This window comes from Shewanella sp. Koi 1, from assembly GCF_052907445.1.
Map to the genome: position 1 here is coordinate 1,726,453 of NZ_JBREJM010000001.1, position 57,671 is coordinate 1,784,123.

46 protein-coding genes, 3 tRNA genes and 2 other RNA genes (2 of these 51 only partly in view) are annotated in these 57,671 nt (G+C 47.5%); 28 read left to right on the forward strand and 23 right to left on the reverse strand.

The features are described 5' to 3' along the window. A protein-coding gene (locus tag ACUZ8J_RS07565; protein ID WP_446693495.1) for a M4 family metallopeptidase crosses the window boundary here: on the forward strand, positions 1–1,436 show its 3' portion. Its footprint begins 67 nt before the window's first position; 1,436 of the gene's 1,503 nt are visible here — the last part of the coding sequence; its start codon lies off the left edge, out of view; it ends in the stop codon at positions 1,434–1,436. A 139-nt stretch (positions 1,437–1,575) separates the two neighbouring features. Here the strand turns inward: ACUZ8J_RS07565 and ACUZ8J_RS07570 are convergent, their stop codons facing one another. From ACUZ8J_RS07570 to ACUZ8J_RS07610, 9 genes are all read right to left on the reverse strand, one after another. After that, on the reverse strand, positions 1,576–2,298 hold the full coding sequence (locus tag ACUZ8J_RS07570) for a uracil-DNA glycosylase family protein (protein WP_446693496.1): 723 nt from the start codon (positions 2,296–2,298) through the stop codon (positions 1,576–1,578). Beyond that, the gene (locus tag ACUZ8J_RS07575; RefSeq protein ID WP_446693497.1) at positions 2,298–2,921 is read right to left on the reverse strand and encodes a hypothetical protein; all 624 of its coding nucleotides are present in this window, start codon (positions 2,919–2,921) and stop codon (positions 2,298–2,300) included. Before ACUZ8J_RS07575 ends, ACUZ8J_RS07570 begins: the two co-directional genes overlap by 1 nt. A 219-nt stretch (positions 2,922–3,140) precedes the next feature. Continuing rightward, on the reverse strand, positions 3,141–5,228 hold the full coding sequence (locus tag ACUZ8J_RS07580) for an MtrB/PioB family decaheme-associated outer membrane protein (protein WP_446693498.1): 2,088 nt from the start codon (positions 5,226–5,228) through the stop codon (positions 3,141–3,143). Between the two features lie 12 nt (positions 5,229–5,240). Beyond that, on the reverse strand, positions 5,241–6,230 hold the full coding sequence (gene mtrA / locus ACUZ8J_RS07585) for a decaheme c-type cytochrome MtrA (protein ID WP_011623263.1): 990 nt from the start codon (positions 6,228–6,230) through the stop codon (positions 5,241–5,243). A 68-nt stretch (positions 6,231–6,298) separates the two neighbouring features. Continuing rightward, positions 6,299–8,251, reverse strand: coding sequence for a multiheme c-type cytochrome (locus tag ACUZ8J_RS07590; protein ID WP_446693499.1), 1,953 nt, complete (start codon positions 8,249–8,251; stop codon positions 6,299–6,301). Between the two features lie 332 nt (positions 8,252–8,583). Beyond that, a complete protein-coding gene (locus tag ACUZ8J_RS07595; RefSeq protein ID WP_446693500.1) occupies positions 8,584–10,758 on the reverse strand; it encodes an OmcA/MtrC family decaheme c-type cytochrome in 2,175 nt (724 codons plus the stop codon). Positions 10,759–11,004: 246 nt separating this feature from the next. Then, complete coding sequence (locus tag ACUZ8J_RS07600; protein WP_446693501.1) at positions 11,005–12,924, reverse strand: OmcA/MtrC family decaheme c-type cytochrome; 1,920 nt, start codon at positions 12,922–12,924, stop codon at positions 11,005–11,007. A 35-nt stretch (positions 12,925–12,959) separates the two neighbouring features. Then, positions 12,960–15,098: an MtrB/PioB family decaheme-associated outer membrane protein gene (locus ACUZ8J_RS07605; RefSeq protein WP_446693502.1), complete on the reverse strand. Its 2,139-nt coding sequence runs from the start codon at positions 15,096–15,098 to the stop codon at positions 12,960–12,962. Between the two features lie 13 nt (positions 15,099–15,111). Then, complete coding sequence (locus ACUZ8J_RS07610; protein WP_446693503.1) at positions 15,112–16,077, reverse strand: DmsE family decaheme c-type cytochrome; 966 nt, start codon at positions 16,075–16,077, stop codon at positions 15,112–15,114. A gap of 426 nt (positions 16,078–16,503) precedes the next feature. On the opposite strand from ACUZ8J_RS07610, the gene ACUZ8J_RS07615 reads away from it, so the two are divergent. The 3 genes from ACUZ8J_RS07615 to glnS all read left to right on the forward strand — a co-directional run bounded on the left by ACUZ8J_RS07615 (position 16,504) and on the right by glnS (position 20,883). Next, positions 16,504–16,743, forward strand: a complete 240-nt coding sequence (locus ACUZ8J_RS07615) for a FeoA family protein (RefSeq protein WP_011623257.1) — start codon at positions 16,504–16,506, stop codon at positions 16,741–16,743. Further along, positions 16,736–19,030: a Fe(2+) transporter permease subunit FeoB gene (feoB, locus tag ACUZ8J_RS07620; RefSeq protein WP_446693504.1), complete on the forward strand. Its 2,295-nt coding sequence runs from the start codon at positions 16,736–16,738 to the stop codon at positions 19,028–19,030. Before ACUZ8J_RS07615 ends, feoB begins: the two co-directional genes overlap by 8 nt. A 182-nt stretch (positions 19,031–19,212) precedes the next feature. Continuing rightward, positions 19,213–20,883 carry a glutamine--tRNA ligase gene (gene glnS, locus ACUZ8J_RS07625; RefSeq protein ID WP_249555796.1) on the forward strand — a complete coding sequence of 557 codons (1,671 nt, stop codon included), beginning with the start codon at positions 19,213–19,215 and terminating at the stop codon, positions 20,881–20,883. A gap of 197 nt (positions 20,884–21,080) precedes the next feature. On the opposite strand, the gene ACUZ8J_RS07630 is transcribed toward glnS, so the two are convergent. Further along, entirely contained in the window at positions 21,081–21,677 is a 597-nt protein-coding gene (locus ACUZ8J_RS07630; protein WP_011626606.1) for a Yip1 family protein, read from the reverse strand. Between the two features lie 278 nt (positions 21,678–21,955). Here ACUZ8J_RS07630 and miaE point away from each other — a divergent pair, with 278 nt between their 5' ends. Continuing rightward, entirely contained in the window at positions 21,956–22,726 is a 771-nt protein-coding gene (miaE, locus tag ACUZ8J_RS07635) for a tRNA isopentenyl-2-thiomethyl-A-37 hydroxylase MiaE (RefSeq protein WP_086902628.1), read from the forward strand. A gap of 109 nt (positions 22,727–22,835) precedes the next feature. On the opposite strand, the gene ACUZ8J_RS07640 is transcribed toward miaE, so the two are convergent. Together ACUZ8J_RS07640 and ACUZ8J_RS07645 are read right to left on the reverse strand one after the other, a co-directional pair. Next, positions 22,836–23,555 (reverse strand): UDP-2,3-diacylglucosamine diphosphatase, encoded by a 720-nt coding sequence (locus tag ACUZ8J_RS07640; RefSeq protein WP_446693505.1) that lies wholly within the window; start codon positions 23,553–23,555, stop codon positions 22,836–22,838. A 9-nt stretch (positions 23,556–23,564) separates the two neighbouring features. After that, complete coding sequence (locus ACUZ8J_RS07645) at positions 23,565–24,056, reverse strand: peptidylprolyl isomerase (protein WP_011626603.1); 492 nt, start codon at positions 24,054–24,056, stop codon at positions 23,565–23,567. A gap of 140 nt (positions 24,057–24,196) precedes the next feature. Between ACUZ8J_RS07645 and cysS the strand changes: the two genes are divergently transcribed. Further along, entirely contained in the window at positions 24,197–25,576 is a 1,380-nt protein-coding gene (cysS, locus tag ACUZ8J_RS07650) for a cysteine--tRNA ligase (protein ID WP_374917544.1), read from the forward strand. Between the two features lie 222 nt (positions 25,577–25,798). On the opposite strand, the gene folD is transcribed toward cysS, so the two are convergent. Further along, entirely contained in the window at positions 25,799–26,653 is an 855-nt protein-coding gene (gene folD, locus ACUZ8J_RS07655) for a bifunctional methylenetetrahydrofolate dehydrogenase/methenyltetrahydrofolate cyclohydrolase FolD (protein ID WP_011623249.1), read from the reverse strand. Positions 26,654–26,914: 261 nt separating this feature from the next. Here folD and ACUZ8J_RS07660 point away from each other — a divergent pair. The 9 genes from ACUZ8J_RS07660 to ppiD all read left to right on the forward strand — a co-directional run bounded on the left by ACUZ8J_RS07660 (position 26,915) and on the right by ppiD (position 36,019). Continuing rightward, positions 26,915–26,991, forward strand: a tRNA-Pro gene (locus tag ACUZ8J_RS07660). A gap of 109 nt (positions 26,992–27,100) precedes the next feature. Beyond that, positions 27,101–27,177, forward strand: a tRNA-Arg gene (locus tag ACUZ8J_RS07665). Positions 27,178–27,186: 9 nt separating this feature from the next. Then, positions 27,187–27,262, forward strand: a tRNA-His gene (locus tag ACUZ8J_RS07670). A gap of 262 nt (positions 27,263–27,524) precedes the next feature. Then, the gene (gene tig, locus ACUZ8J_RS07675; protein ID WP_446693506.1) at positions 27,525–28,829 is read left to right on the forward strand and encodes a trigger factor; all 1,305 of its coding nucleotides are present in this window, start codon (positions 27,525–27,527) and stop codon (positions 28,827–28,829) included. Positions 28,830–28,918: 89 nt separating this feature from the next. After that, positions 28,919–29,527, forward strand: coding sequence for an ATP-dependent Clp endopeptidase proteolytic subunit ClpP (gene clpP / locus ACUZ8J_RS07680; RefSeq protein WP_011717550.1), 609 nt, complete (start codon positions 28,919–28,921; stop codon positions 29,525–29,527). Between the two features lie 99 nt (positions 29,528–29,626). Next, positions 29,627–30,907 carry an ATP-dependent protease ATP-binding subunit ClpX gene (gene clpX / locus ACUZ8J_RS07685; protein ID WP_011717549.1) on the forward strand — a complete coding sequence of 427 codons (1,281 nt, stop codon included), beginning with the start codon at positions 29,627–29,629 and terminating at the stop codon, positions 30,905–30,907. Between the two features lie 130 nt (positions 30,908–31,037). Continuing rightward, positions 31,038–33,395 (forward strand): endopeptidase La, encoded by a 2,358-nt coding sequence (lon, locus tag ACUZ8J_RS07690; RefSeq protein WP_088210741.1) that lies wholly within the window; start codon positions 31,038–31,040, stop codon positions 33,393–33,395. Between the two features lie 259 nt (positions 33,396–33,654). Beyond that, a complete protein-coding gene (gene hupB / locus ACUZ8J_RS07695; RefSeq protein WP_011717547.1) occupies positions 33,655–33,927 on the forward strand; it encodes a nucleoid-associated protein HU-beta in 273 nt (90 codons plus the stop codon). Positions 33,928–34,153: 226 nt separating this feature from the next. After that, the gene (gene ppiD, locus ACUZ8J_RS07700) at positions 34,154–36,019 is read left to right on the forward strand and encodes a peptidylprolyl isomerase (RefSeq protein ID WP_109285618.1); all 1,866 of its coding nucleotides are present in this window, start codon (positions 34,154–34,156) and stop codon (positions 36,017–36,019) included. A 150-nt stretch (positions 36,020–36,169) separates the two neighbouring features. On the opposite strand, the gene ACUZ8J_RS07705 is transcribed toward ppiD, so the two are convergent. The 8 genes from ACUZ8J_RS07705 to pspF all read right to left on the reverse strand — a co-directional run bounded on the left by ACUZ8J_RS07705 (position 36,170) and on the right by pspF (position 44,277). Continuing rightward, positions 36,170–36,382 carry a TOBE domain-containing protein gene (locus ACUZ8J_RS07705; protein ID WP_446693507.1) on the reverse strand — a complete coding sequence of 71 codons (213 nt, stop codon included), beginning with the start codon at positions 36,380–36,382 and terminating at the stop codon, positions 36,170–36,172. 109 nt (positions 36,383–36,491) lie between these two features. Beyond that, complete coding sequence (gene fabV, locus ACUZ8J_RS07710; protein WP_446693508.1) at positions 36,492–37,703, reverse strand: enoyl-ACP reductase FabV; 1,212 nt, start codon at positions 37,701–37,703, stop codon at positions 36,492–36,494. Between the two features lie 105 nt (positions 37,704–37,808). Further along, positions 37,809–38,594 (reverse strand): peptide ABC transporter ATP-binding protein, encoded by a 786-nt coding sequence (locus tag ACUZ8J_RS07715; RefSeq protein ID WP_011623242.1) that lies wholly within the window; start codon positions 38,592–38,594, stop codon positions 37,809–37,811. Beyond that, the gene (locus ACUZ8J_RS07720; protein WP_011623241.1) at positions 38,575–39,582 is read right to left on the reverse strand and encodes a peptide ABC transporter ATP-binding protein; all 1,008 of its coding nucleotides are present in this window, start codon (positions 39,580–39,582) and stop codon (positions 38,575–38,577) included. The genes ACUZ8J_RS07715 and ACUZ8J_RS07720 overlap by 20 nt, the downstream gene beginning before the upstream one ends. 3 nt (positions 39,583–39,585) lie before the next feature. After that, complete coding sequence (locus ACUZ8J_RS07725; RefSeq protein ID WP_011623240.1) at positions 39,586–40,476, reverse strand: ABC transporter permease subunit; 891 nt, start codon at positions 40,474–40,476, stop codon at positions 39,586–39,588. Further along, on the reverse strand, positions 40,463–41,494 hold the full coding sequence (locus tag ACUZ8J_RS07730; protein WP_011623239.1) for an ABC transporter permease: 1,032 nt from the start codon (positions 41,492–41,494) through the stop codon (positions 40,463–40,465). Before ACUZ8J_RS07730 ends, ACUZ8J_RS07725 begins: the two co-directional genes overlap by 14 nt. Then, entirely contained in the window at positions 41,494–43,119 is a 1,626-nt protein-coding gene (gene sapA, locus ACUZ8J_RS07735) for an ABC transporter substrate-binding protein SapA (RefSeq protein WP_089067501.1), read from the reverse strand. Before sapA ends, ACUZ8J_RS07730 begins: the two co-directional genes overlap by 1 nt. Before the next feature lie 69 nt (positions 43,120–43,188). Beyond that, positions 43,189–44,277 carry a phage shock protein operon transcriptional activator gene (gene pspF / locus ACUZ8J_RS07740; RefSeq protein WP_446693509.1) on the reverse strand — a complete coding sequence of 363 codons (1,089 nt, stop codon included), beginning with the start codon at positions 44,275–44,277 and terminating at the stop codon, positions 43,189–43,191. A gap of 178 nt (positions 44,278–44,455) precedes the next feature. On the opposite strand from pspF, the gene pspA reads away from it, so the two are divergent. The 10 genes from pspA (at position 44,456) to ACUZ8J_RS07790 (ending at position 52,649) form a co-directional block, all read left to right on the forward strand. After that, positions 44,456–45,139 carry a phage shock protein PspA gene (gene pspA, locus ACUZ8J_RS07745; RefSeq protein WP_011717539.1) on the forward strand — a complete coding sequence of 228 codons (684 nt, stop codon included), beginning with the start codon at positions 44,456–44,458 and terminating at the stop codon, positions 45,137–45,139. 17 nt (positions 45,140–45,156) lie between these two features. Beyond that, the gene (gene pspB, locus ACUZ8J_RS07750) at positions 45,157–45,396 is read left to right on the forward strand and encodes an envelope stress response membrane protein PspB (RefSeq protein ID WP_089067504.1); all 240 of its coding nucleotides are present in this window, start codon (positions 45,157–45,159) and stop codon (positions 45,394–45,396) included. Then, entirely contained in the window at positions 45,383–45,769 is a 387-nt protein-coding gene (gene pspC, locus ACUZ8J_RS07755; RefSeq protein WP_011623234.1) for an envelope stress response membrane protein PspC, read from the forward strand. Before pspB ends, pspC begins: the two co-directional genes overlap by 14 nt. 94 nt (positions 45,770–45,863) lie before the next feature. After that, positions 45,864–47,324 carry a YcjX family protein gene (locus ACUZ8J_RS07760; RefSeq protein WP_126511579.1) on the forward strand — a complete coding sequence of 487 codons (1,461 nt, stop codon included), beginning with the start codon at positions 45,864–45,866 and terminating at the stop codon, positions 47,322–47,324. After that, positions 47,321–48,523: a TIGR01620 family protein gene (locus tag ACUZ8J_RS07765; protein ID WP_446693510.1), complete on the forward strand. Its 1,203-nt coding sequence runs from the start codon at positions 47,321–47,323 to the stop codon at positions 48,521–48,523. Before ACUZ8J_RS07760 ends, ACUZ8J_RS07765 begins: the two co-directional genes overlap by 4 nt. 317 nt (positions 48,524–48,840) lie before the next feature. After that, positions 48,841–50,034, forward strand: a complete 1,194-nt coding sequence (megL, locus tag ACUZ8J_RS07770; RefSeq protein WP_446693511.1) for a methionine gamma-lyase — start codon at positions 48,841–48,843, stop codon at positions 50,032–50,034. Positions 50,035–50,293: 259 nt separating this feature from the next. Next, positions 50,294–50,659 (forward strand): ComEA family DNA-binding protein, encoded by a 366-nt coding sequence (locus tag ACUZ8J_RS07775; protein WP_446693512.1) that lies wholly within the window; start codon positions 50,294–50,296, stop codon positions 50,657–50,659. 216 nt (positions 50,660–50,875) lie between these two features. Next, positions 50,876–50,973: signal recognition particle sRNA small type (ffs, locus tag ACUZ8J_RS07780), an RNA gene on the forward strand. A gap of 69 nt (positions 50,974–51,042) precedes the next feature. Further along, entirely contained in the window at positions 51,043–52,281 is a 1,239-nt protein-coding gene (locus tag ACUZ8J_RS07785) for a tyrosine-type recombinase/integrase (RefSeq protein WP_446693513.1), read from the forward strand. Between the two features lie 71 nt (positions 52,282–52,352). Next, entirely contained in the window at positions 52,353–52,649 is a 297-nt protein-coding gene (locus ACUZ8J_RS07790) for a Rha family transcriptional regulator (RefSeq protein ID WP_446693514.1), read from the forward strand. Positions 52,650–52,740: 91 nt separating this feature from the next. On the opposite strand, the gene ACUZ8J_RS07795 is transcribed toward ACUZ8J_RS07790, so the two are convergent. Both ACUZ8J_RS07795 and ACUZ8J_RS07800 read right to left on the reverse strand, forming a co-directional pair. Further along, positions 52,741–53,289 (reverse strand): hypothetical protein, encoded by a 549-nt coding sequence (locus ACUZ8J_RS07795; protein ID WP_446693515.1) that lies wholly within the window; start codon positions 53,287–53,289, stop codon positions 52,741–52,743. A 734-nt stretch (positions 53,290–54,023) separates the two neighbouring features. Continuing rightward, entirely contained in the window at positions 54,024–54,620 is a 597-nt protein-coding gene (locus ACUZ8J_RS07800) for a recombinase family protein (protein ID WP_446693516.1), read from the reverse strand. A 284-nt stretch (positions 54,621–54,904) separates the two neighbouring features. Between ACUZ8J_RS07800 and ACUZ8J_RS07805 the strand changes: the two genes are divergently transcribed. From ACUZ8J_RS07805 to ffs (ACUZ8J_RS07815), 3 genes are all read left to right on the forward strand, one after another. Continuing rightward, positions 54,905–55,795, forward strand: a complete 891-nt coding sequence (locus ACUZ8J_RS07805) for a hypothetical protein (RefSeq protein ID WP_446693517.1) — start codon at positions 54,905–54,907, stop codon at positions 55,793–55,795. A gap of 368 nt (positions 55,796–56,163) precedes the next feature. Further along, the gene (locus tag ACUZ8J_RS07810) at positions 56,164–56,412 is read left to right on the forward strand and encodes a hypothetical protein (protein WP_374924254.1); all 249 of its coding nucleotides are present in this window, start codon (positions 56,164–56,166) and stop codon (positions 56,410–56,412) included. Positions 56,413–57,649: 1,237 nt separating this feature from the next. Continuing rightward, an RNA gene (gene ffs / locus ACUZ8J_RS07815) (signal recognition particle sRNA small type) lies at positions 57,650–57,671 on the forward strand (it continues 63 nt past the right edge of the window).

Consider the following 57,671-nt stretch of genomic DNA (forward strand, 5'->3'; position numbering starts at 1 on the left):
CTGAGTTCAACGTTAATCACGGGCAATCCCTCTCGGCAGCGGCAGGGTTGAGCCAAAAACACAGCTTTAAAGAGGTCAAAACGGTAACGCTCAATAAAGGTCAAAGCAAAACGAAAGCGTTGCAGTATTTCGATGGTGTGCTGGTGTATGGCCATCATCTGGTTGTGAGCACGGATGATACAGAACAAAGCGCCATGGGGGATGTGGCACAAATTGCGGATGATTTTTCGGTAGCGGCAGGGATTTCTCAAGGGCAGGCGATTGCGGCGTTGAATCGGTTATATCCAGGTTCGGTGGCAACCGGTAAAAAGGATGTGCAACTGGTGATCTTGATGACCGAGGATACCCCGAGGTTAGTGTATCGGGTGTCTTACTTAAGCGATCAAACCGATGCGTTATCTCGGCCAACGGGCTTTGTCGATGCGCAAACCGGCGAGGTGCTTGAGCATTGGAATGAGATCATGACCGCCAAGAATAACGTGGGTAAACCCGGTGGTGGTGGAGGCGGCTCAGGCGGCAGCAGTACTCCCTTGGATGCAACGGGTCCTGGTGGCAATGCAAAAATCGGTGGTTACTACTACGGCAGTGATTACGGTTTTCTTAAGGTGAGTGAGTCTAATGGTACATGCACTATGACCAACACCAATGTGAAAACCGTGAACATGGCGAACTCGACCCGTCGAGGTTCTGTGTTTACTTTTACTTGTCCGGAGAACACTTATCAGGCTGTCAATGGCGCTTATTCGCCTTTAAATGATGCCCACTATTTCGGTGGCGTTATTTTTAATATGTATAAGGATTGGTACAACACTGCACCGTTAACGTTTCAGTTAGAAATGCGGGTGCATTATGGCCGTAACTATGAAAATGCCTTCTGGGACGGCTCGGCTATGTCCTTCGGTGATGGTGCGAGTTACTTCTATCCCCTCGTGAGTTTGGACGTTTCCGCCCATGAAGTGAGCCACGGCTTTACCGAGCAGAACTCGGGCTTAAATTACAGCGGCCAGTCCGGCGGCATCAATGAAGCGTTTTCGGATATTGCCGGTGAGGCGGCCGAGTTCTACATGCGTGGCAGTAACGACTGGAAAGTGGGCTACGACATAGTTAAAGGCAGTGGCGCACTGCGTTATATGGATAATCCACCTAAGGATGGCCGCTCAATCGACAATGCCGCCAACTACACTAGCTCCATGGATGTGCATTATTCCTCAGGGGTATTTAACAAAGCTTTTTACACACTGGCGACCAAGAGTGGTTGGAATACCCGCAAGGCGTTCGATGTGTTTGTGTTAGCGAACCAGCTGTATTGGACACCAACCTCGACCTTTAACCAAGCGGCCTGTGGTGTGCTGCAGGCGGCGAGTGCCAATGGTTCTGCCTATCCTGTGGCGGATGTGGCTGCGGCATTTGCTGTGGTTGGCGTGAGTTGCCAGTGATATTGAGAGCCGTGCAATGTTTGGAGAGCGATTAAGTCGCTCGCCAAAACCTTTCTAAGCTCCAGTTTTTGAGTTCTAGTTTCCAAGTTCCAGTCTATAAGCCCCTTAATGGGGCTTTTCATTGGGATTTGATTAGGGTTTACATAGGCTTAGAACTTGCCAGCAGGCCTGCGATACGCGCTTGAAGTGTGGGGAGCTGTTCGCGCTCAAACTCGGGATGCTGTTTTAGCCAAAGATTGTTGCGCGGGCTAGGGTGGGGCATGACCATTAGCCTAGGCCAATATAACGACCATTGTTCAATGGCTTGGGTTACTGTGATCTTCTTGTTCGTTTGTGGGGTAGATATCGCTATCGCTTGAGAGCTTAACGCTACGTCTGTCGTATCTATGGCCCGTGTGCGCGGTAGATGGTAATCAATGGCATATTGGCCAAGGACCAGCACTAATTCTATTTGTGGCATCAAGGCCAATAACTTCGCATGCCAAGTTGCGGCGCACTCGGGGCGTGGCGGTTTATCACCCTGCTTTTTTCCATTGCGTTCAATGGTTCCCGGAAAACAAAATCCCATCGGCACTATGGCAAACAGTGCGGGATCATAAAATTGTTCCCGAGTGACATTAAGCCAAGCTCGCAGCCGCTCACCACTGGCATCGTCGAAGGGGATGTCCTTATGGTGGGTTTTTACGCCGGGGGCTTGGCCGGCGATTAAGATCCGTGCTTGGCTACTGGCTTGTAAGATGGGTTTTGCTGGTAGGGGTAATTCGGCCTGACACAGTTGGCAAGCGCGGATTTGTTTAAGCAGTACATTGAGCTCGGCTGAGCCGTTTGGCTCGATAGCTGGGTGCGACATGTCTGTCATCATCAAGCCCCAAGTTTGCTCAATAGCTGGTAGAGCCAATACCCAAAGAGCGCATAGGAGGCGACTAATACAAGGTAACTCAATAATTTGGCGCCCAAGGCTTTAGTGGGAGCTTTGGCATGGGAGGCTAATGCAATATGGCCCAAGATAATCGCAAACAGGGCGCAGGGTGGCAGCAGATAACTGATGCCTAAGACGAATAGGGCACCAAGACTCAGCAGCCAGTTCGCGTGTTGGTTGCTGGGCTGGTTAAGTTGGCGTAACTGCAGCGGTAATAAAATCAGCCCAACGCCGACAATGATCATGCCGAGATTGAGTGCAAAGTCACTCCAAGCACGGTGATCATAAAGGGTTAAGGCAAAGGCGAGCAGAGGCACTATCTGTGCGGTCAGCACGTGGCGTTTGGCAAAGAGGGGATTACGATACTGACCCGCAAAAAAGAATAGCCCCTGCATCAATGCGTTGATAAGAGTAAATCCACCCAGTCCAACGATGATAAATAAACTCGCCGTGCCACCGCTGGAATCGAATGCCATGGCTGGGGTGGCGAGCAAACTTAAGCCTATCGAGGCGGGCAGAGGCGATAAACGCCACAAACGCCACAAGCAACAAGTGAAGGACGACATCTAAGATCCAATGATAGTTAACTCACTGAATTAACATCCGCTAAAGTGCCAGTAAACTCAAGGAATACCTCATCTTCGGCGTAAGTTTTGCCTCAGAGTCTGATCTTATTCAAGATTTTGGCCGCAGGAATAGACTGGACCTGTATCTAAAGCGCGGTGAGTGTTCGTTGGCAATAAAAAAGCCCGCAGTGCGGGCTTTTGATTATCAATAAACGCAGATTAGAGCTTGTAACTCATGCTCAACATCAGCATTTGTGCAGTGTAGTCATGGCTGTTGCTGCCAAAGCCTACGACGTTCCAAATGCCATCAACGGCGATATCGTTAGCTGCGTCATTGTCCTTATAGTTCTCAATTTTGTAATCGAAGCGTAGCGCGAGTTTCTCGGTCGCTTGATATTGAGCATATAAGTTAATGTTATGGACTTTGGCAAAATAGTCGCCATAGTCGCCGGTGATACCTTGTCTGACTTGAGTGTTACTGTCGGAGTCTGAGTAAGTGTAATCCAGACCTAGGCGTAACTTGTTCTCCAGCAGATTGTTGTAGCTGATGCCTGCGCCAACCACATCCACTTTGTCTTCAATAAAGCCAGTCCAAGTTGGGTTGCTGTAATTGCTGCTACCCGCTTGTTCTGATTCTATGGTTTGGTGGTTGTAGAAGGCCGTTGCCAGTAAGTCAGCGGTGATCATATAGCTGATATTGGCATCGTAACTGGTGTCTTTTGACTCAGTTAAGCCAATCACAGTATCGGTATAATCATCCAGCGCATAACGGGCACCGAAGTCTATGGTCAGGCTTTCGAGTGGCGTGTGAGTGATGCGTGCTTCGATTTGGGTTCTGTCACGGTCAGCCAGATTGTACTTACGTAACAGGCTGTTGGTTTCAGAAGAGGTCCATTCAGACGCTTGGTATTGTGAGCCGTCACGGTTGCCGTAACTGCCTTTTACCCACATGTCCCACATGTCGAAACTATTGACGCGCAAACGGGCCCAAACGGTGTTTTCATCTGTGCTTTCACGGTCTTGATATTCACGTTCGTCACGCTTGAAGTCATAACCACCATCGAGCTTAATGCCGTGGGTAATACGATAATCCGCCGCCACTTTAAAGCGCTGTGTGCGGTTATCGTAAGGGGTGTTATAGGCCACCTTACCACTGACATTGTTAATGCTGATCTGAGTCCACTCTTCGATTGGGGTATTGTTGTCACGATCGTAATAATCGTAACTACCGGTCAAGCGAAGGGAGTTGCTGACCTTGCTCACGACTTTGAGGTTCATGCCCAGCAGATCGACTTTGGCGTCTACCGCATCCGTTGGCAGTTGATAACCGTAACCAGAGGTCACCAGTGACTGATCTTGGCTCATTTGTCCGGTTAAAATACGGCCAGACAGTGAGTTACTGCCATCGTTATACTGACCCATCAGCGACACTGTGTGTGACTGGTTATCAGGATCGAGTGCAATGGCACCAGTCGTTTGCGCACCAAAGGTGGGGTTGAAGGCACTGTCAAAGTTCAGCTGGTTGTATTCATTTTTGAAAATTGAACCATTGTAACTGAGCGCAGTGAACCAACGATCGCCTTTGAGTTTCACGCCCGCTTCTATGGTGTCAGTGGTGTAATCCACGGGTTCTGCCAACATCATAGATTGGTTGAAGAAGCTACCAGAGGTTTGTTTTAAACCGGTTTTTTCTTCACGCATGTAGTTCACATAGGTGCTCCACAGCGATTCACCCTGATATTCGAACCCAAGGCCCGCGCGTTCACGTTTCAGTGATAACTCGAGGCTGTTGAGGCTGTCCATCAACAGTGGCATTTGGCTGCTCGAACCTGCAGTGACCCAGTTATCGGGTAAGGTCAGGTTATTGCCGCCGATACCAGAATAGGGCGAGAGGGCACTATTGCTATCGTAGGTGGCAATTTGGCGGTAGTTCAGATTGATATTGTACTGGCCTTGTTTGCCCGCATTTACATCTAAACGTCCGCCGTCCATTCCCAGCTGATAGGCTTCAACACTGGCGCGGTAACCTTTTTCACCACGGTAGGCAAGGTCTGCATCGAACTTACCCGCAACTTCGTTTTTAGAACCAAAGGCATTGGCAGAGCGAATGTCCTCTTCGCCATTGTAACCTACGCTGACACCGACAGTGCCAGATACGCCCGTTTCAACCACGCAGCCTTTACAGCTCCATGCGGCGAATTTCACTTTGTCGGTATTGGCATTGGCGAGGCCATAACCATCGGCAGCTACGGCGAAGCCTGTGTTGGCTAATAACGCTAGAGTGATCAAATTGAGTTTGAATTTCATCTTCTCGTCTCCTTAGCGCTGTAATAGCTTGCCAGATGGATGGTTAGAACCATGGACCTGACTATGGCAATTTAAGCAGCTTCTTCCACCCGTAAAGGCATTGTCACCGACATTTGAACCTAAACCAGTGTTACCTAAGTAGGCATTGCTGGCGTGGCCATCGCTGGCGTGACATTGCTGACACAGCTGCGGCGCACGGGTTTTCAGCATGGCATCGTTCACGCTGCCATGGGGATTATGACAAGTGACACAGTTTTCAGTAACGGGTGCATGCTCCCAGAGTTTTGGGCCGCGCTTCTCGGCGTGACAGGAATAACAAGTTTCGTTAATGCTTGGCTTGTTCAGGTCAGAATCTGTCATGCTCCCATGGGGATTGTGACAGTCGCTACAGGTCATTTGTGCCCATTTGAGTGGGTGACTTGAGCGTTTGTTCATATCCGCTTTTTGCTTAGTGTGGCAGCTTGTACAGACGTCCATCTCAGTGTTTTTAGATAACACAGGGTCTTTCGCGACGTGTACTTGGTGGCACGAGGCACAAGCAACATCGGCATTGTCATGGTGACCGCCATTCCAAGACATACGCTTATCGTCTTGGTGACAGCTCATACATACGCTGTTTTGCTTGTCGGCACTTAAGGTCGATTGCTTACCAAAAGTGATCATCGGCTCGTTGCCGCCCTTGTTGTGTTGACCCATAGGTCCGTGGCAAGCCTCACATTGTAGGCCAGCCATTGGGCTCTTAGTGGAGTCAATGGCGCCGTGGACACCTTTGAAAAGGTCCATCACTTTTTCGGATTTTTTATGGCACATCAAGCAAGAGTCGGCGCCTTTTGGTGAGTAGTTGCCTTCGGCAAACTTCTTATCTAAGGTCGCTTCGACTTGCTCTGGCGTCATTTTTTCATCCCACTTGGAGGCGTGAGCACTCGGTGCGATGGCAAATGCCATGACCGCTGACATCATCAATGCCGGCAGTAGGTTTTTCATTTTGTGGCTGTTCTTCATAATAGGCTTCCCAATTTGTCCCAACAAAATTCAAGAAAGGGGGAGCGAACTCCCCCTGCTTGGGCAAATTACATTTTCACTTGAGTGTGATCTGCAACTGTTGGGGTATGGCAGTAGAAACAGGTTTCTGACTGTGCCGCTTGGTTGGCTTGAGTATAATCACCGTTCACAATCGCACCCATATTTTCTAAGCCGTGACCAATAGATTCTGGCGCGTGGCATGAAGTACAAGTTGCTGTGATTGGGGTGGTGTATTTACCGGCAGAAGTGGCCAGTGCACCCTTCACTTTGAACGCGTCTAAGTTGAAGTCGTTGTGGCACTGAGTACATTCTTTGATAACGCCTTGCTCACCGTGAACTACGTGCAGTTTCATTTCGAAACCACCTTTCTTGGCACCGCTTGCATAGGTACCATCAGGGGTATGACAGGCCACACAGGCATCCACACCGACGATTGGCTTACCGTTGGCGTCTTTGGCATGTGAAACTTGTTCTGTCATCACAAAGCCTGAGTGGTGACCTTTGTGTAGCTCGAAGGTATCACTGTGACAGTTTTGACAAGTGCTGAAGTTCACTGAGTTCACATGGCGCATGCTAGGTGCATTGCCTGATTTAGTACCGAAGACTAAGTCGGCTTTCATGCTGGTGGTTGTGCTATCAGCAGTACAAGCCGTCAGCGTGGTGCCAGTGTTACACATTTCCAGACCGATAAAGGTAAAGGCGGTATCAGTATCGCCAGCACCAAATGGCAGTGCAGGGGTAGTAAATACCAGTTTACCGTCAACTAAGGTCACACCATCTTGCAGTGCACCATCTTTAACGAGGTCTTTGGCTATCTTCGCAGCACCGCTACCTGGGCTCTTGTTGTAGCCCATGATTGGGAAGTTAGGACCGACGTTCGTGATCGTTTCTAAACGTTTGATCTTATCTTGTACGCTTGCAGCATCGATGGCATTACCGTCTTTATCTAAGATAGATACGGTTAATACCGCAGTATTGTCTTCTTGACCCGCGAGTGTTGCAGACATACCTAACTGAGCCATGACAGCTTTCTTCTCAGCGGTTTTGCCTGTGTGTAACTCGGCGGTCCAATTGCTGTTGTGACAAGCGATACAGTTAGAGTTATCTAACTGCTGAGAGTGGCCTTTGCCTGCGGCAAAATCAACGGCAGTATGGCAGCTACCACAGGTTGCGGCGGTTGGAATACGTGACCAGTTGCCCCAATCAGGTGCGGCTTCGGTTTCAACGTGACAGCTTTGGCAGCTTTCTAACGAACCTAAGGTGAGGTCTTTATGTTTAGCGTGGACTAACACGTTAAATTCTTTACCTACACCCACTTTGCCAGAAGTGTGGCAAGTCGCGCAGTAGTTCACATCTGAGTAAGCGCCGCCGTGTTTCACATTGGCTAAGTCTTGGTGACAAGCATTACAGCTTTCTGTGGCGACGACTTTGCGGCTGTAACCCGGTGTTGCACCTGTGTCAGCGGTAAAATCAACATAAGCGTTGCTATTAGGGACTTGTGTGCCATCTGGTAATGGCGTGTTGTAAGCTCGGATCAGAACACGTTGCGCTAACTGATCGTTGTAGGTGATCTTAGCGTTGGCGCTAAGGTTCATCTTGAAGGTGTAGCTGTAGTGGCCGTTCTTCATGTCCAAGAAGGTACCGGGACAAGTAGATGCCACATCACAGGTCTCATCACCGAAGTATTGCCACTGAGAGGCATTACCGGCACCTGTTGCACCCTGTGGAATCAGCTGAGCTGCAGCAAAGCGCATTTTCTGCAGACCAACAACGGGTAAATCGTCTTCGTTAGTGACGGTGAATTCCACACTTGGGATACCGTTAGTCACTACTGATTTGTTGAATGTAAAATTGAGTTTTTGAATGGCTGGAGCTGGCTCGCCACCGGGTTCACCGGGTTTACCATCGTTACCATCACTTCCACCACAGCCGGTTAAGGCCACAGTGACAGCACTTGCTGCGAGCAGCAGTGCGATTTTTGATTTTTGTGCGTTCATCATTTTTTTCCCTGCATAGGTTTGGCATTACTTAAGCGCTTGTCTTCTTCGCCCGACAGATTCTTTGTCTGTGCTTTGGTCTCGAAGGCGACTTAAGTGGATGCTGGAAATAGAATTCCCCAAGGAAAGGCTAACCTAACATGCCCCTAAAATCTTCAAGGCCTTTGCTAATGTGTGACTTGGATCTTTCTATTTCTAAAGAGGTAGTTAAACCACAGGGGAAAAACAAATTTAGATCAAAAAAACGGCAGATAGTGAGGTGGAAAATAAAAAAGAGAGAGGGGTTACCTCTCTCTTTTTGTCCAGTCTCTTTAATCGCTAAAGAGGTGGTTTACTTAGTTACCGTGTGCTTCGCGTAACTGAGTTGGAGTATGGCAAGTTGCACAGCTTTCAGACGCACGGGTTTGAACATCCGCAGCACTGGTACCATTTAAGATACCGCCGTTAGCTTCAATGTGAGACTTAGCCGCATCAGACAGATACTTCTGGTGACAGCTTAAACATGCACCCGCATCTGAAGATACCCAAATATCAGCGCCACCGTTGGTGATGTCGCCATAGCGCCATACACGCTCAGGAGCACGTCCTAGGGTGATACCTTTATCAGTGTGACAGGTTGAACAATCGGTCTTAAGTACAGTACCTGATTGAACGCCCGCATACTTGAGGTAATGGCCTTCACGTTCGTGCGCTTTCCAAGCAAAGCTGGTTGGGATCTTGCCGCCTGGATAGGCTGTATCTGACTTTAGGGTCTTATCCGATGTATGACAAGTTTGGCAGTTTACGCCGTTGTCATAGTGGTGGATTTCTTGATTGTGACAGCCTTGGCACTTAGTTGGGTCGATGATTTCACGACGTGTCTTAGCTGTTGCTGCGCTATCTACACCAGTGTCTTTCCAAACGAAGTGGTAAGGGGCTTCTTTCACTGGCACTTTACGCACGTTCGCTACACTACAATCGGTTGGAACGATTTCGGCAACACCGTAACCACCATTGTTGAAACACACTTCTAATGTTGACCAGAGTTCAAAGGTCTTACCGTTAGCATCCGCTGGCAGGTTGAACTTAGTGCCAGTTAACGTATAGGTTTTGGTCGCTTCGTTGTAAGTGCCTTCACTCAGTGCGATACGACGGTTGCTGTAAGAGGCATCAGCATAGCTTGGGTAATCTTTATCAGAATCCCATGCCACTACAACGCGTGAGCCTTGGTTTACAAGTGCTTTATCGATAGCGTTGCCATCTTTATCAACCACTTGAACATCAAAGGTAATCTTACCTGTGTCATTCACACCCACATTGCTGAACTTGATGCCCATTGCTTGAGTATCAGAATAGGCTTTCAGTACATCACCATGACGCCTAGCCGCGCTGCCAGTACCGCCGTATGGTTCGGTCGCATTGTGGCAAGACATACAATCTGTGCTGCTGTGGTGTGAAGATGGTTTTTCGGTATGACAAGCAATACAAGCTTGATTGCTTAAATCGGCTTTGAAGAGGTCGGCATTCGCAGGCGCTCCCGCACCTTCAACGTGACATGCAGAGCAATCGGCGGCAGGTTTCAATGGGAAGCCTACTTTACCGTAGTCGTGTAATGAACCACCGTAACCGACAATCTTGTAAGGCGCTGGAACTTCTGCACCTGTCTCATCGAAGGTATGACGCTCACCACCTTTGTGGATAGCGTGGATCATGTAAGTGAATTCAATGCTATTGCCTGATTCTGGGTCGCCAGAAGTTGCAGTATGGCAAGAGGCACAGTTTTCAAGATCAATACGACGACCACCATGCAGCTCTAAGCTTTCTGGTTGGTGACAGGTATAACAGGCTTGGATAGAAACCACATTGCGGGTTTGAATACCTTCAGTCTTACCTGTAGACGGTTGCCAATCGAAATGGGCGTTGGCCACAACCTGTGGTAAATCCAGCTCCATTGTGGCGCGTTGAGTCGCATCGGCACTGTAAGTGACTGTGAGTGGCTCAGTTACATTGGCAATGTTGGCCTGATAGGTGTAGCTATAGCTACCGTCACCGTGGTCAACTAAGCAAGTGTCGCATTTATTTGCCGCTTCCACGTTGGCTTGGTATTGGGCCGATGGATTTAGGTTATCGACACCTGATGGAACTGTACCAGGCTCTTTTTTGGCATTGATATAGGCTTGCCATTGATAGCCGCGATCCGCTGGTTTAGCTGGATCGTCCGTTGCTTCAGTCACATGGGTGAGCTGAGCAATACCGAATCGTAAATCGTGATCTTTCGTTAAGCCGAGTACGGCCACACCATTGGCATTTTCCAATGTAAAATCAACGGTGACTTTGCCAGCATCAACAGTGGCATTTGTGAATTTCGCTTTTAACGTTGAGGTTGAGTCGATATTAACACCAACAACGCCTGGTTTACCGTCTTCACCATCTTTACCATCACTGCCACCACAACCAGTGAGAAGAAGTGAAAGTAAACCGGCACCCAACATCGCTTTTGTTGCGGTATTGAAATTGAACCGTTTCATCATGATATTTCCCTGCAATAGTTTTAATCATCATTAAGCGCTTAGCAAATAAGAATAAATCTCATTAACCGCATTTAATGTGTGGAATTAGATCCCACCTGTAAGGCTAACTAAGTCATTGGTATTTATCAGTCACTTTAAGCGGGTAATGTGATTGAGATCTGACTATTTCTTTAGGGGTAGATGACTGCATAGTATGAGTTCCTTTTATATTTGCAGTAGCAGGCCTTTTCGGCCTGCATCATAGGGTTATTTAATAGGGTGCACTTTTAAAACGTCGGCGACAGCGCCTTGTCCGTGGCAGAAAGCACAGGTTTCTGTGACTGCGGTGGCGTCGGCTTTTGTTCCCGCAAATACCGCGCCTTGCTGCATCATATGGTTGCGGGTGGTATCACTTGAGTGACAGTTACTGCACACCGCAGCTATTGGGCTGGTAAAGGTACCGTTGTTCAGTGCAAGTGGTTGAACTGCTGCGTTTAAGGGCAGGGCAACCGTTGAAACTCCCGCAGCATCTTTGATATGGCATTGAGCACAATTACCGATTTTGCCTGGGTAGTTGAGGTCTTCAAAACCAGCAAATTGGCTGGTATGGATCCCATGGATTAACTGCTTAAAGTCAAAGGAGGTAATGGAGGGATTTGCCGCTGTCGCATCGGCCTGCATATTCGGGTTGTGGCAAAGTTGGCATTGGCCCGCTAAATCGTTGCGTGCGCCATGAATATTCAGTTGTTGATCGCCGTGGCAGCTAGCACAGTTGGCATTGCTAATGACTTCACGTCTGCCGGTGGTACTTAAGGCTGACATATTAAAGTAACTATGGCTTGCCTTGATAACCAGAACTTCGGCAAGTTCAGTGCTGCAATCCACTAATACTTTATCTTTGGCGCAAACTCGGCCTTGAATCGCTAAGCCGCCGTGGTCCGATTCAGTTCCTGCCGGAATCGTGAGACCCGAAATGGTATAAGTGTAAGTGCCGTTGCTGCCAGAGACCGGTGTGGACTCAGGGAGACGAATAGAGCGCGCGGAGCGGGTACTGTAATCGAAACTGGTTCCCCAGTTAGCATAGACCCTTAGGTCACTGATAAATTTGAGCTTATCTGCACTATCACTGTATACAGTGCCAGTTGATGGATTGTTTAGCGTCACGGCAACTGTCACTGTGCCATTGGCATCCATGCTTGCGCTGCTGATGCTCGGACTAAACTGGGCTAACGCGGCTGTTTGGTCTTCATTACCGTGTACGCTGGCGGTCCAATCGGCATTATGGCAGGCAACGCAATTGCTATTATCTGCTTGCGCAGGATGGCCTTGGCCCGCAGGGAAGTTAATTTGGGTATGGCAGGCACCACAGGCTTCCATGGTGGGGACTCTATGCCAGTTTTGAGCTTCGGCTAAATCAGGATTATCAACGTGGCAAGTCTGGCAATTACTGATGGATTGAGGGAAACCCGCTAAGTGTTTGCTGTGGATCATTTGCGGGAAAATATCCGCAGGATCACTGACTTTTTTACTGTTATGGCAAGTTACGCAGGTTTCAACTTGGTTGTAACGGCCACCATGGAAAGCCAAATTACTGTGACAGCTATTACAGGTTTCAATAGTGATTAAGTTACGGGTGTAAGCGAGGGCATTACCCGAGGTTTGCCAATCGTAGTGTTGATTGGTAATAGGGAGCGCCGTGCCATCGGCTAGTGCATCGCCGCCCAGTTTGATGACGACTCGCTGGGTGGCATCGTTAAGGAATGTCACACCATTCATGCCATTAAATGCGGTACTAAAACGATAACTGTAATGGCCGTTTTTATGGTCGACAAACGTGCCAGGGCAAGAAGCGGCGCACGTTTCAGAGGTAAAATGTTGCCACTCACTGCTATTACCCGCACCTGTCGCACCCTGAGGCAGTAATTGCGCTGCAATGAAGGTGGCCGAGGGAATACCGACTACGGCTTCATCATCTTGGTTGCTCACCTGATAATCGACTTGAGCAATGCCGTCGGTCACGGCGACTTTATCGACCATGATGTTTAGGCTAGTGATCGTCATCGCGGGTGGTTTACCTGGCTCACCGGGTGAGCCATCGTTACCGTCACTGCCACCACAGGCGGTAAGTAGGGTGGTTAAGGCCAGCAACAGACTGAATTGTGTGCTAAATCTTGCAAACTTGTTCATATTTCTATCCTTGGAATACGCTGTCAGTGCCTAAGTTACATTTGGTAGCTTAAGGTCAAACCTAAGTAATGAGCATTGTAGTCGTGGCTGATATCGCCAAAACTGAGCACATTGGGGACTGTGTCCCAAGTGGTGTTTTGGTTTTGCCAGTTTGCATCTTGATATTTCTCGAACAACCAATCGAAGCGTAACGACATACTGTCGGCCAGCTTATATTTGGCGTAGGCGTTAATATTGTGCTTACGACTGTAATAGTCGCCGTAGGGACTGTTGATACCGTAGGTGACTTCGGTGTCGCTTTGGCCATCGGAGTAGCTGTAGTCCAAGCCAAGATCTAAACGATTATCCAACAGGTTTTGATAGGCGATACCCGCGCCGATCAGGGTCGATTTATCTTCAGATGTGCTGTACCAATCTGGGGTTGAGAAACGATTGCTTCCGGCCTGATCGGAATCGCGCCAGTCTTGGTTGAGATAGGCATTAACACTTAAATTATCGCTAATCAAATATTGTGTGGAGACGTCATAGCCAAGGTAAGAGACTTGGGTGAGCCCGACCAAGGTATGGTCATAATCATCGTCGATGCTGTGTAAACTCGCCCCAACAGATAAGCCAATATCACTTTGATAATCTGTGTGTAGGGTGATTTTTTGACGTTTTCTGTCCGCGAGATAGGATTTACGCAGCCAAGGGTTGCTTGGACTTTGGGTGCTGGTCACAGGATTGTATTCACTGCCATTGCGTTCTAACGCTTCTCCCTTTAACCAAGCAGACCAAGCGGGCGAATAACGGTAGCTGAGTTTGGCAAACAGCCCTGATTCGTCAACGGATTGCCTGTCTAGTTCAGAATAGATGACTTCATCACGACTATATCCCGCCTCAGCATAGGCCGACGGGGTTAAGCGGTATTTTCCTTTAAGGTCGAATTGTTTGCTGCGTTTATCGTAGAGGCGATTTTGTTCTGCGCCTTGATGAAAGCTGTCGGTCACGACCTGTGGGAAATCCAGTTGAGCCGTTTTGTTTTCCCTGTCTTGATAGTTATAACTGGCTTGAACACTCAAATCCTGTGTGATGCGTCCTGAATACTTAAGCACCATATCTAGGATGTCCACTTGGGCATCTAAATTATCGGTTGGCAGTACAGGGGAGGGGCCATTAATGGTCGCGGGAAGAAAAGCCTCATCCTGTGACATTTTGCTGATACCCGCGTGCATAAGGATGTTATGGCCATTTTGGCCACCACTGGCCTCGGCTGCGATCCGATAGGCCTTGTTATCTGGGTCGACGGCATTTTGCCCAAAGTAGGCCGCACCAAATGTGGGCGTATAGGCCGATTGCCATAGCAGTGCCTGATGGTCATTCTTGTATTGGCTTATCTGGCTGTTAATGCCTGCTTGCCAGCCTGCGCCGCCAAAATAGACTCTGGCATCGATTTCATCTGTGCTGTCATCGATTGGCTGCGCCAACATCACACTGTTAGTGAGAATATTTGCGCTGGTCTTTTTCGCACCACTGCGGTTTTCATGTTGGTAGTTTACCGAGGCTTTGTAGCGGCTGCTCGATGAGATATGGCCAGCATAGTAGCCGCCGAGGTTGAATCTATCCCGCGTAATGCTTAAGTCCTGCTCGATTAAACTCGATTGCAGTAACGGCATCGATTGGGTCGTAGCTCCCTCTACCCAATTATCAGGCAAGAGCATCTTATCGTTATCGGTGAGATAAGGGCTTTTTAGCTGATTGTATTGATAATTGGCGAGACCTTTATAACCCAATTGGATTTGATAGTGCCCGGGTTGGCCTGTGGTGAGCTTGGCTGAGCCCGTGTCAAATCCCAATTTATCGGCCTCTAGCCGGGTTTGGTAACCACTCTCTGCCTGATATTGCATATCGGCGCCCACGGCACCGACCATGCCATCTTTATCCGTGCCAGTGCGATTACCAAAACGGCTGTCTTCACCGTCATTGTAGGCGAGGGTGGCGCTGACGTTGCCTTGGCGCCCTGTTTTGGGCTGGCATTGCTTGCAGCTCCATGCCTCACTTTTTACGCCACTGCGATTCGCTTTTTGGATTTCATATCCTTCTGCATGGGCTGTGTTGAGTACGCCACTAATCGCCCAAGCCAGTAATGTGAGTGAGAAACAAGCTTTAGGAGTCGATATGTTCATTATTTGCATGATCATTCCCTTGTTATCTCTGGAGCAACTTGCCGGATGGATGGTTTGAACCATGCACTTGTCCATGGCAATTCATACAGGAATTACCCGAGGTGAAGGCATTAGTTTGATTACCAAAGTAAGCATTACTGCTGTGGCCATCGGAGGCGTGGCACTGTTGGCATAACTGTGGCGGTTTGCTAATAAGCATGGATTCGTTGACGCTGCCATGGGGGTTATGGCAGTTCGCGCAATTGTCGGTGACTGGCGCATGTTCCCACAATTTTGGACCGCGTTTTTCAGCGTGGCAGCTGTAACAGTTTTCGTTGACGCTCATTTGTTTCAGACTGGCGTCATTTAAACTGCCATGGGGATTGTGGCAATCGCTACAGACCATTTGTTGCCATTGCAATGGATGGGATGAGCGTTTGTGCATATCCGCTTTTTGTTGAGTGTGGCATTGGGTGCAAATCGCCACTTCGTTGGCTTTGTCGCTAATAGGGTCTTTTGCTAGGTGTACTTGGTGACAGCTACTGCAGGGAATATCGGCATTGTCATGGTGATTGCCTTTCCACGCGATGCGTTGATCGTCGTTATGGCAACTCATGCAGACACTGTTTTGTTTTTGCGCGGGAACGGGGGAATTCTGGCCGAAGGTGATCATCGGCTCTTTGCCGCCCTTGTTATGATTACCGAGTGGGCCGTGGCAAGCTTCACACTGTAAGTCGGCCATGGGGGAATCTTTGACATTAGGATTACCATGTACACCATCAAAAATGGCCATCACAGTGGCACTTTTTTTATGGCACATTAGGCAAGTGTCAGCCCCTTTGGCCGAGTACTTACCTTCGGCAAATTTTTTGTCCAAAGTCGCGACGACCTCCTCAGGTGGCTTGTCATCCCAAGGTGTCGCTAACGTTGAAAGGCTGAGTATCGATAACATCACAACAAGCATAACCTGAGTTATGCTTTTGAACTTTAACCCAATATCCATGTTCATCTATTCCCGAGTGCGTTTTATTTGTTATTTTTCAAGCTTTCGACATCACTAATTTAGCTGATTAATACTAGAACAAATTTGCGACAATCGCGTAACATTTTTGTGGTCATTGACAGTAAAGAAGGATGATTTTGTTAGTGATAAATAACAAAGTGTGATCTTGTTCTCACTTTGGTTTGTGGGGCACTCGTTTACAGCTCATTGACTTTTACTCTAACTTGCGAAGAGTGATGTGCCTTTATGGGGATTTTTATTTTTGGTCAGGCGTTTATTCATTGAGATTTTTGTCACATAATACTCAACACAATTGAAAACTATTATCGTTACCAGTCATAAAGCTTGATCTAGGTAAAGTTATTAGAGCCATCGCTCAGTTACAATGGGCGCAGTTTTTCAAGCTGAAGCTGTTACAAGGTGAAATAGGTAATGAAGTTAAGCGAACTCAGTCCCGGTGACCGTGGCATTATTTCTGAAATCGGGCGTTTAGATCTGCCGCAGACAGTGAAGCGTAAATTATTATCCATGGGCATCACCCCAAATACACGATTTTCGTTGATCCGCAGAGCGCCTATGGGCTCTGGTTTAGAGTTGGATATTCGTGGCAGTAAGCTTTGTATGCGCAGAGACCTGGCAGACATCATAGAGGTGGAAAAGGCGAATGACTAAGCAGTTTCATTGCGTCACTGTTGGTAACCCAAACGCGGGAAAATCAACACTCTTTAACGCGCTAACCGGCGCGAATCAGCAAGTGGGCAACTGGTCCGGTGTGACCGTTGAGAAAAAAACCGGTCATTTTACCCTTAATGGCGCCGACGTTTACTTAACCGACTTACCTGGCATTTACGATTTACTCCCCGCGGGTAACAGTTGTGATTGTTCCCTTGATGAGCAGATTGCTCAGCAGTATCTCGCCGAACAACGTGTCGATGGCATCATTAACTTAGTCGATGCGACCAATATTGAGCGTCACCTCTATTTGACGGCACAGCTTCGTGAGCTGTCGATCCCTATGGTAGTGGTATTGAATAAAATCGATGCGGCTATCAAGCGTGGGATCCGTGTCGATTTAAAGAAAATGAGCCAAGAGTTAGGTTGCCCTGTGATTGGCGTGTGTTCTCGCGACCCTGCCGATGTGGCCAAAGTGCAAGCGCAGGTATTGGACTTACTCCAAGGCCGCGTATCCGAAGCGCCTCTACTACTCGATTACGACGAACAGATTGAAGCGGGCGTGCAACTCCTTTGCAGTAAAGACCCCAACTTAAGCCGTGGCCGCGCTTTAGCGATGCTGGGTAACGGTTCTGGTTGTGGCAGCTGCAAAAATGCTGAGCTACAGGATGAAGTTAGCACTTGCACCGAGCAAATTGCGCAGCAAGGGCATGACATCGAAGTGATGGTCGCTACGACGCGTTTTAACTTTGTTGAACGTGTGTTTCAAGGTTCCGTTAAGACCGATGGTTTCCTCACGCTGAGCGATAAACTCGATAAATTAGTCTTACATCCCGTGCTTGGCATTCCGGTGTTCTTATTTGTCATGTATTTGATGTTTATGTTCAGCATCAACATCGGCAGTGCGTTTATCGATTTCTTCGATGTGTTTGTTGGGGCATTGCTGGTCGATCATTTTGGTGCATTCCTTGGCAATATGGGCGCGCCGGCATGGCTTGTAACGATTCTCGCGGGTGGTGTCGGTCAAGGTATTCAAACTGTTTCTACTTTTATTCCGGTTATCGCAGCGCTATTTCTCGGTTTATCTATCCTTGAAAGCTCAGGCTATATGGCCCGCGCGGCCTTCGTGGTGGATGGCTTAATGCGCCGTATTGGCCTACCAGGTAAAGCCTTCGTACCTATGATTGTGGGCTTTGGTTGTTCGGTTCCTGCCATTATGGCAACCCGTACCTTAGGCAGTGAGCGTGAGCGTATCGTGACAGGTATGATGGCGCCCTTTATGTCCTGCGGTGCGCGTTTACCTGTGTATGCGCTATTTGCGGCGGCGTTCTTCCCTGACTCTGGTCAAAACCTGGTGTTTTTACTGTATGTGATTGGGATTTTTGCGGCGATTGGTACAGGATTATTACTGCGTAGCACCTTATTACCGGGCACGAGCAGTGCGGTGGTGATGGAGCTGCCAAGCTATGAACTGCCTAAATTTAAAGCCGTGATGGTACGTACTGGTAAGCGGACGAAGAGCTTTATTCTTGGTGCGGGTAAAACCATCGTGCTTGTGGTGACACTGCTTAACTTTATCAACGCGATTGGCGTCGATGGCACCTTCGGCCATGAAGATAGCCAAGCCTCACTTTTGAGTGTGGCGAGCCAAAAAGTGACACCTATCTTTGCTCCGATGGGTATTGAGCAAGAGAACTGGCCTGCGACTGTGGGTATTATTACGGGTATTTTCGCTAAAGAAGCCGTGGTTGGAACTCTCAATAGCTTATATACCAATGCGGCTCCTGAGGATGGTGAATTAACCCCCTTAGCCGATAGTTTCAATGAAGCACTAGCGACGATTCCTGCAAACTTGTTCGGTTTAGATTTGGAAGATCCGCTTAAGTTATCTGTGGGTGATGTGTCCAGCACCGACGTTGCCGCAGAGGCGCAAGGTGTAGCAACGTCAACCTTTAGTGCGTTACAGTCAGGCTTTACCACTACGGTGGCTGCGTTCTCTTATCTGCTGTTTATCTTACTCTATACGCCGTGTGTTGCTGCTATGGGTGCCTTGGTACATGAGTTTGGCAGCCGCTGGGCAACGTTTGCGGCAACTTGGACATTCTCACTGGCCTACGGCAGTGCAACTATTGCCTATCAAGCGGCGACCTTTAGCGCGCATCCGGTGCAATCGAGTTTGTGGATTGGTTTCTTCCTCGGAGCGCTCGTGGTGTTCTATCTGTGGCTTAAACGTAAAGGGCGCAGAACCCAACAGATCATCCCTGGCATTAGGATTATTACCGAGTAATCGTAGAGTAATAAATGTCAGCTTAGTGATGACAAAGGTAAAAGCAGCTTTCATGGCTGCTTTTATTGTTTTACTATCCATGCCATAACCCTAGTTTTTTATACTGGGCATTGTAACTGGCCGAGATCTGTAGGATCATGCGGGTTTTGTTAAAATTGCCATTGTTCGCAAAGAGGAATTCCATGAGTCATGTGGACACTGAAGTACGTCCGAGTAACTTTATCCGTAATATCATTGATGAGGATCTGAAAAGCGGTAAGCACACCAGTGTGCAGACGCGTTTTCCTCCCGAGCCAAATGGTTATTTGCATATAGGTCATGCTAAGTCTATCTGTTTGAACTTCGGCATCGCGCGCGATTACCAAGGCCTTTGTAATTTACGTTTTGATGATACCAATCCTGAAAAAGAAGACATCGATTATGTGAATTCTATTCAGGCGGATGTGCGTTGGTTGGGATTCCAGTGGGATGGTGAAGTCCGTTATTCCTCTAACTATTTCGACCAATTACACCAATACGCTGTTGAGTTGATCAACAAAGGCTTAGCCTATGTGTGTTTCCTCAATGCCGATGAAACCCGTGAATACCGCGGCACCTTAAAAGAGCCGGGTAAAAACAGCCCGTACCGTGATACTTCCGTTGAAGAAAACCTGCAATTATTTGAAAAAATGCGTAAGGGTGAATTCAAAGAAGGTGAGTGTGCATTGCGTGCCAAAATCGACATGGCATCGCCTTTCATGTGTATGCGCGATCCGGTGATTTACCGTATTCGTTTCGCTCACCATCATCAAACGGGTGACAAGTGGTGCATTTACCCAATGTACGACTTCACTCACTGTATTTCGGATGCGCTGGAGCATATTACTCACTCGTTATGTACGCTTGAGTTCCAAGACAACCGTCGTCTTTACGATTGGGTTCTCGACAATTTAGATGATTTCCAAGCGCCGAACCGTACTCGTCAGTACGAGTTTTCTCGCTTAAATCTTGAATATACGCTGATGTCTAAGCGTAAATTAAATGACTTAGTGACACGTAAGTTAGTTTCTGGATGGGATGACCCACGTATGCCAACGATTGCTGGCCTGCGTCGTCGTGGTTATACCCCGGCGTCTATCCGCGAGTTTTGCCAACGTATTGGTATCACTAAGCAAGAAAACATGATTGAAGCGGCGATGCTCGATGCCTGCATCCGTGAAGAGCTCAACGAACATGCGCCACGTGCGATGGCCGTACTGCGCCCATTAAAAGTCGTGATTGAGAACTACCCAGAAGGTCAAATCGAGACGATTCAAGCGGCTTCTCACCCAAGTGATGAAAGCATGGGCACACGTGAACTTGCCTTTGGCCGTGAACTGTATATCGATGTGGCGGATTTCAGAGAAGAAGCCAATAAGCAATACAAACGTCTGGTGATGGGTAAAGAAGTGCGTCTGCGTAACGCTTATGTGATTAAGGCTGAGCGTTGTGACAAAGACAGCGACGGCAATATCACCACGGTTTACTGTAGCTACGATGCAGATACCTTGGGTAAAAACCCTGCCGATGGTCGCAAGGTAAAAGGCGTAATCCATTGGGTGGAGGCGACTACGGCTAAACCTGCTGAATTCCGTTTATACCAACGTTTGTTCACGGATCCAAATCCAGCAGCAGCAGAGACAGTGGATGAAGTGCTTAATCCTAACTCACTTGAAGTGGTGAATGGTTTAGTTGAAGCCAGTCTTGTGAATGCGCCAGCGGAAAAAGCATATCAGTTTGAGCGTGAAGGTTATTTCTGTGCTGACAATAAAGACTCATCAGCCGAGCATTTAGTCTTTAACCTAACGGTTGCACTGCGTGACTCGTTTGAATAGCAAGTTGTTGGCCGCGATAATCTCTGTCGCAACTGACTAACAGTCAACTGCAGTAAAGCATAAAAAGGCCCTTAGGGTTTTCAAGCTAAGGGCCTTTTCTGTTTTACAACTTTTCGTTTTCAACACGTCAATTTGCCACTATCAATTTGTCACTATCTGTATTTCAAGCCGTTTGCGCCTGAGTGCGGATTAATACCTTATTGGTACATAGGACCAAAGCCAATGCTCCAGAGGATAACGCTGGTGGCCATTAAACCGACCAAGAGCACTAAACCGGCAGTGACCATAGAGCTGGCGTAAATAAAGCCTTTCTCTTCAGGGATATTCATAATGATGGGCACACCAGCGTATAGCAGATAAACCGAGTAGGCCAATCCTACCAACCCAACAATCATAATAAACCAGAGCACAGGGTAGAGCGCCGCCAGACCGACCATAAATAGAGGCGTTGCGGTGTAGGATGCGAGCTCTAACGCTTGGGTGAAGGTAGGCTGGGCATCGAAGGTTTTTGCCATCCAGTAGGCTAAATAGGCGAGGGCAAACACACCAGCAATCAGACCAAAGTACATTCCGACGGACATAAACATGGCGCTTTGTGGTGTGAGATAAATCGGATCACCCGAACCCGGATTCCAACCAATATATGCGGTGGCGATAAAACTACAGACAGCCGGAATGAGTGCGATGAGAATAACGTGACTTAAACTACTTTTGAGTGCCTCGTGATTCTTCTCAATCGCGTGCCACTCTTGTTTTGGATGAGTGTATAACCCCATTAAGTGATTCAGTATCATTATAATTATCCTTGTTTAGCATTGATGATGGCTCGCCAAACGTCAGACGAGCTGACAACAGCTCTACAATCAGGGTTAAACGCTCTCCTATCCCTTAACGCCCGACTGCGTACACTCCGAATTGAGACGCGGTGTGATCAGGATCTCAGTTCTTAAGGTGTAGATTATTTATTGAACAAAAAGTTCATCTAGTCAAGTTTACTGCGGTGTAAAGCTATAGCTTGTCGATAATTACGCGTAAAATATGACGATATTTTTTACTGATTTTGAGTGATCCCATGCAGCAATTATTGGCACCTGTTCATGCGTTTCTTCGTTGTGAGACGCCGCAAACTTGGATTGATATGGCAAGAGCCTCTGCCTCGTTAGATGAACTCTTAATCGACCATTGTAATTGTGAGCTAAAAGCGGCGCAGACTGCGATGTTCTTATTGAGGCGATACGCATTAGATAAAGACAGCGGGCAATCGCTATTGGCGTGGGCAAAACCCTATGAGGAATTTGTTTATCACAAGGATCGCGATATCGAGCAGTTTTTGGCTCGCGACGTTAAAAAGAACGAGCTGGTTGCCAATCTACAGCCGAATCAGCATTTTGCCTTTGCTCAGGATCTTATTCCGCCACTCATTCGTTTGATAAAAGAAGAATTCCATCATTTTGAGCAAGTGCTGGAGTTGATGCACGCACGGCACATTCCGTATCGCAATATTCGTGCCGGGCGTTACGCAAAGGGCATGATGAGCCACGTGACCACCCATGAGAAGGATATTCTGCGGGATAAGTTGATTGTGGGTGCGTACATTGAGGCGCGCTCCTGTGAGCGCTTTGCCAAATTAGCGCCTTACTTGGATGCAGAGTTAAGTAAGTTTTATGTGTCCTTACTGCGCTCTGAGGCGCGTCATTTTGAGGATTATCTTAAGCTGGCGCAGCTCGTTTCAACGGAAGATATTACTGAGCGGGTGGCTTATTTGGGCGAGAGGGAAGCTGAATTAATTATCGCGCCCGATGACGAGTTTCATTTCCACAGTGGTCAACCCTTAGTTGCCTAGTGGCAATAACCCTCAGTTGCCTAGTGGCAATACAAGTAGCGGCCTCAACCATATTCAGGTATGAGGCCTAAGCGGTTCGATGTATTAATGGTGAAGACACTATCGTTTCTTAGCTGGCGTCGAAGGGCAGGCTTTTTAAATCTACGCCGTCGGCGCTGACCACCAACACACTGCCTTGCTCGTACCAATCACCGACCACAATACGTTTACAGCCATGAGTTAAGTTGTGGATGGCGGGTCTGTGGGTATGACCGTGGATCATCTGTTTGCAGTGAGTCTGGGCAAATAATGCATCCACCGCACTCGGTTCCACATCCATGATGACATAGCTTTTTTGTTGATTGCTGCTCTGACTATTGCTGCGGATCTTATTGGCAATCGCTTGACGTTTTCTCTTCGGCAAACAGCTATAAAGCCAACGGGCGAAGGCAAAACTGCGTAATTTACGAAAGCGTTGGTAGGCTTTATCTAAGGTGCACAAGCTATCGCCGTGCAAGATAACTGTATTAACACCATAGAGATCTAAGCAAGTGACTTCGGGCAACATTTGCATACCCGCAGCATCGGCAAATTGCTTGCCTAACATAAAGTCACGATTTCCGTGAATAAAGTAGATGGGCAATCTCTGGGAGATTTGTTTGAGCTTGCGCGCTAATTCGAGGGCAAAAGGCGCGGCTAAATCGTCACCGACCCATACCTCAAATAAATCCCCCAGAATGTAGAGGGCATCGGCATCATCAAGTTCTGTATCGAGGAAACGATTAAAGGCTTGGGTGATATCGAGGCGATCGGCACTTAAGTGCAGATCGCCAATAAATAAGGTCCGCATCCTAGGGAATTAGGCCGCACTTACTTTTTCAATCACAACCGCTTCTAATGGCACATCTTGGTGCATGCCACGGTTACCAGTGCTGACAGCTTTGATTTTTTCAACGATGTCCATGCCTTCAACCACTTCACCAAATACGCAGTAACCCCAGCCTTGCATGCTTTCAGATTTGAAATCGAGGAAGGTGTTATCGTTTACGTTGATGAAGAACTGAGCCGTCGCTGAGTGTGGATCAGAAGTACGCGCCATCGCGATAGTACCGGTACGGTTTGATAAACCGTTGTTGGCTTCGTTTTTCACTGGCTCATGGCAACGTTTTTGGCTCATTTCAGTGGTGAAGCCACCACCTTGGATCATAAAGCCGTCAATTACACGGTGGAAAATGGTGCCGTCGAAGAAACCTTCGTCAACATATTTCATAAAGTTTGCCACGGTCAGCGGTGCTTTTTCGGCGTTCAGTTGCAGTTTAATGTCGCCAAAATTAGTGTGTAATGTGATCATGTTTTCATACTCTCAGTAAATAGTGGCGCGATTCTAACTTATCTCGGATTGCACGCAAAGTGCAGTATTCAAAACCCTCGTCAGCGTGGTAGACTGACCCCTTGATTTTACACTCGAATCTATCATTGAAGAGAATGCCGATGTTGAAGATTTACAACAGTATTACCCGCCAAAAACAGGAATTTAAGCCAATTACTCCCGGAAAAGTTGGGATGTATGTATGCGGGGTGACCGTATACGATCTGTGTCATATTGGCCATGGGCGTACTTTTGTTTCCTTCGATATGATCGTTCGTTACCTGCGTTACGCGGGTTATGAAGTGAATTTTCAACGTAACATCACCGATATTGATGACAAAATCATCAAACGCGCCAACGAAAACCAAGAAGATTGCAATACATTAACCGATCGCTTGATTGGTGAAATGCACAAGGATTTCGATGCGCTGAATATGATCCGTCCCGATTTCGAACCGCGTGCTACTCTGCACATTGCCGAAATCATCGATATGGTTGAGCGCTTACTGGCCCGTGGTCATGCCTATGTGGCAGCCGATGGCGATGTGCTATTCAGTGTGGCCTCATTCCCTGAGTACGGCCGTCTGTCCGGTCAGAACTTAGAGCAATTACAGGCGGGCGCACGGGTTGAGATTGACGATAACAAGCAAAATCCAATGGATTTCGTGCTATGGAAAATGTCTAAACCGGGCGAGCCAACATGGGAATCGCCATGGGGTCCGGGCCGTCCAGGCTGGCATATCGAATGTTCGGCAATGAACAGTAAGCACTTAGGTCTGCATTTTGATATTCACGGTGGCGGTTCAGATTTACAATTTCCTCACCATGAGAACGAAATTGCTCAGTCTTGCTGCGCCCATGATACGCCGTACGTGAATTACTGGATGCACACAGGCATGGTGATGGTTGACCGCGAGAAGATGTCCAAGTCTCTAGGTAACTTCTTCACTATTCGTGATGTATTAGGCCATTACGACGCTGAAACTGTGCGTTACTTCCTGCTATCGGGTCACTACCGTAGCCAGATTAACTACTCAGAAGAAAACCTCAAGCAGGCGCGTGCCGCCTTAGAGCGTTTATACACTGCGATTAAAGATGTTGACCTGACGGTAGCGCCTGCACCAGCTGAAGAGTTTGTCGCTAAGTTTAAAGCGGCAATGGATGATGACTTTAATACGCCAGAAGCTTACTCAGTGCTGTTTGATATGGTACGTGAAATCAACCGTTTGAAAACCACTGATATGGCGCAGGCTTCTGCTATGGCCGTTGCCATGAAGCAACTGGCCGATGTGTTGGGATTATTGCATCAAGCGCCCGATGCCTTCTTTAAAGGCGAGGGGAGCGATGATGAAGTGGCAGAGATTGAAGCGCTGATCGTTGAGCGTAATCGTGCCCGCGCCGAGAAAGATTGGCCTGCGGCTGATGTTGCGCGTAATCGTTTAAATGAGCTTGGTGTGGTTTTAGAAGATGGTCCAAGCGGTACGACTTGGCGTAAGAAATAGGTTGTCGTAAGAAATAATCCCATCGCTTAAGTTTGATTCGTAGCGATAATAAAAAACCTGCCAATGGCAGGTTTTTTTATGGTCTCACGTATTTGATTAAGCTCATGTTATTGCGTTACCGGCTACTGAGCTTAGATGGCTAAATCGCAGGTTTAAATGCTGCGATTTGCGCCATAACTTACGCCATAACTTAAGCCATTATCTACGCGATGGCGAAGCACATTAGTCGTGATATTGCTCTGCCGCATACAGGGTATTTTCAAGTAGGCTGGCAATCGTCATAGGGCCGACACCACCTGGGACTGGGGTGATAAAGCTGGCGTTTTGCGCCGCGACATCATATTGCACGTCGCCCACTAAGGTGCCGTTTTCTAAGCGGTTAATACCCACATCGATAACAATGGCGCCCGGTTTAATCCATTCACCTGGGATAAAGCCAGGTTTACCCACGGCTACCACGACTAAATCGGCCTGACGGATTTTTTGTTCGAGATTTTTCGTAAAGCGATGGCATGTGGTTGTGGTGCAGCCCGCAAGCAATAGCTCAAGTGTCATTGGGCGGCCGACAATGTTTGATGCGCCTACCACAACGGCATCTAATCCATAGGTATCGACACCCGTTGATTTGATTAAAGTCATGATCCCCATGGGGGTGCATGAACGTAATACGGGGATGCGCTGGGCTAAACGGCCAACGTTATAGGGGTGGAAACCGTCGACATCTTTATCGGGACGAATACGCTCGATCACTTTAGAGTCTTCGATATGCGCAGGTAGAGGGAGCTGCACTAAGATACCGTCGATCGTCGGATCATCATTGAGTTCGTCGATAAGGGCTAATAATGCTTCTTCGGTATAACTGGTATCGAGATCGTAAGAGCGAGAAATAAATCCCACTTCTTCACAGGCTTTACGTTTACTACCAACATAAACCTGAGAAGCGGGGTCGGCTCCCACGAGAATGACGGCTAAACCTGGTACGCGTTGTCCTGCCTCTTTGCGGGCAGTTACTTTTTCGCGAAGTTGTGTGCGGATGGATTGAGCAATCGCCTTGCCGTCGATTATTTGGGCTGTCATGGGTGTAGGATATCCTTTATATGGGCGATGGTGAAAACTGTCGTTAACACAGAGAGTGGCAATCGCGGCTATTTTAACAGGGCGTTGCGGGTGTGTCATGGTGAAAGCCGCGGCGAAATGGATAAAAACAGGCGTATTCGCCTGATAATTCAGCATCTAGTTTGAATGCTTAAAAAAATCGTTGACGGGTGCAAAGTGAGGGGCTAAGATGCGCTCCGTTCTCAAGCAGATGTGCTCATTTGCTCTGAAAACAATGATTATCGGTGATTAGCGCAGTCCGGTAGCGCATCTGGTTTGGGACCAGAGGGTCAGAGGTTCGAATCCTCTATCACCGACCACTTTAATATTATTGGCTCATGATTATTCAGTTAATTTGAGCGGGTAATAGCGGATAACCTAAGTCAGTTATCCCACGTAGGTTAGGATACAGCAGAGTCTGTAAACCATGCGCCCGTAGCTCAGTTGGATAGAGCATCCGCCTTCTAAGCGGATGGTCGCAGGTTCGAATCCTGCCGGGCGTGCCAGTTTCAGTGGTGATTGTAGCTCAGTTGGTAGAGTCCCGGATTGTGATTCCGGTTGTCGTGGGTTCGAGCCCCATCAGTCACCCCATTTTTAAGTACTTTGAGTACAAAATAAAAAAAGCGACCTCTGGTCGCTTTTTTTATACCCTAGATTCGGCCGTAGAGGCTCGACTCTGCACAAAACGGTGGCTATAATGTCGCGTCTTGATAGATATCAACTAACAGCGACCTGTGCCGAAAGCCAATAGTGGTGGGCATTGTAGTCAAATTTAATGATCAAGAAACGAATACCTGAATAGTTGATGACTCGACTATTACAAAGGACGTTAGACAAATTTCGAGGTAAAACAATGCAAGTTTCTGTTGAAGCAACCCAAGGCCTAGAGCGTCGCCTGACCATTTCTGTTCCTGCTGAACAAATTGAAAAACTGGTTAAAGACAGTTTACAACGTGAAGCTAAGCGTGCTCGTATCCCAGGTTTCCGTCCTGGCAAAGTGCCTGTTACTGTAATCAACAAACGTTATGGCGCCGCTATTCGTCAAGACATCACTGGTGAAGTGATGCAACGTAACTTTATCGAAGCGATCATCGCTGAGAAATTAAACCCAGCTGGCGCACCCACTTTCGTACCTGGTGCGACTGACGGTGAAAAATTCGAATTCGTAGCGACTTTCGAAATCTACCCAGAAGTCGAGCTGAAAGGTTTAGATGCAATCGAAGTAGAACAACCAAAAGCGTCTGTAACCGATGCTGACGTAGACAGCATGATCGAAACCTTACGTAAGCAACACGCGACTTTCGCAGCGGTTGAGCGTGAAGCGGCTGATGGCGACAAAGTGAAAATGAACTTCGTTGGTTCAGTTGACGGTGTTGAATTCGAAGGCGGTAAAGCTGATGATTTCGAACTGCAATTAGGCAGCGGCCGTATGATCCCTGGTTTCGAAGCGGGTATCTTAGGTCACAAAGCGGGTGAAGAATTCGTTATCGACGTGACTTTCCCAGAAGAATATCACGCTGAAAACTTAAAAGGTAAAGCAGCTAAGTTTGCTATCACGTTAACTGAAGTGTTAGCGGCTAACTTACCAGAAGTAAACGATGAGTTTGCAGCATTATTCGGAATCAGCGAAGGCGGCTTAGAAGCTCTGAAAACTGAAATCCGTAAAAACATGAACCGTGAACTTGAGCAAGCGTTAAAAGCAAACGTGAAAGAGCAAGTGATCACTGGTTTATTAGCCAACAACGACATCGAACTGCCAAAAGCACTGATCGATGGCGAAGTTAACGTACTGCGCCAACAAGCGATGCAACGTTTCGGCGGTCAAACGGCTAACATGCCAGAACTGCCAGCTGAATTATTCACTGAGCAAGCGGCTCGTCGCGTGAAAATCGGTCTGTTATTAGGCGAAGTTATCAAGACTAACGAGCTGAAAGCTGAAGATGAGCGTGTACAAGCGTTAATCGCTTCTATGGCTTCTGCTTACGAAGATCCAAGTGAAGTTGTTGCGTATTACAACAGCAACAAAGAGCTGATGCAAAACATGCGCAACGTTGCGCTTGAAGAGCAAGCTGTTGAAGCACTGCTGAAAACTGCCAAAGTGACCGAAAAAGAAGTCGCTTTTGAAGAATTTATGAACAAGGCTACAGGTCGCGCATAAGCTAAGCTTGACTTGATTGGCAGTTCGCCATTTATAATGGCTCGTATGAGGCTCCTCATGCGAGCCATTTTTATTTAGGGAAACGAATAATGCATAATGCGTCAGACATACAAAGTGCTTTAGTGCCTATGGTGATCGAACAGACGGCTAAGGGTGAACGCTCATTCGATATTTATTCTCGTCTGTTAAAAGAGCGGATTATCTTTTTAGTGGGTCAAGTTGAAGAGCATATGGCGAATCTGATTGTGGCGCAGTTGCTATTCCTCGAGTCAGAAAGCCCAGATAAAGATATCTTCTTATATATCAACTCACCCGGTGGCTCAGTCACTGCGGGTATGGCGATTTACGATACCATGCAGTTTATTAAGCCGAACGTCAGCACTGTGTGTATTGGTCAAGCGGCCAGCATGGGCGCGTTTTTATTAGCCGGTGGTGAAAAGGGCAAGCGTTTCTGCTTACCTAACTCTCGCGTGATGATCCACCAACCACTGGGTGGATTCCAAGGTCAGGCTTCTGATATCGCTATTCATGCCCAAGAGATCTTAGGCATCAAGCATAAACTGAACCTGATGTTGTCAGAGCACACTGGCCAGCCACTCGAAGTGATTGAACGTGATACCGATCGCGACAACTTCATGAGTGCGACTCAAGCTGTTGAATATGGTTTAGTTGACGCAGTGATGACTAAACGCGGCTGATTTTTACTTTTGACTGGGCTATGCTCTATTAAGCAAAGCCCAGTAAAGGGTTAGCAAGTTTAAGACAAGCAGTAGAGCAGACTGCAAATGAGGTAATTAATGGGCGACAACAAAAATAATGGTGACAGCGGTAAATTGCTGTACTGCTCTTTTTGCGGTAAGAGCCAGCATGAAGTCAGAAAACTGATTGCAGGCCCATCAGTATACGTATGCGACGAATGTGTTGAATTATGCAACGACATCATTCGTGAAGAGATTAAAGAAATCTCCCCTAAGCGTGATAATGATAAATTGCCAACGCCACATGAGTTGCGTGCGCATTTAGACGATTATGTGATTGGTCAGGACAGAGCCAAGAAAGTGCTGTCTGTCGCTGTATACAATCACTATAAGCGCCTGAGAAATTCTTCTCCTAAAGATGGCGTAGAATTAGGCAAGAGTAACATTCTGCTGATTGGTCCAACGGGCAGTGGTAAGACACTGCTGGCAGAAACGTTGGCGCGCTCATTGAATGTCCCATTTACTATGGCGGACGCCACCACCTTAACCGAAGCGGGTTATGTGGGTGAAGACGTTGAAAACATCATTCAAAAGCTGCTGCAAAAGTGCGATTACGATGTTGAAAAGGCACAGCGCGGTATCGTCTATATCGACGAAATCGACAAAATCAGCCGTAAATCGGATAACCCGTCGATTACCCGTGACGTATCGGGTGAAGGCGTACAGCAAGCGTTGCTGAAGCTTATTGAAGGTACGGTTGCCGCGGTTCCACCTCAAGGTGGTCGTAAGCATCCGCAGCAAGAGTTTTTACAGGTAGATACCTCTAAGATCCTGTTTATCTGTGGTGGTGCTTTTGCTGGCCTTGAAAAAGTGATTGAACAGCGTGCTCACGTCGGTTCAGGCATCGGTTTCGGTGCGCAGGTCAAGGGTGAGAAAGATAAGGCAACGATTTCGCAAACCTTATCTCAAGTCGAACCCGAGGACTTAGTTAAATACGGCTTGATCCCTGAGTTTATCGGTCGTCTGCCCGTTGTAGCGACGCTGACCGAGCTGGACGAAGAAGCATTAGTGCAAATTCTGTCTGAGCCTAAAAACGCGCTGACAAAACAATACAACGCGCTGTTTGAGATGGAAGGGGTTGAGCTAGAGTTCCGCGAAGATGCGCTCAAAGCGATTGCACATAAAGCCATGTCACGCAAAACCGGTGCCCGTGGTCTACGTTCAATCGTTGAAGGTATCTTACTCGATACTATGTACGATATTCCTTCGATTGAGGGCGTGGTGAAGGCGGTTGTCGATGAATCAGTGGTGAATGGTGAGTCTGCACCAATCCTGATTTACGAGCGCAACGAAGCGCAAGCTGCCTCTGGCGAGCAATAATTGTACTGATTGCTAATAATCTGAAAATCAAGGAGTCCATCGGGCTCCTTTTTTTATTTTGCCCATTGAAACCCACTAAAGCGCCCCAATATACTCCTTAACTAATCCCTTTCATCTAAACGGAATCGAACTGACCTTAGAGCGTGAAGCGCATATCGAACTCCCCGTGCTACCACTGAGAGATGTGGTGGTCTATCCCCATATGGTAATTCCGTTGTTCGTTGGCCGAGAAAAATCGATTCGTTGTCTCGAAACGGCAATGGCCCAGGATAAGCAAATTATTTTAGTCGCTCAGCGTGACGCTGAGTTAGACGAGCCGACCAAAGACGATATCTTTGAAGTCGGTACAGTGGCGTCTATTCTGCAACTGCTTAAACTGCCTGACGGTACGGTAAAAGTACTGGTCGAAGGTGGTCGTCGCGCCCGTATTACCCGTTATACCCAAGAAGTAGATTTCTTTGTGGCTAAGGCGGAGTATCTAGAATCTGAGCCTTTAGAAGATAAAGAAGAGGAAGTCTTGGTTCGCAGCGCGATTGGCCAGTTTGAAGGCTATATCAAGCTCAACAAGAAGATCCCGCCTGAAGTCTTAACCTCGCTCTCGGGCATCGATGAAGCGGCGCGCCTTGCCGATACTATGGCGGCCCACATGCCACTCAAGCTTGAGGACAAACAGTCCGTGCTGGAGATGACTAACGTCGGTGAGCGTCTGGAATATTTAATGGCGATGATGGAGTCGGAAATTGACCTGCTACAGGTCGAGAAACGTATCCGTACCCGCGTTAAAAAACAGATGGAAAAGAGCCAGCGTGAGTATTATCTGAACGAGCAGATGAAAGCCATCCAAAAAGAATTGGGTGACTTAGACGAAGGCCACGACGAGTTTGAAGTCTTAAATCGTAAGATTGAAGAAGCCAACATGCCAAGTGATGCCAAAGAGAAGGCCGTCGCTGAGCTCAATAAATTACGCATGATGTCACCTATGTCTGCCGAAGCGACCGTGGTTCGCAGCTACGTGGATTGGATGACCTCAGTGCCTTGGAGCCAACGCTCTAAAATCAAACGTGATTTAGCCAAAGCCCAAGAAGTACTGGATACCGACCACTATGGTCTAGAAAAGGTCAAGGACCGTATTCTGGAATACTTGGCAGTGCAGAGCCGTGTGCGTCAACTTAAAGGGCCTATCCTGTGCTTAGTCGGCCCACCAGGGGTAGGTAAAACCTCATTAGGTCAATCGATTGCGAAAGCAACCGGTCGTAAGTATGTGCGTGTTGCCTTAGGCGGTGTGCGTGATGAAGCGGAAATCCGTGGTCATCGCCGTACTTACATTGGCTCAATGCCGGGTAAAGTCATTCAAAAGATGGCTAAAGTGGGCGTGAAAAACCCCTTATTCCTGCTCGATGAAATCGACAAAATGAGCTCGGATATGCGTGGCGACCCAGCGTCAGCACTGTTAGAGGTGCTTGATCCTGAACAAAACGCGACCTTTAACGACCATTACCTCGAAGTCGACTACGACTTATCCGATGTGATGTTCGTGGCGACCTCGAACTCGATGAATATTCCAGGTCCACTTCTGGACCGTATGGAAGTCATTCGTCTGTCGGGTTACACCGAAGATGAGAAGCTCAATATTGCTAAGCAGCATTTACTGACCAAGCAAATCGAGCGTAACGGTCTTAAAGCGAACGAAATTCATATCGAAGACAGTGCAATCGTCGGCATTATCCGCTACTACACCCGTGAAGCTGGTGTGCGTGCACTAGAGCGTGAATTGTCGAAGATCTGCCGCAAGGTCGTGAAAATGATCCTGCTGGATAAATCCATCAAGTCAGTCACGGTGACCGCGGACAATCTCAAGTCTTTCCTCGGTGTGCAACGTTTTGATTATGGTAAGGCGGAGTCGAACAACCAAATCGGTCAAGTCACAGGTTTGGCGTGGACCGAAGTGGGTGGCGATCTGCTCACCATTGAAGCGACATCAGTGCCAGGCAAAGGTAAGTTGACCTATACAGGCTCACTTGGCGATGTGATGCAAGAGTCGATTCAAGCGGCAATGACGGTCGTACGTGCCCGTGCGGAACAATTAGGTATCAACGGCGACTTTTATGAGAAGCGTGATATCCATGTTCACGTGCCAGAAGGGGCGACGCCAAAAGATGGTCCATCTGCGGGCGCGGCAATGTGTACCGCATTAGTGTCTAGCTTAACGGGTAATCCTGTGCGCGCCGATGTGGCGATGACGGGTGAAATTACCTTACGCGGAGAAGTGTTACCTATCGGCGGTTTAAAAGAAAAACTGCTCGCGGCACACCGTGGTGGCATTAAATTGGTACTTATTCCAAAAGAAAACGAGCGTGATCTGGAAGAAATTCCTGCCAATGTGATTGCCGATTTGGAAATTCGTCCCGTGCGTTGGGTCGACGAAGTGTTAAAACTGGCGCTGGAAAGACCGGTTGAAGGCTTCGAAGTGGTTAAAAACTTGGCATAACGCAAGAAAATGCGCTATCACGCTAAAAAAAATGAAAAAAGGGGCTTAACAAAGCGCAGACCTGTGGTAGCCTAGGTCTGTGGAGAGTCGGTTGCTCCAAGCCCTTGGCGCAACTGGCTTTGAGCTGTATCCAGTTTTATTTCTTTGGTTTTCGAACTCAGCTTGAACTTTGAATTCAAGCTTGTTATAAAAGCCTCCGCAGACCGCTCTAGAGACGGATTTGGTTGCGGCGCAAAAAAATTACATTCAAGGGGATGACATGAACAAATCTGAACTAATCGAGAAAATCGCTTCTGGTGCTGACATTTCTAAAGCCGCTGCTGGCCGTGCACTGGATTCTTTTATCGCTGCTGTGACCGAAGGTCTGAAAGAAGGCGATAAAATTTCTCTTGTTGGTTTTGGTACTTTTGAAGTGCGTGAACGTGCTGAGCGTACTGGTCGCAACCCACAAACGGGTCAAGAAATCAAAATCGCAGCAGCAAAAATTCCAGCATTCAAAGCTGGTAAAGCTCTGAAAGACGCTGTCAATTAATTTTTGATATCGTAGCCTTTGTAAGGCGTTCGTAATGATAAGCACTGTTTAAACAGTGCTTTTTACGAATTGAAAGTAATGGATTTTGAAGCACAATTTCTACCATTACTCGGGGTTTTAGTACTTACCAGTGGTAGCGTCTGAATAATCCCCATAAATTACAGAAAGGCGCATCTCAAATTGATGCGCCTTTTTATTTTGTTAATCGCAACGAGCGAGAAATCTGATGTTAGAAAAGATCCGCGACGGTTCGCAAGGCGTGATTGCTAAAGGCATTCTCGTACTTGTGATTTTATCTTTTGCATTTGCAGGCGTAAGTAGCTATCTAGGCTCAAAATCGGACGTCCCTGCCGCAGAAGTCAACGGTGACAAAATCACTAAAGCCGAGTTAGAGCAGGCCTATCAGAGCGAACGCGCTCGTATGGAGCAACAACTGGGCGAAATGTTTGCTGCGTTATCTGCCGACGAAAGATACCTAGAAAGCATCAAGCAGAGCGTACTCGAACGTTTAGTGGCCGATAAATTGATTGACCAAGCTGCCGCCGCGATGGGGCTACGTGTGTCTGACGAACAAATTATCACGGCGATTAAATCAGAACCCGCTTTCCAAACCGATGGCAAATTCGATAACGACCGTTATCAGGCGATTTTGCGTCAGTTAGGCTATCAGCCACAAACCTTCAGAAGCATGATGCGTGTCGATATGACTCGTCGTCAGTTAACTGCGGCGTTAGTGGGCACTGAATTCGTACTACCTGGTGAAGCTAAGCAACTAGCTGAGCTGCAAGGTCAAACTCGCGACATTCGCTACTTAGTCGTGGATTCTGCGCCATTCCTTGCTAATGCCTCTGTGACAGACGAGCAAGTTAAAAACTACTACGACACTAACCAAGGCCAGTTTATGAGCCCTGAGAAGGTGAGCTTAGAGTACGTTGAGTTAAACGCGGCTGATTTTGCTAAAGACAGCAAAGTTACCGATGAAGAAGCTCAGGCTTACTACGATGAACACAAGACGCAATATGTGTCTAACGAGAAACGTTTAGCGGCGCACATTCTCATTGGCCCAGGCAGCGATGAAGCGGCGGCGAAAGCCAAGGCTGAAGATTTAGCTAAGCAGCTAGATAACGGTGCTGATTTTGCCGAGTTAGCCAAAGCCAATTCTGAAGATACCTTAAGTGCGGAGCAGGGCGGTAAATTAGACTGGTTTGAACCCGGTGTAATGGACCCAAGCTTTGATACTGCACTGTTTGCACTGCAAAAAGGTCAGCATTCAGCGGTCGTGAAAACGGATTTTGGTTTCCACATCATCAAATTGTTAGACGTTCAGCCTGGTACAACAGTGCCATTTGCCGATGTCAAAACGAAGATTGTGGCTCAGTTGCAAGAGAAAAAAGCGGTCGATCAATTCTATAGCTTACAGAGCAAACTGGCTGATACCAGCTACGAAGTGCCTGATACTTTAGCCGAAACCGCGAAAGTGGTTGGCGTTGAGATTAAGACTACGCCAATGTTCTCACGCGATGATGTGCCAGCGGCATTGAACAAGCCTGACGTAGTTAAAGCCGCATTCTCTGACACGGTTTTACGCCAAGGTCTAAACAGTGAAGTCATTGAACTTGAGCCAAACCATGTTGTGGTTATCCGTATGAAGGAACATCACGATGCGGGCACTATGCCATTAGCCGAAGTGAAGGCCGACATCGCTGAGCGTTTGAAGCAAGATCAAGCGAACGAAGCGGCACGTGCTAAAGCGCAAGAGCTGATGACCCAAGTTAAAGCGGGTGCGACGGATGTGACTCTAACGGCTAAGACTAAACTGGGCCGTGGCGCACAAGATGTAGATGCAGCCATTGTGGGCAAAGCCTTCCAAATGCCGACGCCGAGTGCTGCACCTGTGGTTGACACTGTTGGTTTAGCCAATGGCTACGCTGTGATTGCACTGGATAAAGTGAACGCGGCAGAGTCAGTTAGCGATGAGTTAGTCAATGCGCTGAAACAACGCTTAAATGCACAATACAGCGAAGCGGATTACCGCGGTCTGATTGAGTCACTGAAAGCGAATGCGAAAGTTCATTATCCTGTAGAAGGTTAATGGCAATAAGGGATAACTGAGCTTATCCCTTATTTTTGCGAAGCAAAAACTGCTTTCGCGATGCAAATAGAAAAAGGCCAAGTGTTTACTTGGCCTTTTTGTTTGTCTTGAACCCGCGTTATCAAACGATAAGTGCGCTATTTCTGCCGCTTAATCATCCACGCCAATCATCACGCAGCTGGCTTTAATGAGTGCATAAGCCGAATCACCTACCTTCAAGTTTAAACGCTCACAGGATGCTTTAGTGACGACAGAGGTTAACACTACGCCCGGTGCCAGTTCGATAGTGACTTCGTTGTTTACAGAGCCAATTTCGATAGCGGTAATAGTGCCACTCAGGGTATTACGTGCACTGATTTTCATTCTTTGTCCTTAGTTTGTGTTGAATGGTCATGCTAGTTTAGCCTATCGTACGGCATTTGCGGCAAATAAAAACACCACCCGAGGGTGGCGCTTTATCGTGATTATTCAATCAATTCGATTGCAGCTCGATCACATCGAACTCAACGTATGGATTCACATCTGCATCGTAGTCGATGCCTTCGATGCCAAAGCCGAACAGTTTGATAAACTCGGCTTTATATTCTTGATAATCGGTCAGCTCTGACAGATTTTCAGTGGTCACTTGTGGCCACAGATCACGGCAATGCTGCTGGATATCTTCGCGCAGCTCCCAATCGTCTAAACGCAGACGGTTGTCGCTGTCGGTTTCTGGTTTTGCACCATCGGCACGGAACAGACGCTCGCTGAACATGCGATAGATTTGCTCCATACAGCCTTCGTGCAGGCCTTCTTGGCGCATCTTCTTAAATACCATTGCAATATACAGTGGCATCACAGGGATGGCAGAGCTGGCTTGAGTCACAACGCTCTTCAGCACGGCAACGTTAGCGCTACCGCCTTTGGCCGCGAGTTTATCATTTAGGGCTTTAGCTGCGCGGTCTAAGTCCATCTTGGCTTGACCTAATGCGCCGTGCCAGTAGATTGGCCAGGTTAACTCAGTACCGATATAGCTGTAGGCTACGGTTTTGCAGTTATCGCTTAATACACCAGCCTCGGCAAGTGCGTTAATCCACAGTTCCCAATCTTGACCGCCCATCACAGTGACAGTATCGGCAATTTCTTGCTCAGTCGCAGGCTCTACGGTGGCTTCGATAATGCAGTCTTTGTTGGTATCAACGGCGGTCGCTGTATACACTTCACCGATTGGCTTGAGCGCAGAACGCACTAGCTCACCAGAGTCAGGCAGTTTGCGCACGGGTGATGCTAATGAGTAGACCACCATGTCGACTTGACCTAAATCTTGCTTGATAAGGTCGATAACTTTTTGCTTAGCTTCATGGCTGAAGGCATCGCAGTTGATGCTCTTAGAGTACAGACCTTCAGCTTTGGCAAACTTGTCGAAAGCGGCAGAGTTGTACCAGCCCGCGGTACCAGGTTTGGCTTCAGTACCCGGCTTTTCGAAGAACACACCAATAGTTGCAGCGTCGCTACCGAAGGCGGCGGCAATGCGTGAAGACAGGCCATAACCACTTGATGAACCAACAACAAGTACTTTCTTCGGACCGTTGGCGATTTTGCCTTTGGCTTTGGTTAAAGCAATTTGTTCTTGAACGTTAGCTTCACAACCAACGGGATGAGTTGTGGTACAAATGAATCCACGAATTTTGGGTTTGATAATCATGTTTAAGCTTCTTCTATCAAAATGACCAATAGGATAAATACTTCGGCGGCTAAATGGCATCTATTTTTAGCCAATTCGCCTGAATATTTAAGTGGTTGGAGCAGTTTAACGCTTATGAACAAACAGGCTCTGCTCCTGAATCAGCCTTTGGGTATATTCGTGCTGAGGCGAATTAAATATCTGTTCTGTTGGGGCTTTCTCAACCATCACGCCTTTGTGTAACACCATAATTTTATCGCTGACATGGCGAATAATATTCAGGTTATGGGACACGAAGATATAGGACAAGCCTAAGTCCTTCTGCAGTTTAAGCAGCAGATTAAGGATCTGTGAGCGTACCGAGAGATCCAAGGCGGTTAAGGCCTCGTCGGCGATGATGATTTTTGGATTGAGCATCAGTGCCCGTGCCACCGCAACCCGCTGTTTTTGCCCCTCGGAAATCATATGAGGATAAAAATCCGCATGCTCGGGTAATAAACCGACCTTCCTCAAGGTATCAATCACTTGGCCATTACGCTCCTTGGCGGATAACTCAGTGTTAAAGCGCAGCGGTTCATCCAGTAATTGGCCAATGGTGAGCCTTGGATTGAGTGAGGTATTGGGATCTTGGAAAATCATCCGAATAAGACGGCAGCGCTGCTTAATATTGCGGCTGTCCAGCGCCTCGCCCTCAAAGTAAATTTCACCGCCGCTACGGGGTTCTGCGCCCACCAAAATACGCGCGAGGGTACTCTTACCTGAACCCGCTTCACCCACGATAGCTAAGGTTTCGCCGCGGTTTAATTCAAATGAAACCGGTGCTAAGGCATCGTTATATTGGCGGGTAAAGCCTTTATAGCCGGTATCGTACCTCTTAAAGAGGTCGTTAACTTTAAGCAGTGGGGTCGTCATTTGTCGTTTCACCGTGGTAAGGGAAATGGCAGGCAAAGTAGCGGTCTCGTAAATGACTCAAACTTGGCTGATTAACGCATTTCTTTTGTGCCTCAGGGCATCGTGGCCCTAAGCGGCAACCAATAGGCAGATGCTGCAGGGCGGGGGCCGAGCCTGGCAGGGTCGGCATAATGGCCTTGTGCGCCTCTATCCCCGAGTAATCCGGCATATTATCCAAGAGTGCCTTAGTGTAAGGATGATAGGGCTGATTGATCAGTTCTTCCGTTGGGCCTGACTCCATCACTTGACCGCAATAGAGCACGGATAGGTGATCGCACCATTGTGCCAGGGTTTCAAGCTCGTGGCTGATGATTAAAATTGACACGTTTTGTAGCTGGTTAAGCTGTGATAGTAGGCGGAAAATCTGTGCCTGAGTGCTCAGCTCCATCGAGTTTGTCGGTTCGTCGGCGATCAATAATCGCGGTTGGTTGGCAATTGCCATCGCGATCATCACTTTTTGGCATTCGCCTTCCGAAAGCTCCCAAGCATAGCTGGACATGACCTTTTGCGGATTCTTAATCCCGACCTTATGCAGCCATTTTTGCGCTGTCTGTTTGGCGTGTTTGTGCTTTTGCCAAAAGTAAGCCTTAGGATTCTTAGGCATGGCCTGCATCAGCTGACTACCCACGGTTTGCGAAGGGTCAAGACTGCCAGACGGGTCTTGGAAGATCATCGCCATATCTGAACCCATCAGATTACGGCGCTCCTTCGAGGTCATAGCCATCAGATTATTACCATCCCACATCATGCGGTCGGCGGTAATGGTCCAATTGGGGCCTGGGATCCCAAGAATGGCTCTAGCGAGCAGACTACGGCCCGAGCCTGATTCTCCCACGAGACCGTGGATTTCCCCTGCGTTCAGGGTCAAACTCACTTTCTCAAGGGCGCGAACTCTGCCGTGGGGCGTATCGAGTTCAATGGTCAGGTTTCTAACGTCGAGTAATGGCATAGGTTAGTTTCTGATGGGCGCAAGCGCCGATCTCAAGCCATCGCCCACCAAGTTAATGGCGAGCACACTAAAAAGAATCGCCAGCCCTGGAATGGTCACTGTCCAAGGGGCGGTCAACAAATTATCCATACCTTGGGCGACCATTGCACCCCATTCAGGACTGGGAGCTTGGGCGCCAAGGCTTAAAAAGCCAAGTGCGGCAATATCTAAAATCGCGGCAGAAATGGCTAACGTGGTTTGAATAATCACTACTTCCCAGACGTTTGGCATGATCACATACCAAAAAATCTGCAGCGAATTAGCACCGTCTAAACGGGCGGCAGTCACATATTCTTTCTGTAACTCTTCATGCACCGATTGGTGAATGGAACGTACAAACTGCGGCGTTAAGGCAATGCCCACAGCCCAGAAGACGTTTTCAAGCCCAGGCCCCATCACGGCAACCACTAAAATCGCCATTAATAGTGAAGGGATAGACAGCAATGCATCGAGCAAGTGCCCCAAAATACTGGACTTTAGGCCGCGCATCATGCCGGAGAGCGAGCCGATGATGAACCCCATAAACAATGCGGTGCCGACAATCATCAGCGCCATGCCGAAGGTTAAATGTGCCCCATGTAGCAAGCGGCTAAAAATATCACGACCTAGATCGTCGGTGCCCAAAAAGTGCGCCACTGTGCCCGAAGGGTCCCAAGAGGGCGGCAAGAGTAATGCCCGTGGATCCTGCGCCTCAGGGGAGAAGGGGGCAATCATAGGCCCGAACAGGGTGAGCAGCAGCAGAAAAGCAATGGTCCACAGACCCGCTAAGGCAAAGGGGTTTGCCGAAAAATTCTGCCAGACCCGCATCATGGGCGAGGCGATTTGATCTTCCTGATAAATTTTAATTGGAGGCATAAAGATCTTTTCTGCTCAAGGGATTGAAGACGGTATGCAGCACTTCAATCAAAATACTTAAAAAGATGATCAACAAGGCTACGGCTAAAATCCCGCCCTGGATAACCGTATAATCCCGCTGATAAATACCCGACACCAACCAAGAACCTACTCCCGGCCAAGAGAAAATCATTTCAACAACAATCGCATAGCTCGCAAATGCTCCGAGCATTAACCCCAAATGCTTTAATACTGGGATCAGCGCGTTGGGTAAGGCGTGGCGCAAAATAATGGTGTTGGTGTGCATGCCTCTGGCTTCGGCGGCGCGGATAAAGGTTTGGTTCATCACATTCATCATTGCCGAGCGAGTGCTGCGTACGACCACGGTAAAAGGTAGCACTGCGAGTGTGGTGGCGGGCAGCACGATATGCAATAAGGCATCTTTAAAGGCCGATATGCGATATTCCGAATCGGACAGTAAAATGTCGACCAACATAAATCCCGTAACGGGTTTTATCTCATATAAAAGATTGAGTTGCCCTGAAATTGGCAGCCAGCCTAGGTCGACACCAAACCAGAGTGACAAATACAAACCTAACCAGAATACAGGAACAGAATAGCCCGTCAGGGTAATCGCCATAATGGTATTTTGGGTGAGTTTATGTTGACTCTGGGAGGCTAACACGCCAAGCGGCACACCTAAACCAATGGCTATCACAGCCGCCATCACCGCAAGTTCGAAGGAGGCGGGTAGCACAGAGCTTAATTCTTCGGCCACGCTCTGGTGCGAGGTGACAGAAACGCCCAAATTGCCGCTCAGCCTTTGCTGTAAATAAGCAATAAACTGCATGGCTTTATTGCTATCTAACTTATAGTCCTGCTCAATTTGCACCAGTTGGCTCTCTGATGGCGCATGGATCCCTGTGAGGGCGAAGGTGCGTTCAACCGGAAACAAGCCAGTTGCATAAAACAACACGCCGACCATCACTAGCGAAGTGGCAAGAAACAGATTGAGGCGCCGTAACAGGTATCTGAACATCAGTGCGTCTCCTGCTCAGCTTGGCTGGTTCGGGCAAATGAGATGCCGCCAAAAGGGGTTAACTGCATATCATGGATATTGCTGCGAGTGAGTGCGACTCGCTTGGCGTGGGCCAGACTCAACATTGGCACTTGCTCGGCTAAGAAGGCCTCGGCCTCTTGGTAAATTTCCTTGCGCTCGGCCTGAGTCGAGACTTCCCTCGCTCTGTCTAGAATGGCATCAAACTCTTTGTTGCACCAGCGAGAGCGGTTGTTGTTTGATTGCATCGCCGAGCAACTCAGCAATGGCGTGAAGAAGTTATCGGGGTCGCTGTTATCGGCGTTCCAGCCGATGAGGACTGAGTCATATTCATCTCGGCTCAATCTTTGGCTAAAGACGCTCCAGTCGTAACTGATGATATTGACCTTTACACCGATATTGGCCAAGTCAGATTGAATTAACTCGGCGGTTTTTAACGCGTTAGGGTTGTAAGCGCGGGCAACGGGCATGGCCCAAATATCGATGCTGAGATGTTTTATTCCCGCTTCTTTCAACAAATCGCGCGCTTTTTGCGGATTGTAATCTAACAGTTTTTTATTGCTGTCGTAGGCCCAAGACGCTGGCGGCAACACCCCTATGGCTTCTATGGCGGTGTTTTGATATACGGCCCGTAAGATATTTTGCTTATCAACGGCATAGGCGAGGGCGCGGCGCACGCGTACATCATCTAAAGGAGGTTTTTGCGTGTTAAAGGCCCAAAAGGCTACGTTAAGACCGGGTTGAGACTCAATGCTCAGCTGTTCATGTTGCTTGATAACGGGCAACTCACCCGCTTTGGGCAGGGCCGATACGCTGCAATCACCGGCGATAAGTTTGGCCAGTCTGACTGTGCTTTTTGGGGTGATATCGTATACCAGCATATCGACTTTGGCGGGCTCGCCCCAAAAGTCGGGATTGCGTCGATAGCGAATATATTCGTTTTTGGCGTAATGCACTAAGGTAAAAGGTCCTGTACCGATGGCGAAATGATCGAGATTTTCTGGATGCCCAAGTGCTAGTTGCTGATCGGCATATTCGCTCGAGAGGATAACGGCAAAGTCGGTGGCGAGATTCGATAAAAACGATGCATCTTTGCGCGCTAGCCGAAAGATCACCTCGTGGTCATTGATTTTTTCGACACTTTTAACTTGTTCAGAAAAGCCAATACTTTGGAAAAAGGGATAACCGGTACGTGATACGCCATGGTAAGGGTGATGTTTGTCGATAATCCGATTGAAGGAAAACAGCACATCGTCGGCGTTAAAATCGCGACTCGGGGTAAAACGGGAGGAATGTTGAAACTTAACATTTTCCCTGAGGGTAAAACGGTAACTTAAGCCATCATCACTCTCGGCCCAACTGGTGGCCAGCGCAGGTACCAGCTGACCTGAGAGCGCGTCATAGTCCACTAAGCGGCTATAAATTTGGTGTGAGGTCGCGTCGATAGTGGTGCCTGAGGTCACTAACTGCGGATTAAAAGACTCGGGATTCCCTTCGGAACAATAGACCAAACCAGAAGGGAGTCGTTGGGGGCCACATGCAACCAACAACCCACTCATGCAGAAAACTGCAGTTGATAGGCACAGGCGTCTTATTAGCACACTCATTTATAAATCATTATTTTATCGACTATGAACGGCTATTTTAGCAGTGCATCTCGCCCGTGGGCAATCTGCTTATGCTTTATCGAGCAAATTGTACTTTTTCAGAATGCCGCGCAGCTGGTGATAGCTTAAACCAAGGATTTCAGCCGTCTTCTTTTGATTGTACTGACTGGCCGATAAGGCTTGTTGAATGAGCTCCATCTCATAGCGCTCGGTTTGCTCTTTAAAGTCCAAGGGAAAACTAAATGAGTTGCTGATGGACTCTGCAATGACCGCCGTGTCGGTATCGGTTTTGGTCGACGTGACTACTGGCGCGCTCTGCGGCGCTTCAGGTGCCGTGATTTGACGCTCGCGGGTACGCACTCGCGTGGTTGGGCGATAGGGGGAGGCAAAAGGGTCGAGAATAATCTGCTCAATAGGGCGGTTTTCGCCGCTGCTGCGATACACACTGCGCTCGACCACGTTTTTAAGTTCACGGATATTCCCCGGCCAGTCATGACTCATCAGCTGTTCGACCGCGCTGGCACTGAAGCCACTGAAGAGTTCCAGCTTAAGTTGCCTAGCCATGCCCACGGCAAAGTATTCGGCTAAGGTCATGATATCTTCGGGGCGACAACGCAGCGGCGGCAAGGTGATCACATCGAACGCCAGACGGTCGAGCAAGTCGGCCCTAAATTCGCCGGCGTCGGCCAGTGAAGGTAAATCTTCGTTCGCGGCGCAAATCAGGCGCACATCCGCTTGAATAGTTCTACTGCCGCCGACCCGTTCAAACTCACCATATTCGATGACCCGCAGCAGTTTTTCTTGGATTAATCCCGAGGTGTTGGCTAGCTCATCGAGGAATAGGGTGCCGCCGTCGGCGCGCTCAAAACGGCCTTCGTGTTTACCTTTGGCGCCAGTAAAGGCACCTGACTCATGGCCGAATAATTCACTTTCGAGCAAATTTTCACTCAAAGATGAACAATTTAGTTTAATAAAACTTTGATCCCAGCGTTTAGACAGATAATGTAAGCGTTCAGCAATCAGCTCTTTCCCCGTACCCCGTTCCCCAATAATGAGCACAGGTTTAGAGAGCGGCGCAATCTGCGACACATGCTCTAATACTTCGAGTAGGGCGTTCGATTGGCCGATGAGGTTGTCTTGCTGAAATTTATTATCCACGATATTTTTTAGTCTTTCGCGCTAAATTTTGGTGAAAATGATAATAAGTGGCTTGAGCCATAAAATAAAGAAAAAAGTTAAAAATATGTTTATCTTTATGAATTTAAACACAAAATAAAAGTTGGCACACTTAGTGTATTGCCCTAAGCGAGACCAACATCAATTTGAGGATAGCATTATGGGAATTTTCTCTCGTTTCGCCGATATCATTAACTCCAATATCAGCGCATTACTCGATAAAGCAGAAGACCCTGAAAAAATGGTTCGTCTGATTATCCAAGAGATGGAAGATACACTGGTAGAAGTTCGTTCAACATCAGCAAAAGTGTTAGCTGAAAAGAAAGAATTAATCCGTCGTATCAGCCGTGTTGAAGAACAAGTTCAAGATTGGCAAGACAAAGCAGAGCTGGCACTGTCGAAGGATCGCGAAGATTTAGCCAAAGCAGCTTTAGTTGAAAAACAAAAAGCCGCGGGTTTAGTGGATACCTTAAACCAAGAGTTGGCCGTGATCGATGAGCACATTGTGCGCTTAAAGGATGAAGTTAGCCTGCTGCAAGAAAAGTTGCTGGATGCTAAGGCGCGCCAAAAGACCATTATTTTGCGTAAACAAACCGCCTCATCACGTTTAGAAGTGAAGAAGCAGTTAGACTCAAGCAAAATCGACAACGCTATGCTGAAATTTGAGCAATATGAGCGCCGTGTCGAAGGGTTAGAAGCGCAGGTTGAATCTTACGATCTGGGTAATAAAAAGACATTAGCCGATGAGTTTGCCGCACTGGAAGCTGAAGATTCAGTGAATGCCGAGCTGGAAGCATTAAAGGCCAAAGTAAAAGGCAAAGCCGCGACTAAGTCAAAAGAATAACAATTCAGAGGTGAGTTATGGATATGGACATACTAATGGCACCAATTATCATCTTTATGATAGTGGTGGCGCCAATATGGTTAGTTCTTCATTATCGCAGTAAGCGACAAGTGAGCCAGGGACTCACTGAGGAAGAGTTTTCACAGCTCAATGATTTGATTGCTAAAGCCGATAAGATGGCTGCACGCATCGAAACCTTAGAGGCTATTCTGGATACAGAATCGCCTGAATGGAGGGGCAAACATGAGAGGAACTAGTGGCCGTACTTTGTATCGCATTCCCCAGTCAGGTAAAGTCGCAGGTGTGTGTGCGGGGATAGCCGAATACTTTGCAATTGAAACATGGTTAGTGCGGGTACTTGCGGTTTCTATCTTCCTATTAGGTGGTTCGGGCGTTGTGTTTATCATCTATGTTGCGTTATGGGTGATACTCGACATCAAACCCCAAAATAGCACTGTTAGGGATGACATCGAGGTGAAGAAGAAACCTTGGCAATCGGGAGAGCCTGCTAAACAAGCGCTGAGCGATGTGAGCAGGCAATTTAGAAGCCTAGAGGTGAGACTGCAAAACCTTGAACGCCATGTAACATCTGATAACTTTGATTTAAAAAGACAAATCAATAGCTTGTAATCCCTCTAAAGGGCGGCCATGTCCGCCCTTGTTGCTTAATCTCCCGTCAATTCCAGTGTATAGTTAACCTCATTCAACATTTAGGGACATCCTTATGGGAATGCTTGACGTTTCGCTCCATAAATTAACTCAGAAGAGCCAATCCCTGCTCCATAGAACGGCAGACAGGCATTTACGACTCGCGGTAACAGGGTTATCGGGGGCGGGCAAAACCGCATTTATTACCGGATTAGTCAACCAACTACTCAATAGTGGCGCGGCTTCTCAGGTATCCCATTCCCGCCATGGGAATGCTTTACCTCTGTGGCAAGTAAGCCGTGAGCAACGTTTGCTCGGGGTGAAGCGGGCGATGCAGCCGGATCTTGAAATTGCCAGCTTCGATTATCAGGGCGCAATGTTAGCGCTTACTTCGACGCCTCCGACTTGGCCAGCATCGACCCGTACAATTTCTGAGTTGCGCTTAGCCATCAAATACCAGCCGCAGAAGGGGCTGCTAGCCAAGTTTGCCGATACCGCAACGCTGTATTTAGATATTGTCGATTATCCCGGCGAGTGGCTATTAGATTTACCTATGCTGCGTCAAAGCTTTATCGAGTGGTGCAGCGCGCAGCAACAACGTGTCGCTGTGTTAAAAAGCTCGCCTTTGTATGCAGAGTTTCAAACTTCGTTAAGTGCGCTCAATTTAACCGAGGCGGCCGATGAGCTGCAGCTTAAACGCATTGCCGATCAGTATCAGCAACTCTTGCACGATTTAGTGCATGTGCAGGGGTATTATCAGGCACAACCCGGACGAATGTTATTACCAGGGGAATGGGAAGGCGCGCCGCTGCTGGCGTTTTTTCCGCTGTTATCGGTGACAGACAATCAATGGAGCGAGCTTAAGCAAAGCGATAAACACAGTGCTTTTCATGTCCTAGAAAAACGCTACCAAGAATACGTAGCCAAGGTTGTTAAACCTTTCTATAAACAGCATTTTGCGGGGTTTGATCGCCAGTTAGTGCTGGTTGATTGCTTCAGCGCCTTAAACCGTGGCAAAACCCAGTTTGAGGATATGGGCGCCGCATTAAATGCCATTATGGAGAGTTTTCAATACGGCCAATCCAGTTACTTACGCCGATTGTTTGCGCCGCGGATAGACAGATTATTATTTGCTGCCAGTAAGGTTGACCATGTGACGCGGGACCAACAAAGTCATGTGTTATCCCTGCTCACCGATATGCTCAAACACAGCCAACACTTTGCCAGTTTCGATGGTTGTAAAGTCGAGACTATGGCCATTAGTGCTATTAAGGCGACGCGTCATGGCATGGTAACCACTCAAGAAGGGGATGTGGAAGTCGTGCAGGGGATTGGATTGAACGGCCAAGCCCTGACGCTTTTTCCCGGCGAAGTGCCCACTCGCTTACCCGAGCCCAACTTTTGGCGCGACCAAGGGTTTCATTTTATGGGATTTGCTCCGCCGAATAACAGCAATGTGGACCCATCTTCGGTGCATTTTGACCATATCCGTCTCGATCACCTTCTGCAGTATCTCGTGGGGGATAAATTGGAATGAGTTTAGATTCGTTACCACCTTCAAGTGAGTCAGAGACAAACGGGCTTGATAAGCCAATGTCTGAAAATACACTTGGAAGCCAACCGCTCAAAAAACAACAAGTATTTGATTCTGATAAGGTCAAACTGCAGTCTGCCTCTGATGAGCTAAAGAGTGCCCAAGCTTTTGCACCACAGACACCCTTAAAAGCGGTGGATGAAGTTGTCGATGATGCCTTAGCGGCTCATCCACAAGCATTGGATGTGTCATCCATTCGGCCAAAACTGCATCAATCTCGCCGTTGGTCTTGGCTAGCGCGCTTATCCGTCTTTGGGTTATTGCTACTGGTTTTAGTGCAAACGGCACTAGGTTTGCGGGACGCTTGGTTATCAAGCCCTTGGTTATTTAGCTTTTATGGCGCAGTACTCGGTTTAGTCGGCAGCTGGGCAATGGTCACAGCCTTGGGCGAATACCGTAAATTAAAACGCCTCAAGCAGGTTGCCGATACGCAAGAGTCGGGCGCAAGGCTTGCCCTCAGTATGCAAATGGGCGAGGCCGATGGTTTTATCAATAATATAGTGCGGCATTATCCCGATAGTCAGGGGTTACAGCGGCTGCGTCAGTCGCTCAAAGATGAACATAACGATGCTGAAAAAGTGCTGTTATTTGAGGACTTAGTGCTTACTGAGCGGGATGAACTGGCGAAAAAAATCGTCCGTCGATACGCGGCCGAGTCTGCCGTGTTGCTTGCCGCGAGTCCGCTGGCGGCATTGGATATGGCCATTATTCTTTGGCGTAACCAACGCATGCTGCGGGATGTCGCCGTCTGTTATGGGATCGAGTTAGGCTATTGGAGCCGGATTAAACTCATTCGCAGCATCATCATTAACATCATCTATGCCGGTACCAGCGAGCTAGTGACCGATTTGGGTACCCAACTGCTGTCGGTTGAGATGACGGGGAAATTATCTGCACGGCTCGCCCAAGGTTTAGGTGGCGGGCTGCTCACAGCGCGCTTAGGGTATCAAGCCATGGCGTTGTGTCGACCAATTCAGTTGAGGGAGGAGCAGCGCCCCAAATTATCGAAAGTTCATCAAGAGTTGTTGATTGAGCTTAAACAGTTTGCCGGTAAGTTATTGACTAAAGACGGGCGCGATGCGCTTAAGAGCCAATTAGAGGCTGCTGAGCTTAAAACAGGCTCAACACCTAAAGAGAAATAACCTATCCGAGTGCGCAACACCGCGACTGCACTTTAGGCTAAATGCTAATGCGCTAATGACCCTGTCATTAGCGCATTTTTTATCGCAGATTTCCTGCCCCAAACCTCTGAATGTAACAACTTAGTTACAGCGCCGCTGATGCTATTTTCACCATGGCACTGGTTTCACCCGCTCGGCGGGGTATGTTAGTGCTTATTCGATAGGGCTAATGTTTCATTAACTTATCAATAGGACTTATCAAGACCCTAAGCATGGCCTCATTAAAACGAACAATGACACAACAAAGAATGAGGCACTGCGACAACAAGGAGTGAGCAATGCAAGATGAATCAAGCAAGCAGTGGAAAGCCGCAACCCAAGCCATTCATGCCGGACATGAGCGAGAAGCCTTTGGTACTTTGGTGACGCCACTTTATCAAACGGCGACCTTTGTCTTTGAGTCGGCGCAGCAAGGTGGTGAGCGATTCGCTGGCAACGAACCCGGTTACATTTATACTCGCCTAGGTAACCCGACAGTTGCCGAGCTGGAACGTAAAATGGCGATTTTGGAAGGGGCAGAAGCTGCGGCGGCAACGGCTTCTGGCATGGGAGCCGTATCGGCGGCGCTGCTGGCTAACCTGCAGATGGGCGATCATTTAGTGGCTTCCAATGCGGTTTATGGCTGCACCTTTGCCCTTATGACCAGCCAATTTGCCCGCTTCGGTATCGAAGTCACCTTAGTCGATTTTACCGATTTAGCGGCCATTGAGCGGGCCATCAAAGCCAACACTCGGGTGATTTTTTGCGAAACTCCGGTTAATCCTCATTTACAGGTGTTTGATCTCAAAGGTATCGCCGATATTGCGAAACGGCATCAGCTTGTCAGCATTGTCGATAATACTTTTATGACGCCGCTGCTACAGCAACCCTTGGCATTCGGCATCGATTTAGTGGTACACAGTGCGACTAAGTATTTGAATGGACACGGCGATGTGATTGCCGGCGTCGTGTGTGGCAGTGAAGAGCAGCTGCACAGAGTTAAATATGAAATTCTAAAAGATATCGGTGCCGTCATGTCTCCCCACGATGCTTGGTTGATTTTGCGCGGGCTGAAAACCTTAGATGTGCGTTTGCAGCGCCATTGTGACAGTGCCCAGCGCGTTGCCGAGTTTTTGGAGCAACATCCTGCTGTGACTCGGGTGTATTATCCCGGACTTAAATCCCATTCAGGGCATCGATTTATCGGTGGACAGATGGCGAGAGCTGGTGGCGTGATTGCCTTTGAATTAGCAGCCTCTCTTGAGCAAGCCATGGTCTTTGTGGGTTACCTTAAGCTGTTTTCAATCGCCGTAAGCTTGGGGGATGCGGAATCCCTTATTCAACATCCGGCCTCTATGACCCATTCGCCCTACACGCCAGAGGCGCGCCAGGCCGCGGGGATAAGTGATAATTTACTGCGGATCTCAATCGGTTTAGAGGATTGTGACGATATCATCGAAGATTTAAACCAAGCCTTCGCCATGCTGGCATAAGGCTCTGCGAGGTTTAGTGAAAGGATGCCCTTATGGCATCCTTTTTGTTTTATGGCATCCTTTTGTTTTATGGCACGACACAATTTGCTATATCACCTGCTACATCACCAACAACGCTATCTGCAAAGAATGGGGTTATGTTAGCGATTCACAATATTTGTTTTGAGCCGTTTGGAAATTCATAAAAGCTTCGTCTATGTTTGATTGACGGCCACGGAAGTAGGACGAAAGGCCGAATTTCAAGGAGAGAGGAAGCATTATGAAAGTAACACACCGTTTACCCGCAATGGTGAGCGCCATTGTCTTTTCAGCCCTGTTTGCACTACCTGCGATGGCGGCCGATCCCGTTAAAGAAGCCAGTAAAGTACAAACCCAAGCTAAGACCGATGCTAAAAATATGGCAATGGATGCTAAGCAAGCCATGCCTGATTCGGCTCAGGTGAATATCAATACTGCCTCGTCTGAGCAGTTACAAATGCTCAAGGGCATTGGGGTGGCCAAGGCGCAGGCCATCATAGACTATCGAACGCAGAATGGTAAATTTAAGGCCATTGATGAGTTGGCCAATGTCTCAGGCATTGGTGCTAAGCTGATTGAGCAAAATCGCCATATGATAAAGCTCTAGGGATAAGGCGCCTCCAGACTGGAGCCCTTATAAGAAAAAGCCTGCATTAGCAGGCTTTTATCATTTTCACTTGTCTAGTTTGCCTATAGATTGTCCAGTTAAACCGGATATTTGCCAAACGGACGGATTAGCACTTGATCCCATAGGAGCCATGGGGGATAATCCGCGTCGTTCGGTGATTATCCACCAAGTGATACACTCGAAGTTATGGTGACCCTAGGGTCCCCCCGCAATGATAACTTGTGAACTCGGCCAGGCCCGGAAGGGAGCAACCGCAGCAAGCGACTCGTGTGCCGGGGTGTCGGCTCTAGGGGAACCTCCATTCTTTAATCTTTTCAATAGGTTAGCTTGAGATAAGCCTTGTGGTACACAAGGTGGTGCACTTGAGTTCAGCCAAACCATTATCAAGCCCTTACTTATTTCAATCTCGTCACGGCATTTGGTATGCGCGTATAGTCGTACCTGAAACCCAGAGGGACGTCATTGGAAAGCGAGAGCTGAGACGCTCATTGTCGACTCGTGACAAGTTTGAAGCTATTCGTAAATCATGGGATGTTCTTAAAGCCTTACGTTTAATGGCCGAAGGTAAACAGCCTCAATCTGTCACAACAGGCTCCGAAGGTCTCTCTGATATTCATCCTAAGGTTATTGTTTACTCCAAGCCTATTCCTGAGCCTTATCATCAGTCATCTTTACCGAAACTTAGCCAAGTAGCACAAGAATACAGTCGAGAAAAGCTCTTAGGTGGTGCATGGTCTAAACAGACTGAAATTACCAATCGTAAGACATATAGAGACATGATTGCCTTGCTGGGCGACATTCGAATTGACCAGTTCACCAAGGAAAAGGCTCAGAAATATAAGCAGCACTATAGCGCGAAGAAAGAACTTTCAGTTGCAACCATCAACAAATACCTGACTCGAGTGACTGCTTTATTACAGTGGGCATCGTCTCACTATGGGACGTCAAATCCTATGGTTGGCATGAGCATTCAGGTATCCGAAAAGGTTAAGATATCCAAAGAAAGAGAGGCATTAACCCCATTCCAAATAAAGCAATTATTCCAAGGGACTTCACTTCACACTAATCCTAAGTTTTCATATAGATATTGGCTTCCAAGACTTGCAGCATACACAGGCGCTAGAGTCGGAGAGTTAGCTCAACTGTATCTAGATGACTTCACGATAATTGACGGTCATCCCTGCATCCTTATCAGAGCCAATCGAGCAGACCAGTCTATCAAGACCCCTAGTAGTGAAAGGGCTATCCCAATTCATAGCAAGTTAATAGCAATGGGCTTTCTTCACTTTGTGGAACGACAACGCTCCCTTGGTCACTTGCGCCTATTCCCTGAATTACCTAAGAAAGAGGCAAGGGGATATTCCCATGCAGTTTCTAAGTGGTTCTGTTATTTCAAGAAAAAGCTTGATTGGGGGGAGCGTGAAACCTTACATGGGATACGCCATGCAGTAGCAACACAATTGAAGCGCAAGGAGTTTAGCTCAGATTTAGTTGCTGGGTTATTGGGTCATTCTCATGGTTCAATTACCTTTGACCGCTATGGAAAGGAATACAAGATAGATAACCTAGTAAAAGTGGTTGAGGCTCTTGATTGGGAATGATGGCTGTATAGTCAAAGCCGACTAAATCCTGAGTTACATACAAGTGGACTTCAACCAACAACGTCCCAACTATGTCAAGCCGCGAGATTTCCGAGCTGACAGGTAAGCGCCACGACCATGTTTGCCGTGACATTCGTAACATGCTAGAGCAATTAGCCGATGCCCCAAATTTGGGTTATCAACAAAATCAAGTGGTTACAGAGCAATGCCCACAGACTAAGCGAATCAGTGCCTACCTTCTGCCTCGCCGCGAGTGTGAGATTCTGGTCTGTTGCTATTACGTAGTTCGCAGAGCCGCTGTCATCGACCGCTGGCTGGAGCTGGAGACCAAGCAACGCCAAATCCCCAACATGACACTGAGCCGATAAGGTGTACTGTCTATCGAAGGATGAACTAAAGCTGAGAAGCTAGGAAACCACAACATTACCCAAGGTTTATCAATAAGTAGTGGGGTGACGCTCAGGCTGCATTAGGTAAGTCAAAAGTTAAATCTTCTTGCTCACCTTCATAGCAGTTCAGTAGCGCCGTAGCCGACCTCTCAGTAGCGCTTGTTTTTCCCCTGTGCTTAGTTCGGTCTGTACTCAGATACGAGTTTCGATACTCCCACATTTCTTTGTAAGGATAAGGCTTAAGTAACTGTCCTGTTTGAGCATGAATATAGTGGCCAACTAGCATGCAGTCCCGTCTCCAAAGTACCGCTTTTTCATATGACTCTAGGTCAAACATGGCTAGGGCAAAAGGTTTCTCTAAAGGGGAATGCTTCCAGTAAAAACGAGGGTCAAGCATGGGGCGAGTCTCTTGCTGTATATCCTTCACATCTTTCATGCGGCCCAGACTTCTCAGGCTCGTGAATAGTCTATCAACAGTAGTCTTACTTTTAAGACCACATTTGAGGGCTATCTCTCGCCTTGATGCCTGAAAGCAATTGTCATGCTTATCAAACAAGGAGTGATGACTAATGATATCTATGAGTAGCTGATATTGTTTTGACGTAAGAGGTTTTTTCATAGGAAATGTGTCCACCATAAAAGTGCTGAAACCCTTTATTACCAAGGGATGTAGAGGATTTGAGGGAATGGTTTGCTATATATAAGAACTAGGAGGCTGGCTTAGGATGACTTAAAGACCCCTAGCTAATGCAGGGAGCCGAAGACCAATACAATATGTGGGCATGGGCCTTGTCTTTACGACGCATGTTTGTCTTCGAGACTATGAAGAAGCTAATAGAGCAGAGTCTTGCTGAGGAAATGACTATCCAGATTAGTTAGCTAGACTAAAGATGTCCTTAGATCTAAGGCTCTGTCTTGAAAGGGAATATTATCCTGATTGGCTATACAGGCTGAGGAGTACCTTGGTCTTTAGGTGTCCTTAGGTCTGAGGTGTCTTAAGGTTAAGGAAGACCGATATACGTAGACCACAACACTTTGGAGAGGGCTGAGGATTACCTACTAGCAGTCCTGAAGTTCTTTGGGATGACCACTGAACAGCAGAGGATACAGTGTAGTCTAAAGGAAGCGGAGGAAAACTTAAGGTTACCTTCATTTCTCTGTCGTATATGGAGGGACAATTAGCAGATGACCTCTTACTGGTGGTCTTGATGACCGTAAGGCAGCCTAGTGACAACACCAAAACAGGGAGGCAGAGACAAGGGCTACAGAAGATCCTCAGAACGCCTCAGAGCCTCGATTAGCTCTAAGGAATACCTTAAGACTCTAGAGGCCACTGCAGATTGTCCAGAGCGTTTATAGGCTCTTATTCCAGTGTCTCTTGACTGTCGCCAGAGACAATCCCAAGACCTCACTAGCCTTGGATTGCGATAGCCCTTGCTCTCTTGCTTTCTGCACTGTCTCTGTCGTTCCTTTGGCTACAGGACGGCCGAGCTTTTTACCTTCAGCCTTGGCCCTTGCCAGTCCTTCCTGAGTTCGCTCTATGATGCGGGACTTCTCGAACTCGGCAAAGGCTGTCATCAGGGACAGCATCAGCTTTCCCTCAGGCGTGCTGAGGTCTGACACTGGGAGGTCTAAGGACTGAACGCTAATACCCCTTGAGGTCAGATGCTGTATGGTCTGGAGTACGTCTATAGCATCCCTTCCCAATCTATCCAGCTTCAAGACTACTAGTCGGTCTCCAGCTTCCAACTTGTGCTCTACTAGGTTCTTGAAGGCTGGCCGAGCCATGGCAGCTAAACCTCCAGAGATAGACTCGCTAATGATACGACTATCCAGTAACTCTGGGATACGCTCCTTGAGCTGGTGGGCTTGAGTCTCGGCATTCTGCTCGACGGTGGAAACACGACAGTAAGCAAAAGTTCTCATGGGGTAATTCTCAGTTGGTGTCATAATTGGTGTCAAGAATGCTTTTTGGGTTCAACAATGTCAATTGGTAATTTATTGATACCAGATAAGGCCCACAATTCACGGTGTCATTAAACGATGGTTTGTTGAGACAGATGGAAGATATTAGGGAGCCTGATGGACAACATTATTGAACTAGTAGCGCTCTTTTGTTTCGAATTTTGCATACAACTTTATTACTATTTTTTCAATTAACACACTATTCAGGTTGTTTTTTAATCGCAAATCACCATATAGATATTGAATAAATAAGAAGCCGGAGATACTGAATGCAAAATTTACCTAGTCAGCAAGAACTTGAGCTGATACCCGCTGTTCATAGCACTCCAAATGGAATTGAAATGGGTGTTCTTACCGATGGAACACCTTATCTTTCTGCTCGAGGGCTAGCCGAATTATGCGGTGTAGCACCAAGCGTAATTATTACGCTGACTAGTGGATGGCAAGAGCAAAGAGATAAACCTAGGGGGAAACTGATAGAACAGATGCTTGTTCAGCAGGGAGCTGACCCGAATAATTTATATAGAAGGGTGAACTTTCAAAATACGCCTGTGCATGCTATTTCAGATAAACACTGCATGGCAATATTGGAATACTACGCCTTCGAGGCTCAAACTTCTAGTGAACGTGCTAGGCAGAATTATAGAGAACTGGCGCGTTATAGCTTAAGGGAATACATCTATAGGAGTACAGGCTACAACCCTAATCTCCATCTTCCTCCATCATGGACAGTGTTTCATGAGCGTATGACACTTAATCGTGTTCCTCCCGCATATTTCAGCGTATTCCAAGAGATGAGCAGTCTTACCGTTGATGCAATTCGTAATGGCATGCCTTTCGACAAAGGGACTGTTCCTGATGGGAGCGTAGGAACTTTTTGGTCCAAGCACTGGGAAGCCTATGGGTTGACTAATAAGTATGGAGAGCGGACTAAGCACCCTCATAAATTCCCTGATGATTGGCCGCAACGAGATTGTGCCGCATGGATTTACCCAATAGCAGCTCTTGGTGAATTTAGACAATGGATGAATGAAGTCTATCTGCCTGAAAAGTTTCCGAATTACATTAGGGGTAAGATCGGTAAAGGTGACATTGCAGAGAAGATTGGCTATGGCCTGATTGCTGCGGTAGTCCCTGCGCAGATTCAAAACAAAGGTTAAAGATCTTTATACATAAATTAATCTATAGAGCTTAAGTATTTTTGCTGACATACATTTACTTGGGCTCGACAATCTATTGAGAATAAAACCCATATAATACTCGGAGATTTTTGTTGTCCATTTAGTCTTCACATAAATAAAAATTGTACAAATTATAGGAATGACATTGATTCAATAATGAGACTACGCAATGAATAGACCGCAGCATCCAGTGAACTATGGTGATAAGACTTCCTTACATATACAACAAAGGACTGAATTTTATTGGGTGGAATTTAGGTCTGTTGAATTTTTAGACATCACCCCCAATCTGTGTATATGACGTTGTGTCAACTAAACCATTCACTCACTTTGTTGGAGCTTCATATATGTCAAAAAACACTAAACAAACCTCAAAACAAGTAGCCTCTAATGCTGCTAAGACTCTTGCGAACCCTTCTGCGTCACAAGTAGCCAAAAAACTGGCTGCCTCTGCTCTCGCTCAAAGTTCCACTGGTAAACAGACTGGTGCAGAAATGGAAGAATTTGCGTCAAAGGTTCTCAAAAGCAACAAATACAATGAAGGCACAAAAGAATTGGCGGCATCAGTCCTGAGCCAATCGAATAAAGAACGCTAAGATCCCACAGTTACTCGATTATAAAGGTAGTATAGCAGCACTAACCAGTTCGTCTTCTGAGCATGGATGCTCTTTATTCATAATAAAGACGCTGAAGTCATTTCTGTCACATGCTTAGAACACATCTTAGGGCTTCCCTAGTAGGTTATTCATTCCTGCTTGGTCTTCAGCATCTATAAAAACGACTCCACTATCCAAATAGACAAATTACTCTAGAAGACTAAAAAATGATTCAGAGAGTTAATTATGTACAACTAGGGGGGAGGGGGGAAATTAGGCAATTGCTATTTTTATAAAGGCCTCAGAAATTTTTGGCCTATTTTAGAGTCTTGGGACTACTAAAAATATAGGTTCGTCAAAATAACAAAAGTATAATTTATTTGGGAAGATACATGTTACTGCCTAAGTATCTGCAGCAAGTGATTATCTCTAACCCAAATCGATGCTGCCTTGAATAGCTCGTCCCAAGAGTTAAACGAAGTGTTACGTCTTACATAGTCATTCCATTCTTGGCTTTGCATGGTAGTCTGGGTGAAAGGTAATAGACCTGATTCTCCTATGAAGATCTGCCAATCAGTGTGGGCTGAACATTTAGATAAAAACTCCGCACTGAGAAGTTCAGATAGTTTGCCTTCCAAGGGAATATGGGCATTTTTACCAATCGATGATACACAAGTATTGCAAACTACGAACAGTTCACCTCGTACATCGATATAATTCCGTTGGTCATTGCGGTTAAATGGAGTTTTGCAGTACTGACACTGTTGAGTCCAGAGTCCAGTACTACGATCCACTTTGAGACCAATCTCGTTGATTTTACTTTGGCAGCTATGGCAGATATATCTTGTATGTCCTTGGATATCTGCTTTGAATCTATCGGCTTTATGATTGATAGTTATTTTGCATCTAGCACACTCGCATTCTGAAGGACTCGAGTAATAATAAATAACCCAGATACAGACGCCAATACCTGTCAGGATAGACCAGCCCTCCTGAAAGAACTTCAACACTTCCATGTTCAGCCTCGTAATATTTCTATTTATTGACCAAATAGTTAGCAGCAACAAATTATGAGTTTACTTATGCTCCCTTCATGGTAATTCAACACATTACATTGTGTACGGCAATGGTTAATTTAACTTGACGTCATTGCGTCATAAGGGGTACAAACAGTGGGTCATTCAACGTTTTAACGCCACTTAGGTATCTTTAAGCATGTGAATGGTTGCTTACCTTGCAACCCCCGCAATGATAACTTG

Excerpts from the sequence above, each read along its gene's own strand:
- ACUZ8J_RS07575 (WP_446693497.1), bottom strand. The coding sequence starts at position 2,921 with ATGTCGTCCTTCACTTGTTGCTTGTGGCGTTTGTGGCGTTTATCGCCT.
- ACUZ8J_RS07800 (WP_446693516.1), bottom strand. The coding sequence starts at position 54,620 with ATGACACCAACTGAGAATTACCCCATGAGAACTTTTGCTTACTGTCGT.
- clpP (WP_011717550.1), top strand. The coding sequence starts at position 28,919 with ATGCATAATGCGTCAGACATACAAAGTGCTTTAGTGCCTATGGTGATC.
- ACUZ8J_RS07765 (WP_446693510.1), top strand. The coding sequence starts at position 47,321 with ATGAGTTTAGATTCGTTACCACCTTCAAGTGAGTCAGAGACAAACGGG.
- ACUZ8J_RS07630 (WP_011626606.1), bottom strand. The coding sequence starts at position 21,677 with ATGATACTGAATCACTTAATGGGGTTATACACTCATCCAAAACAAGAG.
- fabV (WP_446693508.1), bottom strand. The coding sequence starts at position 37,703 with ATGATTATCAAACCCAAAATTCGTGGATTCATTTGTACCACAACTCAT.
- pspC (WP_011623234.1), top strand. The coding sequence starts at position 45,383 with ATGAGAGGAACTAGTGGCCGTACTTTGTATCGCATTCCCCAGTCAGGT.
- ACUZ8J_RS07795 (WP_446693515.1), bottom strand. The coding sequence starts at position 53,289 with ATGAAAAAACCTCTTACGTCAAAACAATATCAGCTACTCATAGATATC.
- ACUZ8J_RS07775 (WP_446693512.1), top strand. The coding sequence starts at position 50,294 with ATGAAAGTAACACACCGTTTACCCGCAATGGTGAGCGCCATTGTCTTT.
- ACUZ8J_RS07790 (WP_446693514.1), top strand. The coding sequence starts at position 52,353 with ATGTCAAGCCGCGAGATTTCCGAGCTGACAGGTAAGCGCCACGACCAT.
- ACUZ8J_RS07760 (WP_126511579.1), top strand. The coding sequence starts at position 45,864 with ATGGGAATGCTTGACGTTTCGCTCCATAAATTAACTCAGAAGAGCCAA.
- ACUZ8J_RS07615 (WP_011623257.1), top strand. The coding sequence starts at position 16,504 with ATGAAGTTAAGCGAACTCAGTCCCGGTGACCGTGGCATTATTTCTGAA.
- ACUZ8J_RS07600 (WP_446693501.1), bottom strand. The coding sequence starts at position 12,924 with ATGAACAAGTTTGCAAGATTTAGCACACAATTCAGTCTGTTGCTGGCC.
- pspB (WP_089067504.1), top strand. The coding sequence starts at position 45,157 with ATGGATATGGACATACTAATGGCACCAATTATCATCTTTATGATAGTG.
- folD (WP_011623249.1), bottom strand. The coding sequence starts at position 26,653 with ATGACAGCCCAAATAATCGACGGCAAGGCGATTGCTCAATCCATCCGC.
- hupB (WP_011717547.1), top strand. The coding sequence starts at position 33,655 with ATGAACAAATCTGAACTAATCGAGAAAATCGCTTCTGGTGCTGACATT.
- miaE (WP_086902628.1), top strand. The coding sequence starts at position 21,956 with ATGCAGCAATTATTGGCACCTGTTCATGCGTTTCTTCGTTGTGAGACG.
- mtrA (WP_011623263.1), bottom strand. The coding sequence starts at position 6,230 with ATGAAGAACAGCCACAAAATGAAAAACCTACTGCCGGCATTGATGATG.
- ACUZ8J_RS07715 (WP_011623242.1), bottom strand. The coding sequence starts at position 38,594 with ATGACGACCCCACTGCTTAAAGTTAACGACCTCTTTAAGAGGTACGAT.
- ACUZ8J_RS07580 (WP_446693498.1), bottom strand. The coding sequence starts at position 5,228 with ATGAAATTCAAACTCAATTTGATCACTCTAGCGTTATTAGCCAACACA.
- ACUZ8J_RS07805 (WP_446693517.1), top strand. The coding sequence starts at position 54,905 with ATGCAAAATTTACCTAGTCAGCAAGAACTTGAGCTGATACCCGCTGTT.
- glnS (WP_249555796.1), top strand. The coding sequence starts at position 19,213 with ATGAGTCATGTGGACACTGAAGTACGTCCGAGTAACTTTATCCGTAAT.
- ACUZ8J_RS07610 (WP_446693503.1), bottom strand. The coding sequence starts at position 16,077 with ATGAACATGGATATTGGGTTAAAGTTCAAAAGCATAACTCAGGTTATG.
- megL (WP_446693511.1), top strand. The coding sequence starts at position 48,841 with ATGCAAGATGAATCAAGCAAGCAGTGGAAAGCCGCAACCCAAGCCATT.
- sapA (WP_089067501.1), bottom strand. The coding sequence starts at position 43,119 with ATGAGTGTGCTAATAAGACGCCTGTGCCTATCAACTGCAGTTTTCTGC.
- ACUZ8J_RS07640 (WP_446693505.1), bottom strand. The coding sequence starts at position 23,555 with ATGCGGACCTTATTTATTGGCGATCTGCACTTAAGTGCCGATCGCCTC.
- ACUZ8J_RS07720 (WP_011623241.1), bottom strand. The coding sequence starts at position 39,582 with ATGCCATTACTCGACGTTAGAAACCTGACCATTGAACTCGATACGCCC.
- ACUZ8J_RS07570 (WP_446693496.1), bottom strand. The coding sequence starts at position 2,298 with ATGATGACAGACATGTCGCACCCAGCTATCGAGCCAAACGGCTCAGCC.
- pspA (WP_011717539.1), top strand. The coding sequence starts at position 44,456 with ATGGGAATTTTCTCTCGTTTCGCCGATATCATTAACTCCAATATCAGC.
- cysS (WP_374917544.1), top strand. The coding sequence starts at position 24,197 with ATGTTGAAGATTTACAACAGTATTACCCGCCAAAAACAGGAATTTAAG.
- ACUZ8J_RS07645 (WP_011626603.1), bottom strand. The coding sequence starts at position 24,056 with ATGATCACATTACACACTAATTTTGGCGACATTAAACTGCAACTGAAC.
- clpX (WP_011717549.1), top strand. The coding sequence starts at position 29,627 with ATGGGCGACAACAAAAATAATGGTGACAGCGGTAAATTGCTGTACTGC.
- ACUZ8J_RS07595 (WP_446693500.1), bottom strand. The coding sequence starts at position 10,758 with ATGATGAAACGGTTCAATTTCAATACCGCAACAAAAGCGATGTTGGGT.
- ACUZ8J_RS07810 (WP_374924254.1), top strand. The coding sequence starts at position 56,164 with ATGTCAAAAAACACTAAACAAACCTCAAAACAAGTAGCCTCTAATGCT.
- ACUZ8J_RS07730 (WP_011623239.1), bottom strand. The coding sequence starts at position 41,494 with ATGTTCAGATACCTGTTACGGCGCCTCAATCTGTTTCTTGCCACTTCG.
- ACUZ8J_RS07605 (WP_446693502.1), bottom strand. The coding sequence starts at position 15,098 with ATGCAAATAATGAACATATCGACTCCTAAAGCTTGTTTCTCACTCACA.
- ACUZ8J_RS07705 (WP_446693507.1), bottom strand. The coding sequence starts at position 36,382 with ATGAAAATCAGTGCACGTAATACCCTGAGTGGCACTATTACCGCTATC.
- ACUZ8J_RS07590 (WP_446693499.1), bottom strand. The coding sequence starts at position 8,251 with ATGATGAACGCACAAAAATCAAAAATCGCACTGCTGCTCGCAGCAAGT.
- ppiD (WP_109285618.1), top strand. The coding sequence starts at position 34,154 with ATGTTAGAAAAGATCCGCGACGGTTCGCAAGGCGTGATTGCTAAAGGC.
- ACUZ8J_RS07725 (WP_011623240.1), bottom strand. The coding sequence starts at position 40,476 with ATGCCTCCAATTAAAATTTATCAGGAAGATCAAATCGCCTCGCCCATG.
- tig (WP_446693506.1), top strand. The coding sequence starts at position 27,525 with ATGCAAGTTTCTGTTGAAGCAACCCAAGGCCTAGAGCGTCGCCTGACC.
- feoB (WP_446693504.1), top strand. The coding sequence starts at position 16,736 with ATGACTAAGCAGTTTCATTGCGTCACTGTTGGTAACCCAAACGCGGGA.